Genomic DNA, 57364 nt, shown 5'->3' with positions numbered 1-57364 from the left:
CTATGATCGCTGGTATGTGGGCTGATACAAGTGAAACTGCTAACTATATCGGATCAACTTTTTCAGACTTCACTTCCTGGCAGTATAATCTGGTGTTTGGCCTTCTGATATTAGTATTTACGTACTTTTATACTGCAATTAGTGTTGATCCTAACAGAATAGCAGATGATCTGAAAAGAAGTGGCGGATTTATACCTGGTGTAAAACCGGGCCGTGCAACTTCTGAATACATCGATGCTATCTTAACTCGAATCACATTACCTGGTGCTATTTTTTTAGCCCTTGTAGCAATCTTCCCAGCAATAGCAATGTTGTTTGGAGTTACAAGAGAGTTTTCACAGTTCTTCGGTGGTACATCCCTTATCATTATGGTTGGTGTTGTACTTGATACTCTTCAGCAAATTGAAAGTTACCTGCTTATGCGCCATTACGATGGAATGATGAAGTCAGGAAAGTTGCGAGGTAGAACTGAGAATATAGCGATGGTATCTTAATAAATGATATTTTATAAAACTGAAGAAGAAATTGAGCTAATTCGCCAGGGTGCTTTGATATTAGGCAAAGCCCATGGCGAAATAGCTTCTCTTATAAAGGAGGGTGTTACAACTGCTGAACTTGATAAAAGAGCAACAGAATTTATTAAAGATCACGGAGCACAACCTTCATTTTTGAACTATAATGGCTTTCCTTATAGTTTATGTATTTCACCCAATGCTGTTGTCGTACACGGATTTCCGGGTAAGCATCAGTTAAAAGAAGGCGATATTATCTCCGTTGATTGTGGTGTGTACTTCAAAGGTTTTCATAGTGACTCGGCCTATACACATGCTGTAGGTAATGTATCAGAAGAGATTCAAAAACTGCTGAGAGTTACAAAAGAAAGCTTAGAAAAAGGAATTGAAAAGGCTGTTGTAGGTAATAGACTTGGTGATATAAGCCAGGCAGTTCAACAGCATGCTGAGACAAACGGTTTCAGTGTAGTAAGAGAGTTAGTCGGGCACGGTGTTGGGCGTAATTTGCACGAAGCACCAGAAGTTCCTAACTATGGGAAGAGGGGGCAAGGCATTAAACTACAGGAAGGATTAGTTCTTGCTATTGAGCCAATGATCAATCTAGGAACACGAAATGTTGTTCAGGAAGATGATGGTTGGACTATCAGAACAAGAGACAAAAAACCTTCTGCTCATTTTGAGCATACGGTAGTAGTAAGAAAAGGTAAAGCAGAAGTATTAACTACTTTTGATTATATAGACAAAGCTAAAAACTTATAAATGGCCAAGCAGTCATCTATAGAACAGGACGGGACAATTATAGAAGCATTATCAAATGCTATGTTTCGTGTAGAACTTGAAAACGGGCATCAATTAATTGCTCATATTTCTGGAAAGATGAGAATGAATTATATTAAAATTCTTCCTGGAGATAAAGTAAAATTGGAGATGTCCCCTTATGATTTAACAAAAGGTCGGATTGTTTATCGATATAAATAAATACAATGAAAGTTAAAGCATCAGTAAAAAAGAGAAGTGCTGAATGTAAAGTTATCCGCCGCAAGGGGAAGCTTTATGTGATCAACAAGAAAAATCCAAGATACAAACAAAGACAAGGATAATTAAATAAGTATGGCAAGAATAGCAGGAGTAGATATTCCGGATAACAAAAGAGGAGAGATCGCTTTAACCTATATCTTTGGTATAGGCCGCAATCTTTCAAAATCTATCTTAACCAAAGCCGGGGTGGATCTTGACAAAAAGGTGAAAGACTGGACTGAAGATGAGTCCAATGAGATCAGAAATATTATTGCTTCTGAGCATAAGACTGAAGGTGTTTTAAGATCTGAAGTTCAGTTGCATATTAAGCGTCTTCTTGATATCGGTTGCTACCGTGGTTTAAGACACCGTAAAGGTCTACCAGTTCGTGGACAGCGTACCAAAAATAACTCTCGTACGAGAAAAGGTAAGCGTAAGACAGTTGCAAACAAGAAGAAAGCTTCTAAATAATTAATTGATCATGGCTCAGAAAAGAAAAGACAAAGCTAAAAAGCGTGTAGTAGTTGTGGAAGCAACTGGCCAGGTACACATTAAAGCTTCTTTCAACAATATCATTATCTCAGTAACCAACAATGCAGGTCAGGTAATATCTTGGGCTTCTGCTGGTAAAATGGGTTTCAAAGGTTCTAAAAAGAACACTCCTTACGCTGCACAGATGGCAGCTTCGGATTGCGCTAAGGTTGCTTATGACCTTGGAATGCGTAAAGCTGAAGTTTTTGTTAAAGGCCCTGGCGCAGGTAGAGAGTCCGCTATCCGTACTGTGCAAAATTCAGGTATCGAGGTAACTACTATCAAGGATGTTACTCCACTACCACACAACGGATGTCGTCCTCCAAAACGCAGAAGAGTTTAATTTTAAAGTAGATTAAATAAAATGGCAAGATATACTGGTCCAAAAAGCAAAATCTCCAGAAAATTCAACGAAGAGATTTTCGGCCCAAGCAAAGCATTAAAAAAGAAAGCATATCCTCCAGGGATGCACGGCCGTGGCCGTCGTAAGAAGCAGTCTGAATACGCAGTTCAGCTTGCTGAAAAGCAGAAGGCAAAATACATCTATGGTGTATTAGAAAAGCAGTTTGCTAACCTATTTGATAAAGCTCACAGAAAAGGTGGTATCACAGGTGAAAACCTTTTGATCCTTCTTGAGTCGAGATTAGATAACACTGTATACCGTTTAGGAATTGCTCCAACTCGTAGAGCAGCTCGTCAGCTTGTTTTGCACAAGCACATAACTGTAAATGGTGGTATAGTTAATATACCTTCTTATAGCTTAAAAGTTGGTGATGTTATAGCTGTTAGAGAGAAATCAAAATCTCTTGAAGCAATTACAACAAGTTTATCTGTTCGTAATGCAAGACAGTTTAGCTGGTTAGAGTGGGACGCAACTGAAATGGCTGGTAAGTTTATTTCTGCACCTCAGCGTGACCTGATCCCGGAGAAGATCCAGGAGCAGTTAATCGTTGAACTTTACTCTAAGTAAGCAGCATAATCAATTTTTAACCTTTAACACTGCAAGTATGTCAATATTAGCATTTCAAATGCCAGAGAAAGTTGTAATGGAAAAAGCCGACGACTTTCATGGTTTATTTGAATTCAAGCCGCTTGAAAAAGGTTACGGTGTAACCATCGGTAATGCTCTGCGAAGAATATTGCTATCCTCTCTTGAAGGATATGCTATTACTAGCGTTCGCATACCTGGTGTACTGCACGAATTTTCATCAGTTGAAGGTGTGGTGCAGGATGTTTCTGACATCATCCTGAACCTGAAAATGGTTCGCTTTAAGAAGATCAGCGAAGTTATTGATGACAAAATCACTGTAACGATCAACGGTTCAGATACTTTCTATGCCGGTGATATCAGTAAATTTACTTCAAGCTTTGAAGTACTTAACCCTGAGTTAGTGATTTGCAACCTGGATAAAAATCTTTCATTAGAAGTTGAGCTTACTATTCAGAAGGGACGTGGTTACGTTCCTGCTGATGAGAACAAGCCAGCTGCTGACCAGGTTTTCGGTCTTATTTCTATCGACTCTATCTTTACGCCAATCAAAAACGTGAAGTTCAGTGTAGAAAACACTCGTGTTGAGCAAAAGACTGACTACGAAAAACTTCTGTTAGAAATTCAGACTGACGGATCAATACACCCAGAGGAAGCTCTAAAAGGCGCTGCAAATATTCTTATCCAGCACTTTATGTTGTTCTCTGATAACACCATGACTTTCGAAACTGCTAAGCCAGAAGAAGAAGAGGTTGTTGATGAAGAACTGCTGCATATGCGCAAAGTTTTGAAGACGCCACTTCAGGATATGGACTTATCGGTTAGAGCTTATAACTGCTTAAAAGCTGCGGACATCAGAACACTTGGTGACCTGGTACAGTTGGATATCTCTGATATGATGAAGTTCCGTAACTTTGGTAAGAAGTCGCTTACTGAATTAGAGAATCTGGTTCAGGAGAAAGGATTAACCTTCGGGATGGACCTTTCTAAATATAAATTAGAAGAAGAATAATAACTTACGGCATAATTCCCGATCCCATATAGGTTGATCGACGGTATGCCCGTGCACAATTCAAAATAATGAGACACGGTAAAAAAATTAATCACTTAGGAAGAACTGCTGCTCACCGTAAGGCGATGCTGTCGAACATGGCTGCTTCCCTTATCATGCATAAGCGTCTTTCTACTACAGTAGCTAAGGCCAAAGCGCTTCGTAAGTATGTTGAGCCACTTCTTACAAAATCTAAGAACGATACTACACACTCAAGAAGAACTGTATTTGCTTACCTTCAGGAGAAGGAAGCTGTAAAAGAACTTTTTGATAATGTAGCTGCAAAAGTTGCAAACAGACCGGGTGGTTACACTCGTATCCTTAAAACAGGTCTTCGTCTTGGTGACAACGCTGAAATGTGTGTTATCGAGCTTGTAGACTATAACGAGGATATGCTTGCTTCAACTGGTACAGCAGCAGGTGCGAAGAAAACTCGTCGTCGTGCTGGTGGTGCTAAGAAGAAAGCTGAAGGTGCTGCTGAAGCTCCTAAAGCTGCTGAAACTGATGCAACCGCAGAAGAAGCTAAAGATGCTGAATAAGCTGAATCTTTGAAATATTTTAAAGGGACATGACGTAAGTCGTGTCCCTTTTTTATTTTTGTAAAAATTCCGAAATGAAAAAACATACCGCAACAGAAGCTATCCTTCTATTAGAGGATGGTATAATCTATAAAGGAAAGAGCTTAGGCAAGATAGGTACATCCGGTGGAGAACTTTGCTTCAATACCGGTATGACTGGTTACCAGGAAATATTTACAGATCCATCTTACTTCGGCCAGGTGGTAGTTAATACAGTTTCGCATGTTGGTAACTATGGTGTGCAACACCAAGAAGTTGAATCTAATAGGGTACAAATAAGCGCACTGGTTTGTAAAGATTTTTCACATTTCTACTCCAGGAAAACGGCAGAAGGCTCTTTGCAGGAATATTTTGAAAAGGCTGGTATAGTTGGTATCTGTGAAATTGATACACGTGCGCTTGTTCGACATATCCGTGACAAAGGTGCGATGAATGCAATAGTATCTTCTGAGATAACAGATATAGATGAACTTCGTAAGAAACTGGCTGATGTACCTTCAATGGCTGGTCTGGAATTATCTTCTAAAGTAAGTACTCCTGAATCGTATGATCTTAAACCAGAAGATGTAAAGTATAGGGTAGCAGTGCTGGACCTTGGGGTTAAGCGTAACAGCTTACATAATTTTATGCAACGCGGCTGTGAAGTAAAGATATTCCCTTACAATACGCCATTTGAAGAGATGGAGAAGTGGAATCCCGATGGTTATTTTATATCGAATGGTCCAGGTGACCCTGCAGCAACTATAGATGCGGTAAATAGTGTAAAACAGATCCTGGCTAAGTCGAAGCCTATGTTTGGTATTTGTATGGGCCACCAGATACTGGCGCAGGCAAATGGTATTGCAACCTATAAAATGCATAATGGCCACCGTGGTCTTAATCACCCTGTTAAAAACCTAATAACTGGAAGAAGCGAGATTACCAGCCAGAATCATGGTTTCGTAGTGGATGCTGAACAAGTGAGAAATCATCCGGAAGTAGAAGTCACGCATATTAACCTGAATGATAACACCATAGAAGGCATGCGCATGAAAACGAAGCCGGCCTTCTCTGTACAGTACCATCCGGAGTCATCGCCGGGACCACATGATTCAGAGTACCTTTTTGATGACTTCGTGGCATTATTAGAGCAAAGTAAAAATCAAGTAAAACTATAGATTAAAAACAATGAGCTTAATAACTGATATTAAAGCCAGGCAGATCTTTGATTCGAGAGGCAATCCTACTGTAGAAGTTGATGTAATAACCGAAACTGGTGTTATGGGCCGTGCTGCTGTGCCTTCTGGTGCGTCTACGGGTATTCATGAAGCTGTAGAGCTTCGTGACGGAGACAAAAGTAAGTACATGGGCAAAGGCGTAATGCAGGCTGTTAACAATGTAAACGATACGATTGCTGAAGAGCTGATTGGTTTCCCGGTGTTCGACCAGAACCTGCTGGATAAGATCATGATCGAACTGGATGGCTCTGATAACAAAGGTAAGTTGGGTGCTAATGCTATACTTGGTGTTTCGCTGGCAATAGCCCGTGCTGCTGCGCAAGAGCTGAATATGCCACTTTACCGTTATGTAGGTGGTGTTAATGCCAATACCTTGCCTGTGCCGATGATGAACATTCTGAACGGTGGTAGCCATGCTGATAACGCTATCGACTTCCAGGAATTCATGATCATGCCGGTTGGTGCGCCTTCGTTCTCTGAAGCTCTGCGAATGGGGTCAGAAGTATTCCACCACCTGAAAAATGTATTGAAGAAGAAAGGCCTGTCTACGAACGTAGGTGATGAGGGGGGCTTTGCGCCTAACATCGCGTCTAACGTGGAAGCCATTGAAGTGGTATTGCAGGCTATTGAAGCAGCTGGTTACAAGCCGGGCGATGATATGATGATCGCGATGGATGCGGCCAGCTCTGAATTCTACGATGCTTCTACTGGTCTTTATACGTTCAAGAAATCTACCGGTGATAAACTATCGTCTTCGGACATGGTGAGCTACTGGAAAGAGTGGACGGAGAAATACCCGATCATCTCGATTGAAGATGGTATGGCAGAAGACGACTGGGCTGGCTGGAAAGAGCTTACTGAAACTATAGGTAAGAATGTTCAGCTGGTTGGTGATGACCTTTTTGTGACAAACGTGAAACGTCTGCAGCAAGGTATAGACCAGGGAGTAGCAAACTCTATCCTGATCAAAGTTAACCAGATCGGTACGCTTACGGAAACTATAAACGCTATTAACTTAGGCCTGCGCCATGGTTATAAGAGCGTGATGAGCCATCGTTCTGGCGAGACAGAAGACAACACGATTGCTGACTTAGCAGTTGCGCTTAACACTGGCCAGATAAAGACTGGTTCGGCTTCTCGATCTGACCGTATGGCTAAGTATAACCAATTGCTTCGCATTGAAGAGGAGCTTGGTGAAATTGCCTATTATCCGGGCCGTAAGTTCTAAAATCCAATATTTGAAAATATTTATGGCTAAGGCTGTGGGTTATATGACTCACAGCCTTATTTTTGTGTAAGTACCTTTTAGCCATAGTTCCCGATGATCAAGCGCATTCCTAAATTCTTCCGCAGTTTTTATTTTATCACAACAGCCCTGTTTGTGGTATGGATGCTCTTTTTCGACTCTAACGACTTTGTGACACAATATCAGATGAGTAAACAGCTTAGCGACCTGGAAGCTGTGAAAGAAGATTATGTGGAGAAAATGGGTGAAGTAGAGAAAGACCGTAAAGCCCTGATGGGAAATGCTGATCTGCTGGAAAAATACGCCCGCGAAAAATACCTGATGAAACGCCCGAATGAGGATGTGTTCATTATAGTTACCAAGGAAGAAGAGTAGTGCTATAGTTTATAGTTTGCCTCAAACTATAGGTCTCAATGATACTTATCACTTAATCCCTCCCCAAATTATTCGTAACTTTGCGCCATTGAGCTGCAACTATAAGTTTGCGGCCTCACCTAAGTATAGATACTATGGCAAAAGTTGCAATAAACCTTTCTACTGGCTCTATCCAGCAGGAAGAAGTTATAGTAGGTATAGATCTGGGCACAACCAACAGCCTGGTGGCCTACATCCATCCTGAAGATAAAAAACCAATAGCGATTAATGATCAGGGCCGCGGAACGATTGTACCATCGGTAGTGCATTTTACCCAGACCGGCGAAACTATAGTTGGTACTGAAGCCAAAGATTACCTGACCACTGATCCGGCTAACACCATTTACTCTGTAAAGCGTTTACTTGGCAAATCGTATAAAGATGTTGGCGAGCACAAGGATTACTTTGGCTACAAGATAATTGATGATGACAGTGAAGGCCTGGTTAAGATAAGGGTAGGTGATAAGTTCTATTCGCCTATCGAGCTGTCGGCGGAGATACTGAAGGAATTGCGCGAGCGTGCAGAACACTCGCTTAAAACTCCGGTTAACCGTGCCGTAATTACCGTTCCTGCTTACTTTAATGACTCGCAGCGACAGGCAACACGCGATGCCGGCAAACTGGCTGGACTGGAAGTGTTGCGTATCGTGAATGAGCCGACTGCTGCAGCGCTGGCTTATGGTATCGGCATCGATCAGAATGAAGAGAAAACGGTAGCAGTATATGACCTGGGTGGCGGTACTTTTGATATTTCTATCCTGAGCATCCACCAGGGTATTTTTGAAGTGCTGTCAACCAATGGTGATACGTACCTGGGTGGTGATGACTTTGACAGAGCCATTATAAACCACTGGATACAGGAAAACGAGCTTATAGCAGATACTATAAACCAGGACAAGAACCTGCAACAAGAATTACGCCTTCGTGCCGAAGAAGCTAAGAAGACACTAAGCTCTCAACCCGTTTACACCTCAACTTTAAACGGAACTATAGATTGCCACATAGAGCGTCATACTTTTGAAACATTGATTGCGCCTATAGTTGCCCGAACTATAGAAAGTTGTAGAATGGCTATGAGCGATGCGAAATTACAGCCGGAGCAAATTGATGCTGTGATCATGGTGGGTGGTTCAACGCGTGTGCCGATGGTGTATGATGCCGTGTCGGAATTCTTTGGGAAACAAGCTAACAATACGCTTAACCCGGATGAAGTAGTAGCTCTTGGTGCCGCCATTCAAGCCGATATTTTAGCTGGTAACCGTAAAGACATTCTGCTGCTGGATGTAACGCCGCTTACCTTGGGTATAGAAACTATGGGTGGCCTGATGGACTCTATCATCCCGCGTAACTCTAAAATACCAACCAAAGCAGGGCGCCAGTATACTACGTCGGTAGACGGACAGGTAAACATGAAGATATCGGTGTACCAGGGTGAACGCGACTTAGTAAAAGAGAACCGTAAACTCGCTGAGTTTGATCTGAAAGGTATACCTGCTATGCCGGCCGGCTTCCCGAAAGTGGATGTGAACTTTATATTGAATGCCGATGGAATCCTGAAAGTAGAAGCTATTGAGTTACGCTCTGGTGTGCGCCAGGAAGTGGAAGTAAAACCACAGTACGGCCTGACAGACGAGCAGGTTGAGCAGATGCTGATGGACTCGATTACGCATGCCCGCGAAGACGTAAATACCCGCATGGTGATTGAAGCCCGCACTACTGCCGAGCAGATGATCTACCAGGTAGAGCGCTTTGTTGAGAAGAACGGCCAGCATTTGACAACCGAAGAAGTTGAGTTGACCAAAACTAATGTGCAGAACCTGAAAAGTGTACTGCCAAGCGGAGATAAAGACTCAATTCTAAAAGCAGTAGATACGTTGGAAGAACAAACCAGCCCATTTGCAGAACGTGTGATGCAGATATCTATAAAGCAGGCAATGGCCGGTAAAAAGATAGAGTAACGCGAAACTATACAACTATAAAACAGAAGCGCCGGCAACTTATACTTGCCGGCGCTTCTGTTTTATAGTTTACTTCATGTGTTGCTGGAGCCAGTTTATAGTTTGATCTACATCCAGAATAGACCACGAGTGCGGGTTAACAGTGCCATCAGAGCGCCGACCTTTGCTAGTTGTAAGTATAAGCTGCGCCTGCTGGTTTCCCATACTTTGCAAATCAGCTATCATAGCGGTACAGTCAGCAGCGTTCAGGTCATACAGGTCGCGGTGGTTAGAGTTGAACTGGTTGGCTACGTCCGGCTCTGAATACAAAAGTACTGGCAGCTGCTTTAGTGGCTTGATGGCGGTATTAGCAGTATCAGAATAAGTATAGGGTGAGATAGTATAGAACTTCTCCGGATTTTGCACTGGTGTGGTATTAAAATCTTTCTGAAGGAGCGCTTGTAAGTACTGTAGCATCTGCTTTGGCCTACTAGATTTATCGCGTTGTACAGCTTTTAGTACACTGCGCTCAAATCGTTCCAGGTCCAGTAGGGGATCTACGGCAAAGAGAGCAGAAACTTTAGGAGCAGCATTTGGGGACAAGCTATACTCAGCAAACTTTACTGCTGTGGTGCCACCCATCGAGAAACCTCCAACGGCAAGCTTCTTATTCTTTAGTTTATACTTCTGCTGTACATCCAATACCAACTGCACTATCATATGCTGCTTTGTATCGGTTAAATACAAGCCGGCATTGCCTTCCAGATATGGTATGGCCACTAAATAACCAGCTTTGGCAGCAGTCATCGGGAAGGGTGTTTCTTTCAGCACATCAGCTGGCGTTTCGCCAAAGCCCGGGAAGAGAAGAACCATACCTACTGCCTTCCCTTTATCTGGTTGGAGGATCAGCGTGTAATTGCGTGCGGTATCGGCAGTGGCCGAACTATAAAAGTGCTCTGCTTTTTGTGCATAAGAAGCTGAACTATAAAACAGGCATATTACCAGCAGCCGTCGGAAGTATAGGTTCATCGTTTTATAGTTGGTATTATCGTTAAAACTTGATGCCGAACTTTTTGCCTAGTGCTTCCAGGTCTTCAGCCACAGGTTGCAGCAACGGAATCCCTTCTTTCAAGCGGATGTCAGTCATTTCGCGTTCCGGGTCTCCGGGGATCAATACGGCAGATTCGCCTTTCTTGGTTTTAGCAGCCCTGAACGTTTCTATCCAGCGGTCCATATTCTCTTTAAACTCATTAGCCGGGCGGAAAGCATCAATGCGCATCGCACCTAAAAAGTGGCCGATACCTTTACCAACCGGGTCGGCAGGTGGATTTAAAAATGCTACAAAAGGCGGAACCCACGGGCCATAGTTGGCACCAGATAGCACAGCCGAGAAAATATCAACTATAGCTGCCAGCGCATACCCTTTGTGGCTACCATGTACCAGGTCTGAACCGAGAGGGAGCAGGGCACCGCCATCTTTCAGTTCGTTGGCATTATCGGTGTCGTCTCCTTCGGCAGTCTGTATCCAGCCTATAGGTGCTTTTTTCTCTTTGCGTTGTAAAATTTCAAGCTTGCCGTTGGCTGCCGATGCAGTAGCAAAGTCGGCTACAAACGGTGGTTGTTTTTTGGTTGGCACCGCTACAGCAATCGGGTTAGTACCCAGCATTCGTTCTATAGAATGAGTAGGGGCAACAAGCGGGCTTGCGTTGGTCATCGCCATGCCTATCATATCCGAGCTCAATGCTTCCATGGCATGGTAACCGGCAATTCCGAAGTGGTTGGAGTTACGCACCGATACCCAGCCTGTGCCTACTTTTTCCGCTTTCTCAATGGCAATGTCCATGGCTTTTGGGGCGATCACCAATCCTAAACCACCATCACCATCTACAGTTGCCGTGCTCGGCGTTTCGTGCACAATACGCATAGTAGGGGTTGGATTGATACGACCGGCTTCCCAGAGGCGCACATATCCGCTCAGTCGGGCAACGCCATGAGAGTCTACGCCACGCAGGTCGGCTTCCAGTAACACTTCGGCAGCTAACTTGGCATCTTTAGGCGGGCAGCCGATAGCTAAGAATATTTCCTGGGTAAAATCAAATAAGTGTCGGTAAGTATACATGTATTCTAAATTGCGGTAGTAAGGGCGGCAAATTAATAAATTCTGCTACTAAACCCTTCATTAATACCTGCTTTATACTAGGCTAATAATGAGCTATAGTTCTGTAAATATGTTCTTTTTTCTATACTTTAGAGCCTGAATAAGTTTGTGGAACAGATTTTGTCTGTGCCAGCTTAGGCAAATTATATTTTTACTATGATACGAGCTATACTTTCCGCTTTTATGCTGCTGGCTGCTTTTGTAGCACAAGCCCAGACCCAACTTATATTTGACCAGACTACCCCGGAAGCTTACCTAATAAAGTATAGCGCCACTGGTAACAGCAGCCAGCAAAACATCAATTCTATCCTTAACCTGCTACGCGATGGCGATGTGCGGAAAGGTGGTGGCCGGCCGGCCCGTAACCCGGAATTTACAGTTAAAATGGAGCAACAGGCCCGTATTGCCGATACTGGTAATGCATTACAGTTAACCGTAAAGCTCAGCAAAATCGGGGTTGACAGCGATGTTACCTACAAAGGTTTTGGTGTGGAGGATGTATTGCTCCCGGAAAAACTGAATGCGAAGGTGAAGCTGCTGGACGGCAAGAAAAAAGAACTGAAGGCCTTTAACCTGACCAATATCTCTTTTAATAAAGAAGGTGTGGTAGTGCTGGATGTAACGATGCCTGATACCACTACTGCTAACCAGAACTATAGTTTGGTGGTAGAGCCAAAAGAGCTGATCTATACTACAGAAAGTGTAAACCGCTTTAAAAGACACCAGGAACTGGTACAAAGTTATTACACTGCCGAAGCAACTATAAGCCGCGCCTTGCAGGATGTAAACCGTATTCAGCCGGAAGATGTGGACCGCATTAGCCTGCACGACCGCAACCTGCACCAGATGGAGGATATGTACGAGCGCATTAAGGACGAGAACTATAAAGATAAGCTGAACCTGCGCCAGTACGACCCACAGCACCTGACTCAGAAAATGGCTGACCTTCACCGCCTGATGAAGGAGCGCCGCCGTGCTGTAGATTATGCCCTGAGCACGATGGACCTGCAGTTCTTTAACAAAGGAATGAGCCTGGTAGCTTCCGGACAGGGAAATGCAGCGCAGGGTTATTTTATAAAGTCTCTGGAAGTGAACCCGAAGTTTGCCCCATCGCACCTGCAGCTTGCCCGCCTTGATTTTGTGAATGGTTACCTGAACGAAGCTACTGCCCGCACTTTAGATGTGTTGACTGGTATGCGTATTGACCCGGAAACCCGCCAGATGGCGCAGGTATTGGCATATGATATTTATACTTCACACATAAACCGCGGCCATAGTTTAGTTAACAACAGAGACTATAACGCCGCTTTGCAGGCTTTTGGCACTGCTCGCGAAATGTGTGATAAAGTTGGCGGATTAGGTTGTAACCTGCCAGCCCTGCGCGAAGGTGAAGGTCGTGCCGCAACCGGTTTGTACCACAACATAGTAGCAGAAGGCAAGCGCGAATTTAGCCGCAACAACATTGCACAGGCAGATAGATTAGCCGAGGAAGCCCTGCGTTTCCAGAGCGATTACCGGGATGTGATGCCGCAGCCAACCGAAGCCATTGACCTGCAGAACCAGGTAAAATATACCTATTATATAGAGCACATCGATAAAGGCAAAAACTACCTGAACAGCAAGAACTATACAGCTGCCCTAAGCCAACTTGATGCAGCGCTAGACCTGCAGGACAAGTATACTTTTAAAGAAGTGAGCGAGCTGAGCACATTGCTACAGAAAGCTGCCAAGCCTGTATTGCTGGCTGAACTACAGACCGGCTACCAACAGGCCATGAACAACCAGCTAACTGATGCGCGTGCGCTTGCTTCTAAAGCAGTTGCCATGCAGGGGCGTTATGGTCTGGCTCAGGATAAAGAGGTGCTCGGCAAGTATAACCTGCTCCGCGACCGTATTGTAACCCAGGAATGCCAGAATGCACAAAATGCCTATGACGACCACCTGCAGCAGGCAAAAGAAATGGCCAGAACCAGGCAATTTCTAGCTGCCGACAAAGCCTATTTAGCTGCTCTTAAGATTGCCGGCGATAACACTATTTGCCAGTTAGCCGACTTTACTGCAAAAGACGGACGCGAAGCTATACTTCCGGCAGTGCGTTACCAGCAGATGCTCGAAGACATAAACCGCTTTGTTGCCAGCAGCCGCTATACCGAAGCCCTGCAAACTTATAACCAGGCCGAGAAGCATTACAAAGCCTATGAAGTAAACCGTTTTGGGTTAGACCATATTTCGCTGTACAACTATGCAAAGGAAACAACCAAGCTGCCGTTTACTGCTGAAGTAGTACAGTACTACGCCAGCCAGGGCGAAGAAGAAGTTGCCATTAACCTGCTAACTATACTCCTGCAAAAGGATTATAAGAACCGTAAGACCAAGAAAGTACAGGAGCAACTGGGCAAGCAACTGGCATCGCAGGATGTGCAGTTGGGTTTAAAAGATGATGCTGAAGCATTGGCTATGAAGCACACGAATAACAACCGCGATCTGAAAAAGCTGAGAAAGGCTTATGAGAAGGAAAGAAAACGCATAGCGAAAGCAAAAGCTTAAAAGTAAAAAGGCAGGAAGTTCTCCTGCCTTTTTTGTTAATGTCATTTCGAGTGTAGCGAGAAATCTTATTTGTCCTATAGCTGAAGTCTATTCCTTACTTGTACCAAGCCATCCTTTTATGGTTACCTCTAATCCTGGGAGCTCTACTCACCTATCGTTTTATAGGTAACTTGGCTCCCTCACGGCCGGGAGGCCCCGTCTTTGGGCATCGCGCGGTGTACATTTCTTTTGTTCGTACCTCACAATGCCTTACGGCACCAGAAATCTACAAGGCGCTCAACCCAAAGACTAAGATCAATTCGATAGTAAAAGCTAAACTATAGTTCAAACCGGTAAGCTTCGAAATTTATCGTGGTCATAGTTCCGTAGGGACAGGTCGCGACCTGTCTGCTCGTAGTCTGTAACTATAGAACTATAGAAAATGAAGTGGCAACAGCAGAAAAGTCCCCCTTTGAAGGTGGTGAAGGTGGATGTTAATTCTAACTATAAAACTATAAACAAACTATAGCAGTAGCACAAACTCCCCTCCTTGGAGGGGCAGGGGTGGGTTAAAAGGCAGCCATGCTACTACTGTAGCTACTACAACAAAAGCCTAAAACTGTAAATTCTAATTCAAATAATAACGGTTTACTTTTCCAGCATCTGCTGCAGCACGCCTTCCTTTAGTGCATACGACGACACACGGATCTCCTGCAGGTTGTAATTCTCCAGCACAAAGTCTACAGCTATAGTTGCCAGTACGATCATATCTACGCGCATTTCCAGCATACCGGGGATGGCTAAGCGTTCGTCGTGGGTTTTGCTTAAAAACTCTTTATAGATACTATAGAAATCATCCATGGCCAGTTCGGAAGCCGGTGGTATAGTTTGCTGGCGCGATGTGTCGCCGTGGCGGAGTGCGTTTATATCACAAAGCGTATCGAAGGTGCCGGATGAACCTACGAGTATAGTTGGTTTATACCTATTTATAGCTTCGGTTAGTGGTTGTAGCTTTTCTGCTAAGTATGCTTTTTCGGCGGCGATACTTTCGGATGGTATCGGGTCTGCAGTGAAGAACTGGTCCATCAGGCGCTGAGCTCCGATTTCGAAGCTGCGTTTCCAGAAGATCTGCTGGTTGTTGCAAAGTATAAACTCCACGCTGCCACCGCCAATATCCATGATCAGGGCTGTCTGTTCGTCCAGCACACCGGCGAAACGCACACCATAGTAGATCAGTTCGGCTTCACGGGCACCGTCTATCACTTCTACTTCAATGTCGGTTTGCTTGTAGATGTCCTTTACAAAATCGTCGCCGTTGGCTGCGTTGCGCACCATGCTGGTAGCCATGGCCCGAACCGTTTCAGCACCATGCTCATCAATCACCTTCCGGAAATCTTTTAGTGTTTTTAGGGCACGCTCGTAGGCTTCGGGTGCGATGTTGCCGTTGCTGATGCCGCCCTGACCCAAACGCACCGGTACTTTGGTTTTATACAGGTCGCGCAACTGCCCCTGCTCATTCACTTCCGTTACCAGCAAGTGAAACGTATTCGTACCCATATCGATCAGTGCAAGGCGGTTTTTCATTGTTAATTGATGATTGTTGTAAAGTATAAAAGTAGTGTAAAGTTTAGCTTTTCTTTCTTCTGAAGATCAGTTTCCGGAGCACAAGGTAGCCATTACTTATCTTATTTTTCCGGGTTACGAAGGGTAGCCCAATAGCTACCAGCAACGATATGGCTGCAGCTGTGCCTAAACCTCCGCCATACCCTGCAAAGAATTTACTGGCATTTAAGTAGATCACTGAAAATATAAAACCTGATGTGCCTATCAGGAAATAATTAGAAATTACCACTGATGAAACCATACCGATAAAGGAGGCTCCTGTAAAAACGATGGGAATGTTGGTTGTTAAGTACTCCGAAAGCAGGTCAGGATAAACATAGAAAAAGATACCTACTACTAAAGACAGCACAGCTGATGAGCGGACTGGCCCCTGCTTTAACTTTACATTAACAAAGTAAGTGCAGATGGCAGCAAAAGCCCCGGTTGCTAAAAGTATAATTACATCCATCTACCTAAGAAACAAGAACATAATCAGGTAAGTTAAGGCCACGCCGCCAAAAGCAATAGTACCTAATTTGCCACCATAGCCCTGAAATATGTTTTTAGAAAAAACCAGTAACACGCCAGCCACAAAGCCTGCAAAAAGTATAAACAGCATGTTGCCGGCAACGTTTGGGCTCGACATACCTACAAAGGAACCGCAATAAGCTGCTGCAGGTGCCTCTTTCAGGAGCGCTGAATTTCGGTTAAGCCAGGGCAACATTGATGCGAAAGTACCTACTGCCCCAGTTGCTATAACAGGGCCGAAACCTGCATTTACATTGATGTAGTAAGCGAGCCCTGCACCCAGTACTACAAAAACTATAGCTCCGTAGTCTTTGTATAAGAGTGTATTATCCTGTGTTGGCACTTTGGTATAGGCAATCACCATTAGCATGAGAGCCGCCACAACGAAGATCAGGATGGAAATAAAATTCAGCTTCTCCAGAAGTACAGCCAACAGAAACAACACATGAAGCAAAACCAGCAACAGGAAAGGAAGTTTCTTAACTATCTGTTTCATCATGTTCTGATACGGAAATACAACTAACTATAGTTTGCTGAAAGGGTTAAGGCCATCGCCTATAGTAGTGCGATGGGGTTAACCATTTTTAATAGTTAATTGATGATTGTGGTGGTAATTTACTTAAGGCTTTTTTCCTGTGGTGGATAAAAAGGTACACTGAAATTATCGGACCACTGAATACTGTCAGCAGAATAAGGAAGATTTCGATTCTTATGTTCTAATACTACTTTTTCTTCTTCAGTAACCATTCGAATGTTAAACCGCTGGATCTTTCTTGATAAAAATATCAAATCAACCAATTTGCGAGGTTCTTTTAACCTAATTGAGTCTTGCAAGCTAGCTAATACTATAGCTTGTCGATCACCTAAATTAGTAAGAGTATCAGCAAAGTAATTTTGTACTTCTTTATCAGTAAGCAGTATTAGGTCTTCAGGAGCAAGATCGATAAAATCTGGTTTAGTAAAGTCTACTCCTGTTCCACAAAACCAATTGTGCTTTTTCTTGTGCAGGAAGACCTGCTGAGATCTATTGTCAACTATAAAATTATAATCGCCATAAAAAAGAGTAGGTGGTGGTGGCGTGCTAGTCCCTTTCCATTGTGCTTGAAGAGTAGAATCTATCTGAGATACTGTATAAGGAGGAGCTTCCTTAGTATGTGTATAATCTGGCCTATTACAAGCACTACAAATAACTAAGAAGATCAGAAGGAATATAAATGAAGTTGATTTCATAAGGATCTTCTTAATTATAGTTTATAGCTAAGTTAGCAAACTTTCCTAAGTAACTATAAACTCTACCTCCCCACCGAAGTAAACCTGAAGAAAGTACCCAAGGGCAACTTCCGCTCGCCGCTATCGTGCAGGTATAGTTCGCCGAGCTCTTCATTCTTCACCATCTCCCCAAACGTACCGCGCATCAGGTTATCAAGCACCATTGCCGAGAAGCCCATTGAGTACAGGTTTATCAGCAGGAAATAATCGGTGCCATCCAGCATTTCGCGGCAAAGCTTTATCATCTCGTTCAGTTCGTCTTCCAGCTGCCATTTTTCGCCGTTCGGGCCGCGGCCGTAGCTTGGCGGGTCCAGGATGATGCCGTTATACTTGTTGCCACGTTTCACTTCACGTCGGGCATACTTCATAGCGTCTTCCACGATCCAGCGCACATTGTCCAGGTTGCTGGCTTCCATGTTGTCGCGGGCCCAGAAGTTAACCTGCTTTATAGAGTCCAGGTGGGTAACGTCGGCACCGGCAGCTTTGGCAGCCAGGGTGGCAGCACCGGTGTAGGCAAACATGTTCAGCACTTTTGGCTGCTGGGTTTTTAGCTTGCGGGTGGTGTCGTAAATAAACTTCCAGTTAGCGTCCTGCTCCGGAAACAAGCCCACGTGCTTAAACGACGACAAGCCCAAACGGAAACGCAACTTCAGACCGTTATAGTTATAGTTGATGAACCATTGCTCAGGCATTCCTTTCTTCAGTTTCCACTGGCCTTTTTCCTGGCTGCCTTTATCGCGGGTAAACACGGCATTGGCCATGCGCTGCCACTCCTGCTCGGGCAGGTGCTTGTCCCAGATGGCCTGCGGCTCGGGGCGTGCTACATAATACTGGCCAAAACGCTCCAGTTTCTCAAAATTGCCACTATCCACTAATTCGTAATCAGCCCAGTTTTCTGTTGTAAGAAAGGAATACATATCTTTGTCGTTTATTTTGGGCGGCGTGCCCTAAAGGTGGTAAAATTACGCATTATATGCCACACCTTAAAAAGTGCACGAAGCCGCTGTTTTAATTGTTTCAGATATATGGCAATCAGCTTTCATAAATACCAGGGCACCGGCAACGATTTCGTGATGATCGATAACCGCAAGCTAACTTTCCCGGGCGAGAACGAAGAATTGATAAAACACCTTTGCGATCGCCGTGTGGGCGTTGGTGCCGACGGACTTATACTTTTGCAGGACCATCCGGACTACGATTTCGAAATGGTGTACTATAACGCCGATGGGCGTGTAGGCTCTATGTGCGGAAATGGCGCGCGCTGCACGGTTCGCTTTGCCCGCCAGCTTGGTGTAATAGAAGACGTAGCCTGCTTTTTAGCTGCCGACGGCGAGCACCAGGCCAGTGTAGAACGCGACCTGATACAATTGAAAATGAACGACGTGCAGGGCGTGGAGCATATCGGCAAAGATTATTTCCTGAACACCGGCTCGCCACACTATATCTGTTTTGTAGATGATGTGGAGAAAGTAGATGTGTTTGCAGAAGGACGAGCCATACGATACAACGAACGATTTGCAGCTGTAGGCACCAACGTAAACTTTGTGCAGAAGACAGGCGATAACGAAATTTTTGTACGAACCTTTGAGCGCGGTGTGGAGGACGAAACGTTGTCGTGTGGAACAGGCGTAACAGCTGCAGCTCTGGTGGCAGGACTGGAAGGCATGCAGAGCCCTGTAAAAGTAAAAGTACTGGGCGGAGAATTGGAAGTAGCCTTTGAAAGATCCGGCAATGACGGCTTTAAATATATTTACCTCATCGGCCCGGCCAGGCAGGTGTTTACCGGTACGGTTACGGTTTAAACTATAGATTTTCTGCAATCGTAAATCATCCCCCTGCCCCCTTCAAAGGGGGACTTTATCTGATAACGTAAAGCAAACTATAGTTTTACGCATTGCAGAGTGTCCCCCTTTGAAGGGGGTAGGGGGATGACAACTCCAATAGATCAGACTATCGCAAAAGCCAATTCCCCTCTTGGGAGGGGCAGGGGTGGGTTAAACTACAATCGATCAAACTATAACCCCAACTATAAAACAAGACTTTCAGCAACTATAAATTGTTGGAAGTCTTTCTTTTTTATACCTTGAGTAAAGCAACAACTTTAGATCCCGTGTTCCTGAAAACAGACCAGACCTACCTGCGTGCCCTTGAGCCCAACGATCTTGATTTCCTATATACTTTAGAGAATGACACTACCGTATGGCATGTGGGCAACACACTTACGCCTTACTCAAAGTTTGTGCTGGAGCAGTACCTCGAGAATGCCGCCCTCGATATCTATACCGTAAAGCAACTCCGCCTGGTAATCTGTAACAATGAGGAAGAATCGATCGGCGCTATCGATCTTTATGATTTTGATCCGTTGCACCGTCGGGCTGGTATTGGTATCGTAATTACAGAAGAGCATCGCGGGAATGGCCATGCTGCTGATGCGCTTAAGTTGCTGCTAAACTACTGCCGCGACACACTCCGGCTCCACCAGGTGTACTGCTCGGTTACGGCTACCAATCTGCCGAGTATAAATCTCTTTACCAAAACCGGTTTTGAGCAGGTAGGCATCCGAAAAGAATGGTTCTTAACGCCTGATGGCTGGGAGAACGTAGTTGAGATGCAGCGCATTTTTCACAACAACCAGGGAATGTAACGTGTTATTTCGGAAAGCTATAATTGCAGATATACCCGGCATGTCGCGGGTGCGGATGGCGGTGAAGGAGAATGTTCTTTCTAATCCGGATCGGGTAACCGCTGAAGATTACTGGGAGATGCTGGAAGACAAGGGAGCAGGCTGGGTTTGTGAAATAGCCCAAACTATAGTTGGCTTTGCTATAGTTGACTTTTCGGATGCGAACATCTGGGCTTTATTTGTTGACCCTGACCATGACAAAAAAGGCATAGGCCGGAAACTGCACGATCTGATGCTGACCTATAGCTTTGAACTGGAAATAGGTAAACTATGGCTCTCTACTGGACCCGGGACAAGAGCAGAAACCTTTTACCGCAGAGCTGGCTGGGAGCAAACTGGTGTTACACAAAGTGGTGAAGTCAGATTTGAAATGGAGCGTGAAAATTTTAAAGCTATAGTTTCCCGGAGACAACAATCAATAAGTTAAACTTTCAGCAACCAGTTTTACCTGTTCTGGCAGAGTTATATAGCATCGTAAACTATAAATAGCAAAACCTCTATACTATATCGGTAAATATGGCAGATAACCTATGCAAGTATTAATATGGTATTGTTTTAGTACAGATGGTTAGATATGTCAGAAAAACAGCTTATTTTTGACGATATTGTAAGCAAAGAATTTCATTTAAGAACAACAGACACAGATGTTTGATTTTTTCGGTAAAACCGTTGCGAAACTATTCGGAACCAAATCCGACAAAGATATAAAAGAGGTATTACCTTATGTATCTAAGGTTAATGAAGAATACGCCAAGTTAACGAACCTTACGGATGACCAACTGCGCCACAAAACAGTTGAGATAAGAGGAATAATTAACGAGCGCCTTAAATCTATCGACGATAAAATTGCAGCCCTGCACAAGCGTGTGGCTGATGAGCCGGAACTGAATATTGTTCAGAAAGAAGCCATTTTCTCGGAAATAGACGAGTTGGAGAAGCAGCGCAACAAAGACTTGGAAGTAGTGCTGATGGAAGTGCTGCCAATTGGCTTTGCTGTTGTTAAAGAAACTGCCCGCCGCTGGAAAGAGAACGGCCAGCTGGTAGTAACTGCCAACGACATGGACCGTGCCCTGTCTGCCCGCAAACCAAACGTACAGATAGACGGTGATAAAGCGATCTGGGCGAACAAGTGGGAAGCTGCCGGCAACGAGATAACCTGGGAAATGCTGCATTACGATGTGCAGCTGATAGGTGGTATAGTGCTGCACCAGGGCAAAATTGCCGAGATGGCGACTGGTGAAGGTAAAACATTGGTAGCAACCCTGCCAGCTTACCTGAACGCACTTTCCGGCCGTGGCGTGCACGTAGTAACTGTTAACGATTACCTTGCCCGTCGTGACTCTGAGTGGATGGCACCATTGTTCGAGTTCCATGGCATTACTATCGACTGTATAGACAAGCACCAGCCTAACTCTGAAGCTCGCCGTAACGCTTACAAAGCAGACATTACCTACGGTACAAACAACGAATTCGGCTTCGATTACCTTCGTGATAACATGAGCCGCGAGCCACAGGACCTGGTACAGCGCAAGCACCATTACGCCATGGTCGATGAAGTTGACTCCGTATTGATTGATGATGCCCGTACGCCGCTTATCATTTCCGGCCCTGTGCCACGTGGTGATGAGCACGAATTCCATATCCTGAAGCCACGCATTTCGATGCTGGTAGAAGCGCAGCGTAAAGTAGTTACCAACTTCCTGACAGAGGCAAAGCGCCTTATTAAAGAAGGAAATGAGAAAGAAGGCGGACTTGCCCTTTTCAGAGCATATCGTGGTCTACCTAAGAGCAAGCCACTGATCAAGTTCCTGAGCGAGACGGGTAACCGTGCCATCATGCAGAAAGTGGAAAACCATTACCTGCAGGATAACTCACGCCAGATGCCGGAAGCGGACGCGCCATTGTTCTTTACGATTGATGAAAAGCACAACCAGATAGAGCTGACCGAACAAGGTGTAGACCTGATCACAGGCCAGGGCGAAGATCCGAACTTCTTCATCATGCCGGATATCGGTACCGAAATCGCCAACTTGGAAAATGACAAATCACTTTCTCACGAAGAGCTGCTGCATGCCAAAGAGCGCCTGATCGCAGACTTCCAGGAGAAATCGAAGCGTATCCATACTATAAACCAGTTACTGAAGGCTTATACGTTGTTCGAGAAGGACACCGAGTATATCGTTACCCCGGATAACAAGGTTAAAATTGTAGATGAGCAGACAGGTCGTGTAATGGAAGGTCGCCGTTATTCTGACGGTTTGCACCAGGCCATTGAAGCGAAAGAGAACGTGAAGGTAGAAGATGCCACACAGACCTACGCTACGGTTACGCTGCAGAACTACTTCCGTATGTACCACAAACTATCTGGTATGACGGGTACTGCCGAAACAGAAGCAGGCGAGTTCTGGGATATCTACAAACTGGACGTAGTAGTAATTCCTACCAACCGCCCGATATCAAGAAAAGATGAGCACGATAAAGTTTACAAGACTGTTCGTGAGAAATATAATGCTGTTGCTGATGAGATTGTAGCTTTAACAGAAGCTGGTCGTCCGGTGCTGGTTGGTACAACTTCGGTAGAAATTTCGGAGCTGCTGAGCCGTATGCTTACCCTGCGTAAGATTAAGCACCAGGTACTGAATGCTAAAATGCACCAGAAAGAAGCCGAAATTGTGGCAGAAGCTGGTAAACCTAGTACGGTAACTATAGCTACCAACATGGCTGGTCGTGGTACCGACATTAAACTGGCACCAGAGTCTAAAGCTGCAGGTGGTCTGGCCATTATCGGTACAGAACGCCACGAGTCTCGCCGTGTAGACCGCCAGTTGCGTGGTCGTGCCGGTCGCCAGGGTGACCCGGGTTCTTCGCAGTTCTTTGTATCGCTTGAAGATAACCTGATGCGCCTGTTCGGTTCGGATAGAATTGCACGCCTGATGGACCGTATGGGTCTTGAGGAAGGTGAGGTTATTCAGCATTCGATGATCACGAACTCTATTGAACGTGCCCAGAAGAAAGTAGAAGAGAACAACTTCGGTCAGCGTAAGCGCTTGCTGGAGTACGATGACGTGATGAACGCACAGCGTGAAGTGGTGTACAAGCGCCGCAGAAACGCCCTGTACGGCGAACGTCTGGAGCTTGATATCTGGAACATGATCTATGATATCAGTGAAGACGTGATCGTGAGCTATAAGAACATCAACGATTACGATAACTTCCAGCTGCATGTACTGCGTGTGTTCGGTATCGAGTCAGCTATCTCAGAGAGTGAATTCAAATCTGTACAGGCTAACCAGTTGGTAGAGCGTTTATACAACGAGGCGCTGAACCATTACCTGGCCCGCAACAAGCAGATCGGTGACCACGCCTACCCGATCATTTCAGACATCCATGCAAACCGTGGGCCGATGATTGAGAATGTAGCTGTACCGTTCACAGACGGAAAACGCCAGCTTGCTGCTGTAGCCAACCTGACCAAAACGTATGAGTCGCATGGTATGGAGCTGATCCGTGCTATGGAGAAACTGATTACGCTGGGAACTATAGACCAGGCCTGGACAGACCACCTGCGACAGATGGACGACCTGAAGCAAAGCGTGCAGAACGCGGTTTACGAGCAGAAAGACCCACTTTTGATCTACAAGTTTGAGTCGTTTGAGCTGTTTAAGCGCATGATCGGTAAGGTGAACGAAGAAACGATCGCTTTCCTTTTCCATGCCTTTATACCGGTGCAGGCACCAGAGCAGGTTCAGCAGCCGGTAAGGCCGCCAATGGCTCCAAAGCCACCTGTACTGAAAGAGCAGAAACAGGAAGTGCATTCATCTTTGGAGAACCAGTCTGGACATACATCTATGCCAGCCCCGGAACCAGAGAAGATCATGCCGGCTCACTCACAAAAAGTAGCCGGACGTAACGACCGCGTAAGCGTGCAATACCTTGATGGCCGTGTGGTGAAGGACGTTAAATACAAAACCGTAGAAGACGACCTGCTGCACAACCGCTGTGTAATTATTGAAGACTAAATTAGCTGCAGCCACTAACCTTAATTAGTGGCTGCTTTATGTTTATTTAAATCTGAGGAGGTAGATAAGAGAAGTCTTTAGGCCTTCGTTAAACGTCTAACACTATGGCAGCAAATCTTGCTTCTTATATAGACCACACCATACTTAAGCCTGATGCAACCGAAGCGCAGGTGTTGCAGATCTGCGACGAGGCCCGTAACTATAGTTTTGCGGCCGTTTGTGTACCACCATGTTATGTCGCCATCTCAAAAGAACGCTTAGCTGGCTCTGAGGTAAACCTGGCAACTGTCATTGGTTTTCCGTTGGGTTATAACCACCCGAAAGTAAAGTTCTTGGAAACGCATCAGGCCATTGCCGACGGCGCTAACGAGATTGATGTGGTGATCAATATTTCGGCTTTTAAATCAGGTAAGTTCAGCGAAGTAGAAAACGAACTTAGCGAACTGGCTAAATTCTGCCACCTGAAAGAAGCTAAACTGAAAGTGATCATCGAGACGGCGCTTCTTACCGAAGAGGAAATTGTAAAGGCTTGCGAGCTTTGCGTAAATGCAGGTGTAGATTACGTGAAGACCTCGACGGGCTTTGCATCAGCGGGTGCTACCGTAGCCCATATCGAGCTGATGCGTCGTGTGTTGCCATCTCATATTAAAATCAAGGCATCTGGTGGCATCAGAACATTCGAAGATGCACAGGCGTTAGTTAAAGCGGGCGCCGACAGGTTAGGTTGCTCAGCAAGTATTCAAATTGTTACCCATGAACAGAATCGTTAGTCTGATATTATCGCTTGCTATAGTTATCTCAACGGGCTGTGCGTCGTCATCGGCAAAGAGCTCTACTGATAAAACTGTAAAGTCTGGCGGTAAAGATAAAGTGGTGGAAGACCTGAGTCTTTACCGCCCTACGTACCCGGAAGCTGAAGCTGCTACAACCACTGCACGCGTAGAACCAACGCACCACGTTAACGACAAAGTTGCCGTGCTGATGGATACCGTTGCCAGCGTGAACAAGAATATAAAGTATGCGCAGGGATACAGAATTCTGGCCTACAATGGTTCTGAAAGGCAAACGGTTATGGATCTTCGTAAGTCTATTGCAAGGCGTGTACCTGAGGTAAAAGATTACCTGACCTATAACCAGCCGAATTTCAGGTTAAAGGTTGGCGACTTTTTCAGCAGATTAGAAGCACAGCAGGTGCTTAACCAGATCTCAGATTTGATCCCGAATGCCCAGATTGTGCAGGAGCAGATCAATATCAAGTAAGACTAACTATAAAAAACTATAAATGAAACGTTGCAGCCAAACAGGTTCGCAACGTTTTTTATTTTTGCTACCTTTAGTTTAAACTCTATAAACTATAATAGTGAAAGGCATTACAAAGTATAGAAAATTCAGGTTATCTGTGATAGCATCTGTTGTAAGTGTACTTGTAGTTGCTTATTGGGATAGAATTTGGAGCGAATACTGGTTGTTAGCTCTTCCTTTTGGTTTGCTTGTATTAGTCTTTTTTATAGTTGCTCTTACTCAATCACTCATATTCGCTTACAACCACAAACGTATTACCAAACTTGCTAGCTTGCCCTTAACTATTAATTTACTGACACTGTTTCTGATATTTGTTTTACCACTTAATTGGGTAAGACAATACATAGAGTTCAAATTCAGGCAATCAGAAATGGAAGAAGTAGTGCGCATGGCAAATCATAATGAGTTGGAAAATGTAAGACTTAATTCGGATTTAATGCAATTGCCCGATAACTATAGTCAACTTTCAGTTGGTGGTGGGCAAGTAATTGTAGAAGAAGTTAATGATCACAAAGCAGTTTTTTTCTATACTTTTAGAGGTACTCCAGATGGGCGGGAAGGATTTGTCTTTATACCAGATGGGGCAAAACTTGAAGATTGTGAAGGAAGACTATACAATAAGATACTGAATCAAAGAGACGTAAATAATAACTGGTATTTTATTCTGGCAGATTAAGCTAATCAATAGAAAGTAAATTCCCCTCTCGGGAGGGGTAGGGGTGAGTTTATCTTTTCCCCGACAGCAACAGAACAAATGAACACAGCAGATAAAATAAAAGAACTTGCAAAAGCATATGCACCCGATACGGTGCAGGTGCGCCGCCACATACATGCCAACCCGGAGCTTAGTTTTGAAGAGTATAACACAGCAGCCTATGTAAAGCAGACATTGGAAAGTTCTGGCATTACTTCTGAAACGATGGCTGAGACAGGTTTAGTAGCTGTAATTAAAGGCAGGAATCCGGAGAAGAAAACCATAGCTTTACGCGCCGACCTGGATGCTTTGCCTATAGTTGAAGCGAATGAAGTAGACTATAGATCGAAGACCGAAGGTGTGATGCATGCTTGCGGACATGATGTGCATACGGCGTCGTTGCTGGGTGCTGCGCGTATTTTGCAGGAGCTTCGTGATACGTTTGAAGGAACTATAAAACTGGTTTTCCAGCCTGGTGAGGAGAAGTTTCCGGGTGGTGCCTCTATCATGATCAAAGAAGGCGTGCTGCAGAATCCGGCTCCGGAAAGTATTATCGGGCAGCATGTGTTCCCGTTGTTGCCGGCTGGTAAAGTTGGTTTCCGGTCAGGGATGTACATGGCAAGCGCTGATGAGATCTATATAACTGTGAAAGGCAAAGGTGGCCACGCAGCCATGCCCGAAATGAACATCGACCCGGTACTGATCTCGGCACATCTTATAGTTGCGTTGCAGCAGATCGTAAGCCGCCATGCCAGCCCAAAGATCCCGACAGTGCTATCATTCGGTAAAATAGAGGCAAAAGGAGCTACCAACGTTATTCCGAATGAGGTAAAAATAGAAGGCACTTTCCGGACGATGAACGAAGTGTGGCGGAAAGATGCACACCAGAAAATAAAGAAACTAGCCGAAGGTCTCTGCGAAAGTATGGGCGGCAGCTGCGAGATCGATATCAAGAACGGTTATCCTTTTCTGCAAAACGATCCTGAACTGACTGGCAGAGCGCGTGCGGCCGCTGAACTATATTTGGGCGAAGAGAACGTTGTGGACCTTGACCTTTGGATGGGGGCCGAAGATTTTGCATACTACTCGCAGGAAGTACCGGCCTGCTTTTACCGCCTGGGCACACGCAACGAAGCCCGCGGCATTATATCGGGTGTACATACGCCAACCTTTGATATTGATGAAGCTGCTTTGGAAACAAGTATTGGTTTAATGGCCTTTGTGGCCTTACAGGAATTGAACGCTTAAACTATAGTTATGAGAAAGCTGCTGGTCTTAAGTTTATGTTTGTTGCTGATAGCCTGTTCTACAAAAGAGCGACAGGAAGAGGCAAAAGCCCAGGAGGTAAGCACCAACATTATTAAGCAGTCAGTAAAGCAACATGCTTTCTCAGACCCGGCAACCAAAGACACTTTTAAAGTTACACTGGAAGGCGATTCTGTACAGACAGCTAAAGTAACTTTCGAGATACATAACAGCAAAGGTGAGCAGATATACCTGGAGCAGTTTGATGCTATTGATCTGATAAACTATGATCTCCCGGAAAATGCTAATCCTGCGGATTGGGATAAGTTTATTCTGAACCGAATTGATACCTTCTTCGAAGAAGAGAATTTTGTAACTCCAGCCATACAATCAGGGATGGAATTTGATCCTTATTATGCAGACGAGACTGCCTGGGAGGATATAAAAAGTGACTCAAACAGTATAGGCTTTTATTACCTGTTAGGTAAAGAAGATGGCCGCTGGATAGCCTATTCCGAAGCGTTACAAAAAGTGGTTATGTACTTTAATTGCTGCTAAAACTCAGATGAAAAAACGACTCCTTCTATTTTTGTTTCTGTTGCCACTACTAACAAACGCGCAAAGCAAGTTTACACTGCCAACCACACTATGGCCGGAACTGCAACTAAGTGCTGAGTTAAGTGATGAAGGTATACTTTTCTTACAGAACCAATACCGCATTAACACCGACAGCCGCTACAACGACCTCAGCGACTCCGGTTTACTCAGTAACTTTGAGCGCATTGAAGTAAGCGTAGGATATGAGCACACCTTTTCAGAGCACTGGCGGGGCGGGGCTATAGTTCGTTATGCAGCCGAAAACTTCCCGAAGGCATTTTTTCTGTCGCCGTTTATAAGGCACAACGGTAACCTGAAAGGCCTGTACTTTAACAAGCAGTTACTTTTCGAGTATGTGATACAGGATGAAATGGAGGCTTTTGGCAACTTCAGACTGAGTGGTGAACTGGGTAAGCGACTGCCTCTGAAGAATAAATTCATAACGCCAGCCATAAGCTACGAGGCACTGCTTGTCTCTGAGTTTGGGAAGGACGAAGATGAAAATGAACAGGAACGTTTTGTAGACCGGACCCGACTGCGCCTCAGCCTGAACTATGAACTTACCGAAAAGCTGCGCATCAACCCTTACTTTATGCGCCAGACAGATCGCTACTACGTAATGGTACCACCCGAATACGATGAAGACGGACAACTGCTGCAGGATGGCTATACAACCAAGCGTAACCGCATCATCCCTATAGTTGGGCTTGAGATAAAGTATTCGATAAACCGTACTCCCGAAACTGCCAGTATTACCTACTAAAGCTCTTGCAACTGCTAAATAGTCAGATGGTTAGCTATAGTAGTGTTTTTATTTATGACAATATTTCAGGAAGATTAAGGATTTTTCTGTTGGCACATTTTTTACTGTCCTATAGTTGTAAATAGATTTCAGAAACTATAAACAAACTATAAAAAGGAGGTAACTATGGCACTTAACAGGTATACAGGCATGGAAGGTAACATGCCTCAGTCGTTCAGTTCTATGTTAGACAGGTTCTTTAATGAGTCTGTAAACTCAAAAGGATTAAGCAGCTTTACGCCGCACGTAGATGCCTGCGAAACTCAGAATGGTTATGAGATTGAAGTAGCATTGCCGGGCATCCGAAAAGAAGATGTAAGCATTGATTTTCAGGAAGGCAGATTATCTATTACAGGGGAGCGTAAGTTTGAGAAGCGTGAAGGCGATGGCCGCCGCTACCAGATGCTGGAAACACAGTATGGTACCTTTAACCGCACCTTTTACCTGCCAGACAACGTGAACCCGGACAAAATTAAAGCCCGAATGGAGAATGGTATTCTGATGGTTACTGTTCCGAAAGATGAACAGAAAACCATGAAGCGCCAGATCACTATCTCGTCTGAAGAAGAGCAGGACGATGCTAAAACTATAAAGTCTAAAAAGGCTAAAACGACAGAGAATGGCAGAGCTGTAGAAGCCTAAAAGTAACTATAAACAAAAAAGAGGCTGAAAAATTTTGGCCTCTTTTTTGTTTGTTTATAACTTAGGTAGCTTGTTTCGCCAAGCGTGGCATACTACCGTATACTAAGATAGCGTTATACGTTAGAATATAGCCTTTCCGATATATTAACCTTAAAACCTTATTCTGTACATGAAGACTAAACAGTTTATCGTTGGCCTCACGCTTTCAGCCTTATTGGGTGGCGGTGTTGCGGTAGGTAGCTATAAGCTGCTGGAAGACGACAACCAACAAAACACCAGTCAGGAAGACACCCGGTACCCGAATGTGCGTTATACCAGCGAAATGCGCAGCAGCACCAATGCCGTACCCGAAGGACTTAACTTTATTAAAGCTGCGCAGGTATCAACCCCGGCTGTAGTACACGTTATGACGGAGTACAGCGTCCGTTCATCTGAAAACTATAGCAGCCCAATGGATCCGTTTTTACGCGAGTTCTTTGGCGATGGCTTCGGTGAGCGTGTGCCCCGCGGACCACAAATGGGTTCCGGCTCAGGTGTAATCATTGCCTCTAATGGCTATATCGTTACCAATAACCACGTTATTGACAGAGCTGATAAAATTGAAGTGGTGATGGACGATAAGCGTAAGTTTGAAGCCACATTGGTTGGTACAGACCCGAACACAGACCTTGCCTTGCTTAAAATAAATGCTGATAAATTACCGGTTATCCGTTATGGTAACTCTGATGAGCTACGCGTTGGCGAGTGGGTACTCGCCGTTGGTAACCCTATGAACCTTACATCTACGGTTACAGCTGGTATAGTCAGTGCCAAAGGACGGAATATAAACATACTGCGTACAAACCAGCGCGACATAGCTCAGACGGGTGTGGATATGACTATCGAGTCGTTTATACAGACTGATGCTGCCGTAAACCCGGGTAACTCTGGGGGTGCTCTTGTAAACCTGAATGGTGACCTGGTAGGTATTAACACAGCTATTGCTTCACAAACAGGTTCTTTTGCCGGTTATTCGTTTGCAGTGCCATCGGCTATAGTTAGCAAAGTTGTTGATGACCTCCTGAAATATGGTGAAGTACAGCGTGCCTTGCTTGGTGCCAACATCCAGGAAATTGATGCAGCCCTGGCAAAAGAAAAAGGCCTGAAAACCCTGAACGGTGTTTATGTTGCGAAAGTAACCGAGAACAGCGGTGCCAAAGAAGCTGGCATACAGGAAGGCGACGTGATCACAGCCATTAATGGTGTGAATGTTACTAAGTCTTCGCAGTTACTGGAGCAGATTGCCCGTTACCGCCCAGGCGATAAAGTGAAAGTAGAATACCTGCGCAGTGGCAAAGAGAAATCGGCGAACGTAACCCTGAAGAACCTGAATTCGAGCACTGAGCTTACGAAACGAGCCATTGCTAAAGCAGTAACGTTTGATGGTGCTACGTTTGAGCCGGTAAACAAGCAGGAAATGAACAAACTCGGTATTGATGGCGGTGCCAAGATATCAGGTGTTCGTAACAGCAAATTCCGCGAAACAGGTATCAAAGACGGATTCATCATCACCAGAATTGATAAATACCCTGTAAATGAGCCAGCTGATGTAGAAAAGCACCTGAAAAGCTTTGAAGGCGGTGTAGTTTACATTGAAGGGGTTTACCCTGATGGCCTGAAAGCTTATTACCCGATCGGGAAAGGTTAAGAATAGATTAACAATACTAACAGAAAGCTTCTGCAGCCTTGCAGAAGCTTTTTTATTTTTTAGCTTTGTATAAAGACCCATTTCCTGAACCAGAACTATAGATGAAAGCTTTTCCCTGGCAAAAGGGGATAGAAGTATACAAAAATCACAAAGTAAAAACTCATGAAACAGACCATAGATGAAATGCCCCTTAAACATGATATAGCCGATGTGCTGCACCAGTTAGGCATAAAAGAAATTAACCCGGCTTATAGTACCGGCCTTGAGTGGGGCGGTAAAGAGGGCCGAACTTCACGCGAAATTCTTTCGCCGGCCGATGGCAGCCTGATTGCAACCGTAAACATGGCAACCGCCGAGGATTATGAGCAGGTTGTAACTACAGCACAGCAGGCCTTTAAAACCTGGCGAACTGTACCATCACCGAAGCGTGGCGAAATTGTGCGCCAGATAGGCGATAAGCTGCGTGAGCACAAAGAAGCGCTGGGCAAACTGGTTAGCTACGAGATGGGTAAAATTCTGCAGGAAGGCCTTGGCGAAGTGCAGGAGATGATCGATATCTGTGATTTTGCAGTTGGTCTGTCGCGCCAGTTACATGGTTATACCATGCACTCGGAGCGTCCGCAGCACCGTATGTACGAGCAATACCACCCGCTTGGTATAGTTGGCGTTATATCGGCGTTTAACTTCCCGGTTGCTGTTTGGAGCTGGAATGCGATGTTAGCCGGTGTGTGCGGCGATGTAACTATTTGGAAACCATCAGAAAAAACTCCATTAACAGCTATAGCCTGCCAGCATATTATAAGAGAGGTGTTAGCCGAAAACGATCTGCCGGAAGGTGTGTTTAACGTGATCATCGGTGATGCTGAAATTGGCAGCTTAATGGCAAACGATACAAGATTACCATTGATCTCGGCGACCGGCTCTACCAGAATGGGCAAGAAAGTAGGCGAAGCAGTTGGTGCGCGTTTAGGTAAATCGTTGCTGGAACTGGGTGGTAACAATGCCATTATACTAACTGAGAATGCCGACCTGGAAATGGCAATGAATGCGATCGTGTTCGGTGCGGTTGGTACCTGCGGTCAGCGTTGTACGTCTACCCGCCGCCTTATCATCCACGAAAATGTTTACGAACAGGTAAAAGAGCGCCTGCTTAAAGTATATCCTAAATTACCTATCGGTCATCCGCTTGATAGTACTACGCTGGTTGGACCACTTATCGATAAGGATGCTGTAAAGGCTTTTCAGGGTGCCTTGAAACATGTGCAGAAGGAAGGTGGTAACCTGTTGACTGGTGGTGAAATATTGTCAGGTGCCGGTTATGAAACTGGTACCTATGTAACGCCAGCTATAGTTGAAGCCGAGAACCATTACGAAATGGTACAGGAAGAAACATTTGCTCCAATTCTGTACCTGATAAAATACAGCGGCGACGTGGAAAATGCGATCGAGCTGCAGAACGGCGTGAAGCAGGGACTGTCCTCTTCTATCTTCTCAACTAACTTATTGGAAACTGAAGCATTCCTGAGCCATTGGGGTTCTGACTGCGGTATTGCCAACGTAAACATTGGTACATCTGGTGCTGAAATTGGTGGTGCTTTTGGTGGTGAGAAAGATACAGGTGGTGGCCGCGAGTCTGGTTCTGATGCCTGGAGAATTTACATGCGCCGCCAGACCAACACAATAAACTATAGCCGCGAACTGCCATTGGCACAAGGTATCAAATTCGATATCATGGACTAACTATAGTTTAAGAACCGACTAACGAAAAAGTACTTCATAATATTTAAAGCCAGCCCTGCTACAGGGCTGGCTTTTTTTGTGAACACAGGGCTGCAAACTGGTAAACTATAGTCAGGGCCGGGGCAATGGAAAAAATATCAGTAAAAATTTTGCAACTTGATGCAACCTCACCTTAATGCTTTTGTCTTTAGTGTGGAAGTAGGGAGAAAGCAATGAAGGAGAGAAGGCGGCAAAGCCATTGATGACGTAACAAAAAACAGAATAGCTAAACTGGAGTAACTTGGAGACATCTACTTATCAGGACGTAAACCAGCATGTAGTGGAGCGGTGCAAGGGGGGCGACAACCGGGCACAGTACGAACTATATAAGCTATACTCCAAGGCCATGTTTAACGTGAGCATGCGCATCATTAACGACTATGCCGAAGCCGAAGATGTACTTCAGGAAGCCTTCATCAGCGCTTTTAAAAACCTACACGCCTATAAGTCTGAAGCTTCGTTCGGGAGCTGGCTCAAAAAAATAGTGGTTAATGCCTCTATCAATGCAATCCGGAAGCGCCGTGCAGAGTTGGTGCCCATGGATGAACGCGTAGCCGGCGAAGTAGCAGACGACATAAGCGAAGATGATGACACAGAATGGCAGGTAGAGAACGTGCGCCGCGCCATACAACGGTTGCCAGACGGGTACCGGGTTGTGCTGAGCTTATACCTGCTGGAAGGTTACGACCACGCCGAGATAGGAGAAATACTGGGCGTTTCGGAATCTACTTCTAAATCGCAGTATAGCAGAGCCCGGAAAAAGTTACTGGAAATTATGAGTACGCCACATTTTGCGGCCTGATTAAACAAACAACAACGAAAATGAAAGATAGACTGAAAGATTTTGTAAGCGAGCATCGGGATGATTTCGATGTGTACGAGCCGCGGCCGGAGCTTTGGCAGGAGATCTGTCAGGAGATTTCGGCTAAGCCCAAAGAGACAACCAAAGTTATTAAATTCAGCTTTGGCGATAGTTTCAGCTTTAGTGGCAATATGGCTTTTATGCGTGTAGCTGCTGCTGTAATACTGCTAATAGGTTGCGGACTTACCCTTTGGATGACCAAGCAGAGCACCACTGAAGGCAACTATACGGTAGCTGCTGCTAACCAACCGGCAATTAACAGCATAGCACCTGAACTGGTTGAAGTGGAAGCCTACTATACCAGCCAGCTGAAGAATAAAAGAGAAGAGCTGAGCGAATATGATATGAAAGTGCTCGGCCTGGATGAGAAGCGCGAGATAGACCGCGAAATAGCCCGCCTCGACAGCAGCTACGTCCAGCTTAAACAGCAATTACTTACAAGCCCTAACTCTGATAAAGTGATGAACGCCATGATCCAGAACCTGCAGCTACGGATCGAGGTACTGAATCGCCAACTGGAAGTACTCCAGAAAATTGAGAAACTCCAAAAACAAACAACAACCGAAGAACCTTTAAGCAATGAAACCAATGTATAGATCTTTACGCTACCTGGCCGTTATGTTTGTAATGGCTCCTGCTATGGTACTCGGTCGCCAAGCGCCGCAGGTACCATCCCAACCTACACCCCCGGCTGCACCCTGCCCTAATACGGCTGTAGCTATCGTTATCCCGAATGTCAGAACTATAGTTGTACCGCACATCCGGACGAATGTACAGCCCAATGTAAACATACAGCCTGCTGCCGGTGCTATTTACGATGCCGAGAAGCGCAAAACCTTTGAGAAGACCTATCAGGTAAAAAGCTCCGATGTGCTGAACATCAGTAATAAGTTTGGCCGCGTGCATGTAAACACCTGGAACAAGAATGAGATAAAAGTGAAGGTGGATATGATAGCCAGGGCTGGGTCTGAAAGTAAGGTAAACGAGATGCTGAGCCGCATGAACATAGAAGATGCGAGAGAAGGAAACACGATCTCGCTGAGAACAGTCTACGATCAGTCGCGGATGTCGGGCCCAAGCTCATCAGAAATAAACTATACTATTTACATGCCTGAGGCAAATGCAATAACCGTGAAAAACGTGTATGGCGACGTGTACCTGGCTGCCCTGAAAGGCAAAGTAGATGTGGATGTAAAGTACGGTAACCTGAAAAGCGACCGTATGGCCAACGCCGACAACAACCTGAAACTGACTTACGGCTCCGGTAGCTGTGGGTATATAAACGGCGGCAACCTGCAGGCAGCTTATTTTAATATGAATGTGGGCGAAGCAAAAGATCTGAAAGGTTTCAGCAAATACAGCGAGCTAACGATAGGCAAACTGGGCGAAGCGCTGAACATGGATATGAAATACGGTTCGTTCCGGATAAATAACATCAGCAGCAATGTGCGAAACATCAGGTTGGCAAGTACTTACCTTCCGATCTCTCTTAACTTTGCCGATAATTCCTCTTTCAACTTTGATGTAAATGTGCAGTACGGCGACTTTAAAGTGAACAAAGATCTGGTTAACCTTACCTCAGTAGAAAAAGACTATACCTCTGCAGACTATAAAGGCCGGTTTGGTGCAGCCTCTCCTAAAGCAGCTGTATCTATAACCTCCAAGTACGGCGACGTACGGTTTACCCAATAATATTTCCTGTTTGTGTAATGTTGTTTTGTTATAGTTAAGAGCCGGCCAAGTGCCGGCTCTTTGCGTATGGGTAGGTTTTATTAGGCCACATTGCTTATATTTGACTATGGCAAACGAGAACGAAATACTTAATTCATCTAAAGCCCCGGAACCTGTTGGGCTATATCCGCATGCACGCAAAGTAGGCAACCTTTTATTCCTGTCTGGAGTTGGCCCCCGGGAGCGCGGTACTAAAAAGATACCCGGCGTTGAGCTGGATGAAGCTGGTAACATAACTTCTTACGACATTGAGACGCAATGCAGGTCCGTATTCCAGAATGTGAAGTATATTCTGGAAGATGCCGGCTCGGGCTGGGATAAACTGGTAGATGTAACCGTGTACCTGACAAACATGAAAGCTGATTTTGCTACTTACAACCGTATTTACGCAGAGTACTTTAAAGATAACCAGCCTTGCCGCACTACGGTTGAGATCAACAGCCTGCCAACCCCGATCGCTATCGAACTTAAGTGCATCGCTACTATTTAATACATGCAGCATAATCCATCTGAAATTTATAGTTCGCGGGCAGCAACTTTTAAGCAACAGGAAACTATAGCTGCAACAAAAGCCTCGCGCGTGTCGTGGTTGCGCGTGTTTTTGTTTGTGGCAGCCGTTGCGGCAGCGTATCATTTCTTTAATACCGGTAATAACGAGTTGGGCGCACTGGCTATAGTTATCGGGTATATCCTGTTTGTAGTTGTTATGCGCTGGCATACGCGCCTCGAGTATCAGCGCCAACATCTGAAGTTACTGCATGAGCTAAACCTGGAAGAGCTCGATAGACTGAAAGGCAATATCAGTAAACTCGAAAACGGAAATCAGTTTATAGACGATCATCACCCGTATACTTCTGACCTTGATATATTTGGTTCTAATTCGCTTTTTCAGCTAATAAACCGCTCGGTTACAACTATAGGCAAGTCAATGCTGGCAAGCTGGCTGCAGCACAGAGCTATAAAAACGGAGATATTACACCGTCAGGAAGCTGTTGCTGAGCTTGCTGGTACAAACACTATAGATTGGCTGCAAAACCTGCTGACAACACCACGACATTATAAACACACCCAGGAAAGTAAAGATGATTTCTTTGCCTGGCTGCAGCAAAACCACTTCTACAGCAAGCATACTTACCTGAAGCCCCTGATCTTTATAGTACCTATAGCTACCCTTGCTGCTATAGTTGCGTGGTTTTATGGTTACTCAGGTTACCCGGCTGTGGGTTTGCTGGTGGTGCAATCGTTGTTGGCTTATAAGTACAGGATTGAGCGCGATGCGTTTTATGACAACAGCATTGCTATTTACGAAGCTATGCAGAGCTATACGCAGCAGTTGCAGCACATAGAGCAACACCAGTTTCATGCTCCTATGCTTGTAGAGTTACAGCAGAAGCTACATGGTGGGAATGTAAAGGCATCGGTGGCGCTGGGCAAACTGGCTACTATCATCGATTTCTTTTCGTACCGGCTGAGCACGCTCATGGCCTTTTTCCTGAACACGATCCTGATGTGGGATTTCTTGTGGATATACCGGCTGGAGAATTGGCGCGACCGATACCTGGAGCAGGTAAAAGGCTCGTTGGATGTACTGGCCAGCTTTGAAACTATAGCCAGCATTGCCGCACACCAGTATGCGAACCCAACGCATGCCATACCCGAGATAAGCGATATACCGTTTGAATTTACAGCTGAGCAACTGGCACACCCGCTCATATTTGTTTCGGAACGTATTGCCAATGATTTTTCGATGCAGGGAGTGGGGCACACTATTATAGTTACAGGCTCAAACATGTCTGGCAAAACTACTTTCCTTCGGACGGTAGGAATAAATATGGTGCTGGCTTTTGCCGGCGCGCCTGTTAGCGCCCGTAAGTTGCGCGTAGCCCCGGCCCAGGTTTATACGGCTATGCGCACCGTAGATAATCTTGCCGAAAGTACATCGTCTTTTTATGCCGAACTGAAACGCCTGCGTATACTGCTGAATATGACAGAACAGGGCGAGCCGGTGTTCTATTTGCTGGATGAGATTCTGAAAGGTACCAACTCCCGCGACAGGCATTTAGGTGCCATGGCGTTGATCAGGCAATTGCATAACCGCTATAGTTCTGGCATGATCTCAACGCACGACCTGGAACTGGGCGCTATGGAAGAAGAACTGGCCGGCAGCGTTGAGAACTATAGTTTCAATAGCACCATAGAAGGCGATAAGATCCTGTTCGACTATAAACTGCAACGCGGCATTTGCGGTAGCTTTAATGCCAGCAAGCTTATGCAGCTAATGGGCATCGCTATTGAGGAGTAACTATAGTTTAGAAGACTATTAGACAAAGGACAAAAGAGTACATTTTAATTCCCCTCCTCGGAGGGGCAGGGGTGGGTTTATACTTCACCTGATAACTATTAACAAACTAACTATTCAACAAACTATAAACTATGAGAGTTGTAGCAGACATACCAAACCCGCACGTAAAGATCACCTTACATTCCTATAATGGTAAGTATATCCTGAAACTGGAGAAAGCCAATCTGGAGCAGATCTATAAAATAGAAGAAACCGAAGTGAACGGAGACGAAGGCGCCCTTGCCCTACTGGACGATGAATTTATTGAGGCTGTAGTTAACCGCTTTGTTGATATGCGTGATGCGTTTGTAAGTACAGTGAGGCGGAATAGCTAAGGTTTCTCACGTTATTACTTTTATCTGCTAGTTATGTGTAAAAGGAATTTAAAAACTTAAAAATTTATAGCCTTATAATGGAAAATGAAAAGAATGAATTAATTACCAAGAAGGAAGGCTATGAAGCAATGTTGTATTTATTAAAAGCCTATTGGGAAAATTCTGGTTCTAACGACCTAACTGATATTTTAAGTGGTGGGGAATATTGGAAAGGCACCAATGAACCCGCTGATTCTGCCTTTTGGGAATACTGGATAGAAGGTATAGAAAAAGTAAGAAAAGAGGGTCCAATGTATAAAGTTCTTACTAAAGAATAAATAGTTTAAAAATAAAAACTTCTGTACATAACCACAGCTAAAGCACATTAAAACGTGCCTTAGCCACGTCCGTTGTGAAAATACTTGATTTTAAAATGTGTAAGATGGTGGCTTTATAAAATTAAAACTATAAACCATATGAGACATGTCTTAAAGATAGTTGCTGGCTTTGTTTTACTATCAACCATTGTATCTTGCTCAAAAGAAGATATTGGGGTTCAAACGGTGCTAAAAGGACATGTTTCGGATAACATTAGAGGTATTAATATTGAAGGCTACAAAATCGTATTAATAAAAAGCTGGGTAGGCTGTAAGAACTTTATCTGTGGGTTGAATCATGAGGAAGTAGCCACAGCATATACTGATAAAAATGGGGAATATTCAATTACTTTTAACTATAAGTTAAAGGGAAAGGAAGATGAAAGGTATACTCTTTTAGAGCAATATTACGGTACCCCCTATTACCCTGAATATTCAAAGCAGATAGAAATATCTCCAGGCAAAACCAATACAGTAGACATCAATGCCTGGAAGCCTGTAGAATTAAGGTTAACTGTGGCAGTTTTAAATAATGTTAATCCACCATTAATGATCAGAAATGAAATTGATGATAGTAACACTGCATTTCTAAATACTGAAAATATCTACGAAGAAAACATTACCAAAACTTATAGTTTAAGAACTAAGCCCAATACTGACATAAGAATTGTTTTCTGGTATTATACTGGTGATAACCCTTTTCTAACGTTACATCAAAAGACTTTCTCCTATCGCACTACTTTAGATGATATAAATACATTAAGCTATACGATTGATTGTTCTACTTTTTAAGGAATTGATATACCGCAAGCCTTTTACCCTAAGCTTAAGCTACGACTGACTCCTTGCTCACATTAATGCACCATTCCGTTAAGTACAAGGCATAAAAAAACCCGCTTCATCAGCGGGCTTTTTTACTTTATGAGCATTGGGGCTAATTAACCACCGATAGCTACACGCTTAAAGGCAGTAACTGTTAAGCCTTTGCTTGTCTTCTCAAGCAGCTGAGCTATAGTTAAAGAAGAATCTTTAACGAACTCCTGGTTTAACAGCGTGCTTTCTTTGTAGAACTTGTTCAGTTTACCTTGAGCAATTTTCTCAAGCATTGCTTCTGGCTTACCTTCCTGACGTGCCTGATCTTTACCGATCTCGATTTCACGCTCTACAGTAGCTGCATCAACACCGTCTTTATCCAACGCGATTGGCTTCATAGCCGCAATCTGCATCGCGATGTCTTTACCAACTTCAGTTACATCAGTACCGTTTGTGTTGTTTAGGCCAACAAGTACACCTAATTTACCATTAGAGTGATTGTAAGCTACAACTTTCTCAGCTGTTACAGTCTCGTAAGATACTACGTCGATCTTCTCACCAATTTTACCCATCAGGTCAGTGATGTGGTCTTGAAGAGAACGTCCATCAGCCTGTGGCGTAGCAAGTAATTCTTCTTTAGAAGAAGCGTTTGTAGATACAGCTGCATCTAAAACTGCCTGCGCCAGGTTTCTGAAATCTTCTACTTTAGATACCGGCTCAGTTTCGCATGCAATAGCAACAACTTTACCAGTTGAGCCATCAGCAGTAACCTGAGTTAATACAATACCTTCAGAAGTTTCGTTGTCAGCACGCTTGCTTGCAATCTTCTGTCCCTGCTTGCGCAGAATATCTTTAGCTGCTTCAAAGTCGCCGTTAGCTTCAGTAAGCGCTTTTTTGCAGTCCATCATACCAGCACCAGTTTCCTGGCGAAGTCTGTTAACGTCTTGTGCTGTAATAGCCATGATTTTTATAATTATGAATTACGAATTAATAATTAAGAATTTCTGTAGCAGGGGAGGCGTTTGGTTTAACATTAGTCATACATCCCCGAACCCCTAAAACAAACTGAACATTGAAGCAGCATGCCCAATGTTCAGTTTGATATGTTGCAATATGAACAAGTTCTTATTGCTCGTCAGCTTCTTGTTTAGCCTTGATGCCTTCGTCTTCAGAACGCTTGCGCTCAGTTTCCTCTTTGTCAACCTTACGCTCAGACAGACCTTCTTCAATTGCTTTACCCATGATAGAAACGATCAGGGAAATTGATTTTGAAGCATCGTCGTTCGCCGGGATTGGGAAGTCAACTGTCTCAGGGTTTGAGTTAGTATCGCAGATAGCAAAAACAGGCAGGTTAAGCTTGTGTGCTTCTTTAACTGCGATGTGCTCGCGCTTCACGTCAACGATGAAAAGAGCTGCTGGTAGACGAGATAGATCTGCGATACCACCAAGTACACGCTCCAGTTTCTCACGCTCACGAGATAGCATAAGCTTCTCACGCTTCGCGATAGCTGCATAAGCCGTGTTGTCTTTCATCATCTTATCGATGGTAGACATTTTCTTAAGAGACTTACGCACCGTAGCGAAGTTAGTAAGCATACCGCCTAACCAACGATCGGTAACGTAAGGCATTTTAAGACGCTTAGCCTCTTCAGCCACGATGTCCTGAGCTTGCTTTTTAGTAGCTACGAACATGATCTTACGGCCAGACTTAGCGATGTTCTTGATAGCAGCCGTAGCTTCATCAAGCGCAACTAGTGTCTTGTTAAGGTCAATAATGTGGATACCGTTCTTCTCCATGAAGATATATGGAGCCATTTTCGGATCCCACTTTCTGGTAAGGTGGCCAAAGTGTACACCAGCTTCCAGTAATTCTTTATAATTAGTACTTGCCATGTTGTTGATACACCTTTAATATTAACGTTTGCTGAACTGGAATGAACGACGCGCTTTACGCTTACCGAACTTCTTACGCTCTACCATACGAGGGTCACGCGTTACGAAACCTTCTTTACGAAGAGCTGATTTAGTCTCGGCGTTCTCAACTACCAGGGCTTTAGAGATAGCAAGTCTTAGTGCCTCAGCCTGGCCGCTTACACCACCACCTTTTAAATTAGCAGTAACATCGTACTTGCCAATCAGATCCAAGGTTTGAAACGGCTGATTTACTATTGTCTGCAATACTTCGTTAGGGAAGTACGCCTTGATATCTTTACCGTTAATAGTGATATTCCCTTGCCCGGCCGTCATATAGATACGTGCCACCGAGGTTTTTCTTCTACCGGATGTATTGATAACTTCCATTAATTAATTATAGATTGAAGGTTAATTCTTTAGGCTGCTGAGCTGCAAATGGATGCTCGCTGCCTGCAAAAACATGAAGATTACGGAAAAGCTCGCGACCTAGTGGGCCTTTAGGCAACATGCCACGAACTGCGCGCTCTACGAGCAGCGTTGATGATTTAGCCTTAAGCTCACGTGGAGAAGTTCTTCTCTGACCACCTGGGTAACCAGTGTGTGACAGGTAGTACTTCTGATCCCACTTGCGACCTGTGAAACGTACATTATCAGAATTGATAACGATCACGTTGTCACCGCAGTCAGCGTTTGGCGTGTACGAAGGCTTGTTTTTGCCTTTAAGGATCTTGGCGATTTCAGACGCCACGCGACCCAAGCTTCCTTGCCCTGCATCAACAATCACCCAGCCTTTGTTGGCTGTCTTCTTGCTGACATTTAGGGTCTTATAACTTAAATGATCCATTTTTGGTGGTAGTAAGCGATTTATTTAATGAATAATTTTATTTCGGGTATCCGAAAATGGACACAAAGATAGAAGGTATTTATTTTATATGCAACAGCACTGTGTAAATTACCGGAAATCAGTGTAGTAGCGTTTTGCTTCTGATGGTTTGCTGAGAGTGTAGTGCTTGCTGTCAGGGGTTTATAGTTTGTATAAACTATAAAACAAAAGCAGAACTATAGTTTACAGCTCTGCTTTTATAACCGAAGTTTGGGTGACTTACTTTTGTGGTGGTATGGTTGTACCTATAAAGAACTTGCCTGTTTCTTTAAAGCCTCTGACTACGATCATATTATTGAGCTCCGCCAGATTATCTAAGTTATACACTGAACTTTTGCCGGTATTTAGTTTTTGGGAAGCTATTGTAATGTTAATAACATCTCCAACATTTGGCACTTTGTATTCTTCTAATTTGAGGTCGAAGCCATTGGTTGCAAATGCCTGTTGTGCTACTTCAAATTCACGTTTAGTAACATCGTTAGGCCATAGCACATAAGTAACTGTCTTTTCATCCTCCACAAGCTTTGCACCTGATGCTGGTACTAATGGTTCGTTATGCTTAATAGGAGGAGGTGGAGGTGGAATCTGTCCCTTTTCCTGAACCGGAACCGGTGGAGGTGGAGGTGGAAGCTGAGGCAGCTGGCCATATTTTTCTTCAACCGCTGGAATTCTCCTCTTTTGATTGAAATCATACTCTTCGCTTTTTCCGGATTTAAGATAAATGATAACTGATTTTAAATTCCATTCGTCGGCAACATCAAACTTCCAGGCTACTTGTTTTACCGTAGGGTTCCGCTTCAGAAAAGCCTGATAATCTGCAGGTAATTTATCTTTATAATATTGATCATCTTCTAAGGAAAAGATATGCTGCTGGCGCTGAGGTGCCGGTGCGGGTAAATCGTTTGAAGCAGGTGGTGGCGGTGCCGGTAGTTCTGGTGTAGGTGGTGCCGGCTGACTTGGTAGTGCTCCATATTTACGCTTAGCTGCAGCTACTTGCTTACTATCGTTTAAATCATACCTCTCCGTTTCCCCAGATTTTAAATGAACAGTAACAATATCCATATTGCTTAACTGCCAGGTTAATCCATTTACTGATGGATTACGCTTTAGAAAAGCCTTGTAATCTTCAGGTAATTCAGAAAAGCCTTGCTGACCTTCTGTTGGTATAGGTGCAGCTACTTTGTCGTATAGTTCATTATCGGGCAGGTACAAACCGTACTTGCTTACTGCTGTGGCTATGTCCTGCTCATTGTCCAGTTGGTAGCTTTCTGCTTCACCGCCATTTACAGGAGTTATGGTTAAGGTGTTGGGAGCAGTCCAGCAGGCAGACTGAAAAGTAGGACCTTTTTTAATATAGATATCAGGGCCAAGTTTAGTATAGCCTGAAACATCTATAGTTTCAGCCTGCGATTGCGCAATATTTCCGAAGATAAGTAGCAACACTGCAGCAACCGGCACTACAGCCAGAAACTTAAACAGGTGCTTTTTGGTACTCGGTATTTTGTTCATCATGGCAATTCTTCTTTTTAATGATGGAAAATTGAATTGATTGGCAATCTGAGGTTGCGTGGCGCCTACAACTTTCAGTAAAAGGTATTGGTATTCTTTTTTGTCAACTCCGGTGTTTACCACATTCTGGTCGGCAATAAACTCCAGGTTTTCTTTCACAGCTTTCTTCATGAGCCATGCGCCCGGGTTAAACCAGTAAAACACGGTGCTCAGTTCGGCCAGCAATACATCAATGGTATGCCAGCCGGTAATATGTATCAGTTCGTGGTGTAGTATCTGTTCCAGTTCGTCGCGTTTGTGCTGCTCGGGGTTCAGGTAAATGGTTTGCCAGAAAGAGAAGGCATGATTTATAGTTCTGGCCTTCCTGAAACCGATGCTTTTATAGTTGGCCGGCTCCGATGCTGCATGAATTTTATAAAGCGAAATCAACTGAACTATAAATCTTACCAGCATAACTAAAACCCCGGCCCAGAAAAGGTACACCGGCAATTGCCAGTAATCGAAAGATTGGGTTTGAGCTATAGATTGTCCTGTAAGTGCCCAGGCTGGTATAGTTACGATATAGGCGTTGGCAATAGGCTGGTGTTGTGCAAACAGCTCCGACAGGTTGATAAAAGGGTACACCGTAGAGAACACAATACCAAACACCAGGAACAGGCGGTTGAGGTGGTAGAACGTGAGCCGACGGAGCGCTACATGGTAAGCCAGGTAAAACAGTACCAGCGCTACATTTACTTTTAGCAGGTATATCAGTAGTTCCGGCATGGCTATTCGGCTTTTTTGTTCTCGATCATGTTAATAATCTCTTGCAGCTCTTCGGCGCTTATTTTCTTGTCCTGGGCAAAAAAAGCCACCAGCTCTTTATAGGAGTTCTTAAAGTAATCGCCCACAAAGCTCTTCATGAAACGCTTTTTATAGTCTTCGGCTTTTATGCGGGGTGCATAGCGGTAGGTGTTACCAAGCTTTTCGCTTTCCAGGAAGCCTTTTTTCTCCAGGTTCTTTACCGTAGAAGCCAGCGTTGTATAAGGTGGCTTTGGCTCAGGCATTTGTTCCAAGAAGTCTTTGATGAAGCCGCCTCCGGTTTCCCAGATCGTTAACATGGCTTCTTCTTCTTGTTGGGTTAGCTTTTCCATAATTCTACGATGTTTTCGTATAGTTACGAAATGTTCGTAATAAAAGCTACGAAAGTTTCGTAAATAATTTTAGTAAGTGGATATATAGCCCAAACAGCAGGATTTGGAAGTATAAAAAGTTTAGGTTGAACTATAGAATTGGTTAGCTATAGAAAACTCTGTATCTTATATTCAGAAACTGAATTATAACCTATGAAGCAGCTTATACTTTTATTGCTAAGTGGTATGGTGCTTACCAGTTGCTTTGAAGAAACTATAGAGAAGGAAGCACCTGAACAAAACAGCCATATTATTGAATTTGTAACCCTTGGTTTTGCAGAGAATCCTACAGATAAGAATAAGGGTTTTGGAGCTTTTTACTACTGTTACTTAAATCTAACTACCGACTCTGTTTTTATACAGCAGAAAATCAACCCAATTGAACAACCCGAAACATTTGCCTGGGCTGGTACTATACCTGGCTTATCTAACAATTCTGAATTACAGAATTATTTAGGAGCTGCGAAGCAGTATAAGAGTGGAGAAAAAATTAGTGAGCCTATAGAGGAAGGAGCTAACTTCTGTGGCCCTACTTATGCTATAAGGAATTATAAAGCCGGTGTTGACAACATTCATTATTTTACTACAAATGATTTAGATGTAAGATATGTGCAGGTTAAAGATTTCATTTTGTCATTACGAAATAAAGATCAGCTAAAACCTGTAAATACAATTGATGAAGATGTTATAGTAGTACCAATTGTAAGTGTTGCAGGCTCCGATTTAAGACCACCGCCGCCACCTGATCTTCCGCCACCACCACCACCTGTCAGAGCAAAAATAAGGTAAGTCATAGTGCGCACTAAATTTGAACACAAGCTCATGAAGCAGCTTAAACTTTGTTTAATTATTATGGCAGCACTGCTTTTGGGCTGCTCTGAAGAAAATATAGAAAAGGAAACACCTGTAAGCAGTAGTGGGGTAATTGAATTGGTCGCTTTTGGTTTGTCAGAAAATCCTATAGAAGAAAATAAAGGCTTTGGTGTAGCTTACTACTGTTACCTGAATCTTGAAACGGACTCGGTGTTTGTGCAGAAAAGGCTAAATGAAGATGAACAGTATGAGACCTTTGCATGGGCTGGAACTATAAAAGGCATCTCGCAAAATCAAAAGCTGTTAAATTTTATCGAAGTAAGTCAGAAAACAAAGAATGGGAACATCGTGACCACTCTGCCTAATGGCAAGTTCTTTTATGACGGCTATCATTATTATTCAAGTTACAAGAAAGGTAATTCAGACAAATTTCACTTTTATACAGCTTCTAAATTGGAGTCTGAATTCGAGGAAGGTGTAGAGTACATGATGGCTTTATATCAGCATGAGAAGCTGAAGTCGATTAACAGTTTTGTAAATACTGACAGCATAGTAGTTCAACTTGTTAACAGACCTGCTTTTAATAAAGGTCGTTTGTCACCGCCTCCACCTATAAGAGTAAAAGTTAACTATACACCACCTTTAGAAAAGCGATAAACCTATAATTCTATAGCAACTAAACCTATGCTCAAGAAACTACTTAGCTCCTTTGCACTGGCGCTGCACACTGTCCGCACCAGGCTGTTTCATACGTTGCTGTCTATATTGGGTATTGTAATAGGCGTTGGGGCCTTGGTAACGGTACTCTCGCTGATTGACGGCATGGAGAAATTTGCAAAAGAACAGATAACCACGACTACCTCGCTAAAGGCGGTGATGATAGAAACCAACACCTATAAGCGCGTGAATGATGTGATGTTGAAAAAGCAGGAATACGGCTACCTGAACTATGACCGTTTTAAAAAGTTTTCGGACGCGATGGCTATACCTGCTACAGGTTATATCGAGTTCAGGAAAAACAGCGAAGTGTTGCTGGCAGATAGCAGTAGGGTAGGGGCTGGGGTAGTTGGCGTAAATACCATACACCCTGCAATGGTTAAACTAAAAGCCGGACGGTTGTTTACTACTAAAGAGCTGGCTGCCAAAACGCCCGTTGCTTTTGTTAATCATGCCTTTGCAAAACAAATATCTGGCAAAGATTCTGCCCAAAATGTGCTGGGTCAAACTATACCATACCATAACAAAGCTTTAAAAGTAATAGGTGTGTTAAAGCCTGTGCCTCGTGAAAGGCCTGAGGTATACCTGCCTGTAAGTTTGCTCGCTGAAGATGAGCTGAAAGCTGATCCGCCGCGCGTTGTTTTTGAAGTAGATGAGGTTGAGCAGGTGCAGGCGTTTAAAAAAGATGCCGAACTATGGTTAAGAACCAATGTAGCCAGGGATAGCACCGATTTTAAAGTAATCACCAACGAAGGCAGGGTAGAGCAGGCTGCTAAAGGCTTTCTATTGTTCCGGGTGATCATGGGGCTTATAGTTGGCATCTCGGTTATAGTTGGCGGCATTGGTGTGATGAATGTGCTTTTGATATCAGTAACCGAACGCACCGTGGAAATTGGCGTGCGCAAAGCCATGGGAGCTAAAAAGCGGGATATACTTATGCAGTTCCTGGCCGAGTCGGTAACAGTGTCGTTGTTTGGTAGCTTCCTGGGGTTAGTGCTGGGTGTGCTTGCCACGCTCGGTATCGTGCTTATAATTAAAGCATTGACTGATGTGCCTTTCCAGGCGGCTTATACCTTAGATACTTTCCTGGTGATAACTATAGTTGCCATTGTTATCGGCATTGTATTCGGTACTTACCCAGCCATGCGCGCCGCAAAACTTAACCCTGTAGAGGCTATCCGGAGAGAGTAAAACAAGCCACTACAAACTATAGTATCTAACTATAAACTATACCAACCTATCCAGAACTATGAAAGCCATACTTGTAAAACAACCCGGCGGACCCGAACAACTTATAGTTGGCGAATACGAGCAGCCGTTGCCAAACCCAGATGAGTTGCTGGTAAAAGTGCATGCCACCGCCCTTAACCGCGCCGACACGCTGCAGCGCCAAGGCAAATACCCTCCACCAAAAGGAGCCAGCCCATTGCTTGGGTTAGAGATTGCCGGTGTAGTTGAAGAAGCAGGTATTAACTGTACCAGGTATAAAAAAGGCGACAAAGTTTTCGGGTTGCTGCCCGGCGGTGGTTATGCCGAGTACGCAACTATAGATGAGGCCATGGCGATGCCAATACCCGATAACCTGAGTTTTGAAGAAGCCGCTGCTATACCCGAAGTGTTTTTAACAGCCTGGCAGGCGCTGGTGTGGCTTGGTAAGTTGCGCCACGGCGAACGCGTACTGATACATGCCGGTGCCAGTGGCGTGGGTACGGCAGCCATACAACTTGCCCGTGCGCTTAAAGCGGATGTGCTGGTAACGGCTTCGGAAGGGAAACTGCACGCCTGCAAAGAACTGGGCGCCAATAAACTGATAAACTACCAGGACCCGGAAGTGCCTTTTGAAGATGAAGTGCTGGCCTATACCAATAATGAAGGTGTAGATGTTATAGTTGATTTTATAGCCGGCCCATACTTTAATCAGAACCTGGACTGCCTGCGCCTGGATGGTAGGTTGGTGATACTGGCCAGTTTGGGTGGTGGAAAAGTTGATAATGTAGACCTGCGCAAGATCCTGACAAAACGCCTGCAGGTAATTGGTTCTACATTACGTTCCCGCTCTAAAGCCTACCAGATAGAGCTAACAAAAGACCTCTCCCAGTTTGCCTTGCCATTGTTTAAAGAAGAAAAACTGAAGCCTGTAATAGACTCTGTTTATAGTTGGGAAGATGTTGCCGAAGCGCACCGCTACATGGAACAGAATAAGAACATCGGGAAGATCGTGCTGCGGGTTGGGTAGGATTGACAAAAGACTGCTTGACAAAGGACAAAAGACAACTACTATAAGTTATGCTGAAGCTAAACTTTTGGTTGATTATAGCGCCAGTTTGTAACTGGCATTCTGTGCGACCAGAAAAAAAGTAAAGCGTTTATGTGCTGTTTTGGACATCCATGTCCGAAACATGCCCTGCTGCGGACTTCCTTGTCCGAAACTATAACTGAGGTCGCTACAAATCCTGCTAATTCCTAAATCCTGCAAATCCTGATTCAGACATAAAACAAAAAAGGACAAAAGAGCTATAGTTACCTCTTTTGTCCTTTGTCATAAAATCCCTTGTCAAAAACCTACTGCGCTCTGAGTTGCTTAACCAGCACAGCAAAATCTTTCGGGTAAGGCGCTTCGATTTTTACAGGCTCGTCGTTCAACAGCTTAAAGCCGATAGTATGGGAGTGCAGCGCAAAACGCTTGATCAGTGGTTGTTCTTCCGTATCGTTTTTCAGGTTAAACTTCTGTTTCAGGCTGCTTAAGTACAGGTTTTCGCCACCATAAAGTGTGTCGCCAACTATAGGCGCTTTTAACGAGGCCAGGTGCACGCGTATCTGGTGCAGGCGGCCGGTTACGGGCATACATTCCACTAAGGTATGGCGGCTATAGTTTTCTAAGGTAGTAAAATAGGTCTCAGCGGGTTTGCCCTGTGGGGTAAGCTTGGCTACGCCTTTAGCATTAGGCAAAATGGCTTTGCTTACCAGCTGATCTTCAAAATTAAAAGTACCCCAAACTACAGCATGATATACTTTGTAAACCTGGCGGTGCTCAAATTGCATAGATAAATGGCGGTAAGCTTCCGGGTTCTTGGCAAATACAAGGCAACCCGATGTGTCTTTATCTAAACGATGGCAGGCCTGCAGATCAGGGTTATACTGGCGTGCAATTTTCAGCAGGTTGGTGGTGTTGGGTGTGCGGTCTTCCAGGGTCGCCAGGAAGGGTGGTTTATTAACTACAATGTAGTCTTCGTTCTCAAATATGATAAGGTCTTTAAAAACCGGGTATTTCATGTGTACTTAAGCTTTATCGGGCACAACTATACTGTAAGCCATGCATCCTGCAAAGATACTTAATTTAATTGTTGGATGGTTGAATTGCTGAATTGTTGATGGTGGGGTGTTTTAGTCAGGAGCTATAAGATTAATTTAGACCTTGAACGTCCACGCTCGTGTTTACTATGGTGTTGAGTCTCCTGACTCAACTGGCCCGACAGGGACATGCATTAGCAAAGGCTGAAGCTATAGTCCGATAGTTACCGTGGTCTAACCACCCTCAGTCCCTCAGAGCTACACTCATTACCTTCGAAATCTCTGCTCGGTAGTCTATGGCGGGGAGCTTTTCGGCTGTGACTATAGTTGGCTTTATTGTTCTATAGTTACACAATAAGAACGGACACACCGCGACTTGCTTTTATATTTTTGATTATACAATCAGCAATCGACAACTATTTAGCCTTAAGGAGTTTGAACCGTAAGTTAGAGCCTTTGCCAACTACGCTCGTGATAGCTATAAAAGAGCGATGTGCTTCTATGATGTGCTTGGAGATAGCCAGGCCAAGTCCGGAGCCACCTTCTGAGCGGGCGCGGCTTTTATCTATCCGGTAAAATCGCTCAAAAATACGGTTGATGTGCTCTTCGGCTATGCCTTTTCCGTCGTCTTTAACGGTTATAGTATACTTCTTTCGGCCCTCTGTAAACGATACCCAAATGTTACCGCCTTCGCGACCGTACTTTATGGCATTGTCTATCAGATTAATAAATACTTGCCTGATGCGGTTAGGGTCTGCGTACAGGTTTATTTGTTCTCCGGGGTGTGTCTCCAGGTGCAGGGTGATATTGCGCTCAGCAGCCTTACGTTCCAGTTGCTCAAAAACTTCCTGCACTACTGGCACAATGTCGAAATTACGCTTCTGCATTTTTATCACACCATTCTCCATCTGCGAAATACTGATGAGGTCCTGAACCAGTGTATCAAGTCCATCTAAACTATTTGCAGCCTTCAGCAGAAATTTATCACGCACGTTTACATCATCCACAGCGCCATCCAGCAACGTATGTATAAAGCCCTGCGCTGCAAAAATGGGAGTTTTCAGTTCATGCGAAACATCTGCCAGAAACTCGCTGCGCATTTTCTGCAGTCGTTTCAGTTCATCAATTTCCAGCTGCTTCTTAGCTGCTATCTCGTAGATCTCATTCTTTATTTTCAACAAGGGATCAGCGGTGAAGAACGATCGGCCTTCTGCTTTTTTGCTATCCTGGCGCCTGATCCGCTCCAGCGTAGAGTATACGTTTTTGATCTCGCGGAGCACCAGTGCCTCATAAGAGAAGTACACCAGCAGAAAGCAGCTTATAAAAACAACCACCAGCGCAACTATAAGCCCTTTGGACGAAAAGTAGGTAGCTAATGCCAAAAAGGCGGTAAGCACCAAAGCCACCGCCAAAGAAATAAGTAATGTAAGGGTACGCGAATTCAGGTTCATGCAGATCAGTCGGTATTGAACTTGTAACCTACACCTTTTATAGTTCTGATGTGGTCTTCGCCTACTTTTTCGCGCACTTTCCGGATGTGCACATCTACGGTTCGGGCAATTACATACACATCGCTGCCCCAGATGCTGTTAAGCAACTCTTCGCGTGTGAATACTTTGTTGGGCGTAGTTGCCAGGAAAGCCAGCAGTTCAAATTCTTTTTTAGGCAATGTTATTTTCTGGTCGCCTTTATATACCGCAAAGCTGGTACGATCAATCTTAAGGCCTGCTATATTAATTACCTGTTCCTGTTCGTCTTGCTGGGCATCTCGGCGGGCAAGCGCGGCCAGGCGACTTAAAAGGGCACGCGGCTTAATAGGCTTGGTTATAAAATCGTCGGCACCGGCATCAAATGCAGCTACTTCCGAGAACTCTTCGGCGCGGGCTGTCAGGAAAATGATGTGCGTCTGTTTAAAGTCGTTCATGTCGCGCAGCTGGCGGCAGGCGGCTATCCCATCCATAACAGGCATCATTACGTCCATCAGTATCACATCCGGTTTAAAGGCCTGCGCTACTTCTATGGCTCTCTTGCCATTAGCGGCCTGTGCCACTTCGTAGCCTTCGCGGGTAAGGTTGTAGTGCAGCAGTTCTACTATGTCGGGCTCATCGTCCACGATCAGTATCTTGTATTTAGATGCAGTTTGCACGATTCTGGCGCTTTAGGTTAACTGATTAAACTATAACTGTTGACCGGAGCACAAACTATAGTTCATGATCCTTAGCTATGTAAAGGTAAGTATGTTTCAGGCAAACTGCTCAGTTCTAGTTAAATGATAACGTTTTCTTAACATTGCTGCCAACTATAGTATAACAAAAAAGCCAGCGGTTTGGCTGGCTTTCCTGGTTTATTTTTTAGCAACTAACTTATGTTTCAGATTTCTGAATTCGTAGAGATCAACCTTTAGCGACCCTACAAACATTTCGGCTTCTATAAGCACCGGCACTTTGTTGTCATCATCAGACAGGTACACGGATATGGCGTTCTCGCCTTTAAACATTTCGTTTTCCGGCATTTTAGGAACCAGCTTAATGGCTTTTATCTTGCCGGCTTTGGTGCTAACTGTCTCGCGGCCTTTGTAAGTTACTTCCATGTCAAAGTTCTCTTCTTCAAAAAAGCCTTTTATCGTCAGCTTCTCGCCTTTGCGCATGTTATCATAGTTCATTGTTCTTAAGTAGTAGAAACCACTTACAATGTCCTGTACATTGTCTGATACTTTATGCGTGCTGGTCTTCTCCGGGTCTTTCTTTCTTTTTACTTTAACCGCAGCAACATTACTTGCGTGGTTAAAATCTACAGTCTCTTTTTTGCGGTAGCTACCTTCTTCTATATTACGGTAAAAGCGGTGCGGTACTATAGCTGCCGTATCTATATAAGACTGCCAGGTATCGCGAACTCTGATAAACAGATCGAAAGAGCTGCTGGTGCGGCCATACACTGTAGCGCGGTAGCTTGGGCGGCCATTTATAGTATACAGTTGTTTAGATACATCTATAGTTGCTTCGGCTGCCGTAATAGGGCCATAGTGTACTTTATACTTCAAAATCTCACCAGTCGAAAAACTTTCGTTGCGTACAGTACGCATGCTGTCTTTGGTTACAAAGGCAGAGAGTACTATCACTAGCAGAAGGATGATGGGAATAAACTTCTTCATATTCTTCATTATAAGGGTCTGCATTAATAGTGGGTTTTATTCAACTATCATACCAACTCGCCCCGGTTTGCCCGGTTTTAAGTTTATTAAAGCAGTTTGCTCAGGTTGCTTATAGTTTAGTATTAATGCGTGGCAACAACCTGAGCTATAGGTTTTATACTACGTTATTCATTGCAAGTTAACACTTTATATCACTTTTTTGAAGTGAGTATAATAAAAAAGGTGCCATACGTATAGCACCTTTTTTATTATTTTAGTTCAGCGAATAATGTTCATTCGCCTCTGTCTGCAGACTTATCTTCCAATACCTCAGCGACCTTTTCTGGTTCGCCTTTTACAATAGCTCTGATCTTTTGCTCGATCTCGTCCATCAGTTCAGGGTTGTCAAGCAGGATCTGCTTCACGCCATCGCGGCCCTGGCCTAACTTGTTGCCATCATAAGAGAACCATGAACCAGATTTCTGTACGATGTTCAGCTCAACACCAAGGTCAAGGATCTCACCAACTTTAGAGATACCCTCGCCATACATGATATCGAATTCAACTACTTTAAACGGAGGCGCTACTTTGTTTTTCACAACCTTCACACGGGTACGGTTACCGGTAATGTTATCGGCATTCTCTTTTATCTGGCCAATACGACGGATGTCCAGACGTACGGATGCGTAGAATTTAAGGGCGTTACCACCGGTTGTGGTTTCAGGGTTACCGAACATAACACCAATCTTCTCACGAAGCTGGTTGATGAAGATACAGCAGCATCCGGTTTTGTTGATCGTGCCTGTCAGCTTACGAAGTGCCTGAGACATTAAACGTGCCTGAAGACCCATTTTGCTGTCACCCATGTCGCCTTCCAGTTCACCTTTCGGTACCAGGGCAGCAACTGAGTCAATTACGATAATATCGATAGCGCCTGAACGGATCAGATGATCAGCGATCTCAAGTGCCTGCTCACCGTTATCCGGCTGCGATATCAATAAGTTTTCGGTATCAATTCCGAGTTTCTCGGCATATGCTTTATCAAAAGCGTGCTCTGCGTCAATAAATGCAGCCAGGCCACCTGCTTTTTGTGCTTCGGCAATAGCATGCATGGTAAGCGTGGTTTTACCGGAAGATTCAGGACCGTAGATCTCGATTACACGGCCACGTGGCAAACCGCCAATACCCAAAGCTATGTCCAACCCAAGAGACCCTGTAGAGATAGCAGGAATGTCTTCTACTTTGTTGTCGCTAAGCTTCATTACAGTGCCTTTACCGTAAGTCTTGTCGAGCTTGTCGATGGTCAACTGCAGGGCTTTAAGTTTTTCGTTGCTTACACTCATGTGTTCTTTCTTATTTAGCTTAATTTGATTGTGAAATTACAACATTCAGATCCAATTTGCAAAAAAGTTAACCTATATTTTGCTAATTATTTTAGCTGGCTGATGCTGTCTGTTCTTAACACAACCTGCGTGGCTTTTGTCCCATTATTTGTGCTTTTTTCTATCTGATTTTAAAAGTTTTTCTGGGGTAACTATAGTGTAGGGCAGCAGGTTGTTATAAAGGGTGCTTTGGTGCTGTTGCAATTAAAAGTAGAGCAGCTATAGTTAGTTTGCTAATATTATTGGGATTCTGATCGGGTGATTAAAGGCCCAAAGATCTTAGCCGCTGAAAGGCATCTATAACAAGCGCAAAGTTCGCCAAACTATAATTCTGGATCTATAGTTTAGCTAAACCAGTTCTGTTGAGTTTTTAGATTCCTGCTGGTTGCGTTGCGCTTCAAAGTCTTCACGAGTCATCCCAAAATAGGTCAGGTCATGCAGTTCTTCCGAGTCCACGCCCCTGAAATCGCTACGCAGTGTGCCTTCTTCCACAAACCCGTTTTCCTGGGCCAATTCGCCGTAAAATTTATTGCTGGCAGTGCACCGGATGTACACTTTATTTAGTTGAAGCGCATGAAAGGCAAAGTCGAGTATAGTTTGTAAGGCTTCCTGCACAAGTTCTTTGGTTTCGGGCCAGCCCGTAAAGTAAAGGCCTATCTCTGCTTTAGGAATCTTGTGGTCTACATTTTTAAGAGCAATATCGCCAACATAGGTGTTGTCGGCTTTCATCCACACGCCAAAGTCAAAAGTTTTACGATTGTCCCAGTCGGTGCGGAGCTGTTGCATCTGTATGCGGGCATCTTCCAGGGCCTTTACACGCGCTATGCGGCCGCTGAATGCCGGGTACATTATATTGGTACTTTCCTGCAGTACACGCATAAAATCGTTCTCGTCCCCTTCCTGGTAGGGTCTCAGGATCAGGTGTTCTGTCTCTAGTCTTTCTTTCAGAGACTCGGGTAAAATATTGAATAGTAGGCTCATGTAACTTGCACTGAATGTCGTGTTCAAACTGATACTTGTACCTTCTTACGCTTTAAAGTTGAAATGGTATAGTATTAACAGTACTATAAATCCTAAACAAGCCTGACATCAAATCGTTACTAACATACACGTTCTATTTATAATCTAAAATTTAACAAACTATGGGAGACAGACTTAAAGGTAAAGTGGCTATTGTAACCGGCGGCGGCTCAGGTATCGGCGAAGCAATTTGTAAGAAGTTTGCCCGAGAGGGCGCAAGTGTTATAGTTGCCGGCTTTCCCGAAGATCCGGTAGAAGCTGTAACAAAAGAAATTCAGAAGGAGGGAGGAGCAGCCTTATCATTCACAGCCGACATTTCTACCGAAACCAATGCAAAGCGCTGCGTCGAAACCGCAGTAAGCCAGTTTGGTAAACTTGATATCCTGGTAAATAACGCCGGGGTTTTTCCGGAAGTGAACATGCTGCAGGATTTTTCAGAAGAAGCTTTTGAATACATGCTGAAGAATAACGTTAAGACAGCCTTTGTAATGAGCAAAGCAGCATTGCCGGAACTTCATAAAACCAAGGGCAATATCGTTTCGGCAGGTTCGGAGGCTGGTGTACTGGGTATTGCCAATAATACACCTTACGGCGGTACAAAAGGATTTATACATGCGTTCATGCGCGGACTAGCCGTAGAGCAGGCGCAATTCGGGGTGCGTTGCAATATAGTTGGCCCCGGACCTATAGATACAGCCTGGACCCACGAAAGCACCGGACCAATGGATAGCAAAATGGTGAAGATGATAAAAGAAGCTACACCGATGGGCCGCAGAGGTACCCCGGAAGAAGTAGCTAATGTTTACCTGTTCCTGGCATCAGACGAGGCCAGCTATGTAACTGGCGCGACCTATATGGTAGATGGCGGTATAACTATAGCCAAAGGCGGCGTTGGTAGCCAGGCCGATTCAGAAATGAAGAAAGAACCTAAAGGAGAGCTGGAACTGGAGCACTCCAAAGATGGCCATACTTCGATCCGAAAGTAAACTATAGCTCAGCACAAAACTATAAAGGCCGGCAACTGTATAGTTGCCGGCCTTTATAGTTTATAGTATTGTTCAGTTACTGGTTTAGGAAAGGGTAGTTGTGGTATTTCGGGCTTCCAAGGTTTTGCTGTACCATCATTACTTCCAGGGTGTGCGCTGTTTCCTTAAAATACTCCAGTCTTCTATAAAGCATCTCTTTTTGCAGAATAACGCCGGTAGCCGTTTTCATGTACGCTTTCTTGTCTTCCAATACACGGTGCATTACATCGTTCACGGCTTCCTCGTTCTGCATATACCACTGCTGAAAATCATATAGCCTGGCAGCACCTGTAGTTGGCGAAGTAAAGTTAAGGCCATAGATACGAAGGATGTCGCTTAGCAGGTCTATTTCCAGCGGAATAGAAACATTGTATGGCATCGTGCGCACTTCCAGTTTGCTGTTAAGTGCCGCAGCTATAGTTGCCAGGTTATCTTTAAAGCGAAAGTATAAAGCAGCCGCCTCCATAGTGTAAAGTGTTAGTGAGTATTAATCCGCTGCAAAATTACACGAATTTGTTGAATGGCTAAATGGCTGGAAGGTTAAATTGCTGAATTGTTAGAAATGACAATTAACAACTATAGTAAACCGAGAATAATGTTCTCTTCGGTAATGCCTTCGGCTTCGGCTTTAAAGTTGCGCACAATACGGTGGCGGAGAATTGGTAATGCTACAGCCTGTACGTCTTCAATATCCGGGCTGTACTTGCCGTTGAGAATGGCATTGCACTTGGCTCCAACTATAAGATGCTGTGATGCACGCGGTCCTGCTCCCCACTCCAGGTAATTATCTGCGGCCTTGGAAGCCATAGGCGAGCCTGGTCGTGTTTTGTGAACTAACTGCACCGCATACTCTATTACATTGTCAACTACCGGCACACGGCGCACCAACTGCTGAAACGCCAATATGTCATCGGCATGCAAAAATTTGTCGAGTTGCTGGGTAAAGGCGCCGGTGGTATTTTTCACGATCTGCAGTTCCGACTCGTAGCTAGGGTAGCCCAACGTAATGTTGAACATGAATCGGTCGAGCTGTGCTTCGGGTAGGG

The 57364-nt window shown here is 44.4% G+C and carries 61 protein-coding genes (1 of these 61 cut by a window edge); 40 read left to right on the top strand and 21 right to left on the bottom strand.

Annotated features, from left to right (window positions below; genetic code table 11):
• The 13 genes from secY to hscA all read left to right on the top strand — a co-directional run.
• Positions 1 to 494 carry the final stretch of a preprotein translocase subunit SecY gene (gene secY, locus ABS362_RS13535; protein WP_350413042.1) on the top strand. 823 nt of this gene lie to the left of the window's left edge, so the window shows 494 of its 1317 coding nt (coding positions 824–1317); its start codon lies beyond the left edge, outside the window; its stop codon occupies positions 492 to 494.
• A gap of 3 nt (positions 495 to 497) precedes the next feature.
• On the top strand, positions 498 to 1271 hold the full coding sequence (map, locus tag ABS362_RS13530; RefSeq protein WP_350413041.1) for a type I methionyl aminopeptidase: 774 nt from the start codon (positions 498 to 500) through the stop codon (positions 1269 to 1271).
• Positions 1272 to 1490: a translation initiation factor IF-1 gene (infA, locus tag ABS362_RS13525; protein WP_162346229.1), complete on the top strand. Its 219-nt coding sequence runs from the start codon at positions 1272 to 1274 to the stop codon at positions 1488 to 1490.
• A gap of 5 nt (positions 1491 to 1495) precedes the next feature.
• Positions 1496 to 1612, top strand: a complete 117-nt coding sequence (rpmJ, locus tag ABS362_RS13520; protein ID WP_007654264.1) for a 50S ribosomal protein L36 — start codon at positions 1496 to 1498, stop codon at positions 1610 to 1612.
• A gap of 10 nt (positions 1613 to 1622) precedes the next feature.
• Positions 1623 to 2000 carry a 30S ribosomal protein S13 gene (rpsM, locus tag ABS362_RS13515; protein ID WP_162346230.1) on the top strand — a complete coding sequence of 126 codons (378 nt, stop codon included), beginning with the start codon at positions 1623 to 1625 and terminating at the stop codon, positions 1998 to 2000.
• 10 nt (positions 2001 to 2010) lie between these two features.
• Complete coding sequence (gene rpsK, locus ABS362_RS13510; RefSeq protein WP_137759957.1) at positions 2011 to 2403, top strand: 30S ribosomal protein S11; 393 nt, start codon at positions 2011 to 2013, stop codon at positions 2401 to 2403.
• 21 nt (positions 2404 to 2424) lie between these two features.
• Positions 2425 to 3030, top strand: a complete 606-nt coding sequence (rpsD, locus tag ABS362_RS13505; RefSeq protein ID WP_162346231.1) for a 30S ribosomal protein S4 — start codon at positions 2425 to 2427, stop codon at positions 3028 to 3030.
• Positions 3031 to 3067: 37 nt separating this feature from the next.
• On the top strand, positions 3068 to 4060 hold the full coding sequence (locus ABS362_RS13500) for a DNA-directed RNA polymerase subunit alpha (protein WP_350413038.1): 993 nt from the start codon (positions 3068 to 3070) through the stop codon (positions 4058 to 4060).
• Positions 4061 to 4128: 68 nt separating this feature from the next.
• The gene (gene rplQ / locus ABS362_RS13495) at positions 4129 to 4638 is read left to right on the top strand and encodes a 50S ribosomal protein L17 (RefSeq protein WP_350413037.1); all 510 of its coding nucleotides are present in this window, start codon (positions 4129 to 4131) and stop codon (positions 4636 to 4638) included.
• Positions 4639 to 4712: 74 nt separating this feature from the next.
• Positions 4713 to 5834, top strand: coding sequence for a glutamine-hydrolyzing carbamoyl-phosphate synthase small subunit (carA, locus tag ABS362_RS13490; RefSeq protein ID WP_350413036.1), 1122 nt, complete (start codon positions 4713 to 4715; stop codon positions 5832 to 5834).
• Positions 5835 to 5844: 10 nt separating this feature from the next.
• On the top strand, positions 5845 to 7122 hold the full coding sequence (gene eno / locus ABS362_RS13485; RefSeq protein ID WP_350413035.1) for a phosphopyruvate hydratase: 1278 nt from the start codon (positions 5845 to 5847) through the stop codon (positions 7120 to 7122).
• A 93-nt stretch (positions 7123 to 7215) separates the two neighbouring features.
• The gene (locus ABS362_RS13480) at positions 7216 to 7515 is read left to right on the top strand and encodes an FtsB family cell division protein (RefSeq protein WP_350413034.1); all 300 of its coding nucleotides are present in this window, start codon (positions 7216 to 7218) and stop codon (positions 7513 to 7515) included.
• Positions 7516 to 7649: 134 nt separating this feature from the next.
• Entirely contained in the window at positions 7650 to 9512 is a 1863-nt protein-coding gene (gene hscA / locus ABS362_RS13475) for a Fe-S protein assembly chaperone HscA (RefSeq protein ID WP_350413032.1), read from the top strand.
• Positions 9513 to 9581: 69 nt separating this feature from the next.
• Here hscA and ABS362_RS13470 read toward each other — a convergent pair whose 3' ends face one another.
• On the bottom strand, positions 9582 to 10520 hold the full coding sequence (locus ABS362_RS13470; RefSeq protein ID WP_350413031.1) for an alpha/beta hydrolase: 939 nt from the start codon (positions 10518 to 10520) through the stop codon (positions 9582 to 9584).
• A gap of 22 nt (positions 10521 to 10542) precedes the next feature.
• Positions 10543 to 11610, bottom strand: coding sequence for an Ldh family oxidoreductase (locus ABS362_RS13465; RefSeq protein WP_350413030.1), 1068 nt, complete (start codon positions 11608 to 11610; stop codon positions 10543 to 10545).
• Positions 11611 to 11805: 195 nt separating this feature from the next.
• Between ABS362_RS13465 and ABS362_RS13460 the strand changes: the two genes are divergently transcribed.
• Positions 11806 to 14196, top strand: coding sequence for a hypothetical protein (locus ABS362_RS13460; protein WP_350413029.1), 2391 nt, complete (start codon positions 11806 to 11808; stop codon positions 14194 to 14196).
• A 627-nt stretch (positions 14197 to 14823) separates the two neighbouring features.
• Here the strand turns inward: ABS362_RS13460 and ABS362_RS13455 are convergent.
• The 5 genes from ABS362_RS13455 to ABS362_RS13435 form a co-directional block, all read right to left on the bottom strand.
• Positions 14824 to 15759, bottom strand: a complete 936-nt coding sequence (locus ABS362_RS13455; protein ID WP_350413028.1) for a Ppx/GppA phosphatase family protein — start codon at positions 15757 to 15759, stop codon at positions 14824 to 14826.
• Positions 15760 to 15802: 43 nt separating this feature from the next.
• Positions 15803 to 16246: a hypothetical protein gene (locus ABS362_RS13450; RefSeq protein ID WP_350413027.1), complete on the bottom strand. Its 444-nt coding sequence runs from the start codon at positions 16244 to 16246 to the stop codon at positions 15803 to 15805.
• Positions 16247 to 16804, bottom strand: a complete 558-nt coding sequence (locus tag ABS362_RS13445; protein ID WP_350413026.1) for a hypothetical protein — start codon at positions 16802 to 16804, stop codon at positions 16247 to 16249.
• 116 nt (positions 16805 to 16920) lie between these two features.
• Positions 16921 to 17535, bottom strand: a complete 615-nt coding sequence (locus tag ABS362_RS13440) for a hypothetical protein (protein WP_350413025.1) — start codon at positions 17533 to 17535, stop codon at positions 16921 to 16923.
• 62 nt (positions 17536 to 17597) lie between these two features.
• A complete protein-coding gene (locus ABS362_RS13435) occupies positions 17598 to 18491 on the bottom strand; it encodes a class I SAM-dependent methyltransferase (RefSeq protein WP_350413024.1) in 894 nt (297 codons plus the stop codon).
• A gap of 108 nt (positions 18492 to 18599) precedes the next feature.
• Here ABS362_RS13435 and dapF point away from each other — a divergent pair, with 108 nt between their 5' ends.
• From dapF to ABS362_RS13330, 21 genes are all read left to right on the top strand, one after another.
• On the top strand, positions 18600 to 19376 hold the full coding sequence (gene dapF, locus ABS362_RS13430; protein WP_350413023.1) for a diaminopimelate epimerase: 777 nt from the start codon (positions 18600 to 18602) through the stop codon (positions 19374 to 19376).
• A gap of 281 nt (positions 19377 to 19657) precedes the next feature.
• Positions 19658 to 20218, top strand: a complete 561-nt coding sequence (locus ABS362_RS13425) for a GNAT family N-acetyltransferase (RefSeq protein WP_350413022.1) — start codon at positions 19658 to 19660, stop codon at positions 20216 to 20218.
• Position 20219: 1 nt separating this feature from the next.
• Positions 20220 to 20684, top strand: coding sequence for a GNAT family N-acetyltransferase (locus ABS362_RS13420; protein ID WP_350413021.1), 465 nt, complete (start codon positions 20220 to 20222; stop codon positions 20682 to 20684).
• Positions 20685 to 20901: 217 nt separating this feature from the next.
• Positions 20902 to 24276 (top strand): preprotein translocase subunit SecA, encoded by a 3375-nt coding sequence (gene secA, locus ABS362_RS13415; RefSeq protein WP_350413020.1) that lies wholly within the window; start codon positions 20902 to 20904, stop codon positions 24274 to 24276.
• Between the two features lie 104 nt (positions 24277 to 24380).
• Positions 24381 to 25046, top strand: a complete 666-nt coding sequence (gene deoC / locus ABS362_RS13410; protein ID WP_350413019.1) for a deoxyribose-phosphate aldolase — start codon at positions 24381 to 24383, stop codon at positions 25044 to 25046.
• Positions 25030 to 25536: a sporulation protein gene (locus ABS362_RS13405; RefSeq protein ID WP_350413018.1), complete on the top strand. Its 507-nt coding sequence runs from the start codon at positions 25030 to 25032 to the stop codon at positions 25534 to 25536. Before deoC ends, ABS362_RS13405 begins: the two co-directional genes overlap by 17 nt.
• 100 nt (positions 25537 to 25636) lie before the next feature.
• A complete protein-coding gene (locus ABS362_RS13400) occupies positions 25637 to 26254 on the top strand; it encodes a hypothetical protein (protein ID WP_350413017.1) in 618 nt (205 codons plus the stop codon).
• A 78-nt stretch (positions 26255 to 26332) separates the two neighbouring features.
• Positions 26333 to 27520, top strand: a complete 1188-nt coding sequence (locus tag ABS362_RS13395) for a M20 metallopeptidase family protein (RefSeq protein WP_350413016.1) — start codon at positions 26333 to 26335, stop codon at positions 27518 to 27520.
• Between the two features lie 9 nt (positions 27521 to 27529).
• Positions 27530 to 28075, top strand: a complete 546-nt coding sequence (locus ABS362_RS13390) for a hypothetical protein (RefSeq protein WP_350413015.1) — start codon at positions 27530 to 27532, stop codon at positions 28073 to 28075.
• Positions 28076 to 28082: 7 nt separating this feature from the next.
• Positions 28083 to 28877: a porin family protein gene (locus ABS362_RS13385; RefSeq protein ID WP_350413014.1), complete on the top strand. Its 795-nt coding sequence runs from the start codon at positions 28083 to 28085 to the stop codon at positions 28875 to 28877.
• 165 nt (positions 28878 to 29042) lie between these two features.
• Complete coding sequence (locus ABS362_RS13380; RefSeq protein WP_350413013.1) at positions 29043 to 29558, top strand: Hsp20/alpha crystallin family protein; 516 nt, start codon at positions 29043 to 29045, stop codon at positions 29556 to 29558.
• Between the two features lie 169 nt (positions 29559 to 29727).
• Positions 29728 to 31245 (top strand): Do family serine endopeptidase, encoded by a 1518-nt coding sequence (locus tag ABS362_RS13375; protein WP_350413012.1) that lies wholly within the window; start codon positions 29728 to 29730, stop codon positions 31243 to 31245.
• Positions 31246 to 31407: 162 nt separating this feature from the next.
• On the top strand, positions 31408 to 32985 hold the full coding sequence (amaB, locus tag ABS362_RS13370; protein ID WP_350413011.1) for an L-piperidine-6-carboxylate dehydrogenase: 1578 nt from the start codon (positions 31408 to 31410) through the stop codon (positions 32983 to 32985).
• Positions 32986 to 33265: 280 nt separating this feature from the next.
• Entirely contained in the window at positions 33266 to 33826 is a 561-nt protein-coding gene (locus ABS362_RS13365) for an RNA polymerase sigma factor (RefSeq protein WP_350413010.1), read from the top strand.
• Positions 33827 to 33846: 20 nt separating this feature from the next.
• Entirely contained in the window at positions 33847 to 34482 is a 636-nt protein-coding gene (locus ABS362_RS13360) for a hypothetical protein (RefSeq protein ID WP_350413009.1), read from the top strand.
• On the top strand, positions 34475 to 35578 hold the full coding sequence (locus tag ABS362_RS13355) for a DUF4097 family beta strand repeat-containing protein (protein WP_350413008.1): 1104 nt from the start codon (positions 34475 to 34477) through the stop codon (positions 35576 to 35578). The genes ABS362_RS13360 and ABS362_RS13355 overlap by 8 nt, the downstream gene beginning before the upstream one ends.
• Before the next feature lie 106 nt (positions 35579 to 35684).
• Positions 35685 to 36107, top strand: coding sequence for a RidA family protein (locus ABS362_RS13350; protein ID WP_350413007.1), 423 nt, complete (start codon positions 35685 to 35687; stop codon positions 36105 to 36107).
• 3 nt (positions 36108 to 36110) lie between these two features.
• Complete coding sequence (locus ABS362_RS13345; protein WP_350413006.1) at positions 36111 to 37919, top strand: MutS-related protein; 1809 nt, start codon at positions 36111 to 36113, stop codon at positions 37917 to 37919.
• A gap of 131 nt (positions 37920 to 38050) precedes the next feature.
• Positions 38051 to 38293, top strand: coding sequence for a hypothetical protein (locus ABS362_RS13340; protein WP_350413005.1), 243 nt, complete (start codon positions 38051 to 38053; stop codon positions 38291 to 38293).
• A gap of 77 nt (positions 38294 to 38370) precedes the next feature.
• The gene (locus tag ABS362_RS13335) at positions 38371 to 38610 is read left to right on the top strand and encodes a hypothetical protein (RefSeq protein WP_350413004.1); all 240 of its coding nucleotides are present in this window, start codon (positions 38371 to 38373) and stop codon (positions 38608 to 38610) included.
• Between the two features lie 138 nt (positions 38611 to 38748).
• Complete coding sequence (locus ABS362_RS13330; RefSeq protein WP_350413003.1) at positions 38749 to 39441, top strand: hypothetical protein; 693 nt, start codon at positions 38749 to 38751, stop codon at positions 39439 to 39441.
• Positions 39442 to 39587: 146 nt separating this feature from the next.
• On the opposite strand, the gene tsf is transcribed toward ABS362_RS13330, so the two are convergent.
• The 6 genes from tsf to ABS362_RS13300 form a co-directional block, all read right to left on the bottom strand.
• Positions 39588 to 40424, bottom strand: coding sequence for a translation elongation factor Ts (tsf, locus tag ABS362_RS13325; RefSeq protein ID WP_350413002.1), 837 nt, complete (start codon positions 40422 to 40424; stop codon positions 39588 to 39590).
• 163 nt (positions 40425 to 40587) lie between these two features.
• Positions 40588 to 41355, bottom strand: a complete 768-nt coding sequence (rpsB, locus tag ABS362_RS13320; RefSeq protein WP_350413000.1) for a 30S ribosomal protein S2 — start codon at positions 41353 to 41355, stop codon at positions 40588 to 40590.
• A gap of 21 nt (positions 41356 to 41376) precedes the next feature.
• A complete protein-coding gene (gene rpsI / locus ABS362_RS13315; RefSeq protein WP_350412998.1) occupies positions 41377 to 41763 on the bottom strand; it encodes a 30S ribosomal protein S9 in 387 nt (128 codons plus the stop codon).
• A 7-nt stretch (positions 41764 to 41770) separates the two neighbouring features.
• A complete protein-coding gene (rplM, locus tag ABS362_RS13310) occupies positions 41771 to 42220 on the bottom strand; it encodes a 50S ribosomal protein L13 (protein ID WP_350412997.1) in 450 nt (149 codons plus the stop codon).
• Between the two features lie 258 nt (positions 42221 to 42478).
• Positions 42479 to 44533: a M56 family metallopeptidase gene (locus ABS362_RS13305; RefSeq protein ID WP_350412996.1), complete on the bottom strand. Its 2055-nt coding sequence runs from the start codon at positions 44531 to 44533 to the stop codon at positions 42479 to 42481.
• Between the two features lie 2 nt (positions 44534 to 44535).
• Positions 44536 to 44901 (bottom strand): BlaI/MecI/CopY family transcriptional regulator, encoded by a 366-nt coding sequence (locus ABS362_RS13300; protein ID WP_350412995.1) that lies wholly within the window; start codon positions 44899 to 44901, stop codon positions 44536 to 44538.
• A 192-nt stretch (positions 44902 to 45093) separates the two neighbouring features.
• Between ABS362_RS13300 and ABS362_RS13295 the strand changes: the two genes are divergently transcribed.
• The 4 genes from ABS362_RS13295 to ABS362_RS13280 all read left to right on the top strand — a co-directional run bounded on the left by ABS362_RS13295 (position 45094) and on the right by ABS362_RS13280 (position 48706).
• Positions 45094 to 45729 carry a hypothetical protein gene (locus ABS362_RS13295; RefSeq protein ID WP_350412994.1) on the top strand — a complete coding sequence of 212 codons (636 nt, stop codon included), beginning with the start codon at positions 45094 to 45096 and terminating at the stop codon, positions 45727 to 45729.
• 63 nt (positions 45730 to 45792) lie between these two features.
• Entirely contained in the window at positions 45793 to 46410 is a 618-nt protein-coding gene (locus tag ABS362_RS13290; RefSeq protein WP_350412993.1) for a hypothetical protein, read from the top strand.
• 27 nt (positions 46411 to 46437) lie between these two features.
• A complete protein-coding gene (locus ABS362_RS13285) occupies positions 46438 to 47661 on the top strand; it encodes an ABC transporter permease (protein WP_350412992.1) in 1224 nt (407 codons plus the stop codon).
• A gap of 58 nt (positions 47662 to 47719) precedes the next feature.
• The gene (locus tag ABS362_RS13280) at positions 47720 to 48706 is read left to right on the top strand and encodes an NAD(P)H-quinone oxidoreductase (RefSeq protein ID WP_350412991.1); all 987 of its coding nucleotides are present in this window, start codon (positions 47720 to 47722) and stop codon (positions 48704 to 48706) included.
• A gap of 326 nt (positions 48707 to 49032) precedes the next feature.
• On the opposite strand, the gene ABS362_RS13275 is transcribed toward ABS362_RS13280, so the two are convergent.
• From ABS362_RS13275 to ABS362_RS13250, 6 genes are all read right to left on the bottom strand, one after another.
• Positions 49033 to 49743 (bottom strand): RluA family pseudouridine synthase, encoded by a 711-nt coding sequence (locus ABS362_RS13275; protein WP_350412990.1) that lies wholly within the window; start codon positions 49741 to 49743, stop codon positions 49033 to 49035.
• 434 nt (positions 49744 to 50177) lie between these two features.
• Positions 50178 to 51212, bottom strand: a complete 1035-nt coding sequence (locus ABS362_RS13270) for a sensor histidine kinase (RefSeq protein ID WP_350412989.1) — start codon at positions 51210 to 51212, stop codon at positions 50178 to 50180.
• A gap of 5 nt (positions 51213 to 51217) precedes the next feature.
• On the bottom strand, positions 51218 to 51907 hold the full coding sequence (locus tag ABS362_RS13265) for a response regulator (RefSeq protein ID WP_350412988.1): 690 nt from the start codon (positions 51905 to 51907) through the stop codon (positions 51218 to 51220).
• A 198-nt stretch (positions 51908 to 52105) separates the two neighbouring features.
• Complete coding sequence (locus ABS362_RS13260) at positions 52106 to 52936, bottom strand: DUF3108 domain-containing protein (protein WP_350412987.1); 831 nt, start codon at positions 52934 to 52936, stop codon at positions 52106 to 52108.
• A gap of 248 nt (positions 52937 to 53184) precedes the next feature.
• The gene (gene recA / locus ABS362_RS13255) at positions 53185 to 54234 is read right to left on the bottom strand and encodes a recombinase RecA (protein ID WP_350412985.1); all 1050 of its coding nucleotides are present in this window, start codon (positions 54232 to 54234) and stop codon (positions 53185 to 53187) included.
• Positions 54235 to 54621: 387 nt separating this feature from the next.
• Complete coding sequence (locus ABS362_RS13250) at positions 54622 to 55254, bottom strand: GNAT family N-acetyltransferase (protein WP_350412984.1); 633 nt, start codon at positions 55252 to 55254, stop codon at positions 54622 to 54624.
• Between the two features lie 161 nt (positions 55255 to 55415).
• On the opposite strand from ABS362_RS13250, the gene ABS362_RS13245 reads away from it, so the two are divergent.
• Complete coding sequence (locus ABS362_RS13245; RefSeq protein ID WP_350412983.1) at positions 55416 to 56279, top strand: SDR family NAD(P)-dependent oxidoreductase; 864 nt, start codon at positions 55416 to 55418, stop codon at positions 56277 to 56279.
• Positions 56280 to 56355: 76 nt separating this feature from the next.
• Here ABS362_RS13245 and ABS362_RS13240 read toward each other — a convergent pair whose 3' ends face one another.
• Both ABS362_RS13240 and ABS362_RS13235 read right to left on the bottom strand, forming a co-directional pair.
• The gene (locus ABS362_RS13240) at positions 56356 to 56784 is read right to left on the bottom strand and encodes a hypothetical protein (RefSeq protein ID WP_350412982.1); all 429 of its coding nucleotides are present in this window, start codon (positions 56782 to 56784) and stop codon (positions 56356 to 56358) included.
• Positions 56785 to 56894: 110 nt separating this feature from the next.
• Positions 56895 to 57364 (bottom strand): AAA family ATPase (locus tag ABS362_RS13235; protein WP_350412981.1); only part of this gene is annotated, 470 nt, incomplete at its 5' end.

This window comes from Pontibacter populi, assembly GCF_040278685.1.
Taxonomy (GTDB): Bacteria; Bacteroidota; Bacteroidia; order Cytophagales; family Hymenobacteraceae; genus Pontibacter; species Pontibacter populi.
This window is presented reverse-complemented; position numbering and strand designations above follow the sequence as displayed.

What these genes read in the sequence shown, in the direction of transcription:
- map (WP_350413041.1), top strand. Translation starts at nt 498, where the DNA reads ATGATATTTTATAAAACTGAAGAAGAAATTGAGCTAATTCGCCAGGGT.
- infA (WP_162346229.1), top strand. Translation starts at nt 1,272, where the DNA reads ATGGCCAAGCAGTCATCTATAGAACAGGACGGGACAATTATAGAAGCA.
- rpmJ (WP_007654264.1), top strand. Translation starts at nt 1,496, where the DNA reads ATGAAAGTTAAAGCATCAGTAAAAAAGAGAAGTGCTGAATGTAAAGTT.
- rpsM (WP_162346230.1), top strand. Translation starts at nt 1,623, where the DNA reads ATGGCAAGAATAGCAGGAGTAGATATTCCGGATAACAAAAGAGGAGAG.
- rpsK (WP_137759957.1), top strand. Translation starts at nt 2,011, where the DNA reads ATGGCTCAGAAAAGAAAAGACAAAGCTAAAAAGCGTGTAGTAGTTGTG.
- rpsD (WP_162346231.1), top strand. Translation starts at nt 2,425, where the DNA reads ATGGCAAGATATACTGGTCCAAAAAGCAAAATCTCCAGAAAATTCAAC.
- ABS362_RS13500 (WP_350413038.1), top strand. Translation starts at nt 3,068, where the DNA reads ATGTCAATATTAGCATTTCAAATGCCAGAGAAAGTTGTAATGGAAAAA.
- rplQ (WP_350413037.1), top strand. Translation starts at nt 4,129, where the DNA reads ATGAGACACGGTAAAAAAATTAATCACTTAGGAAGAACTGCTGCTCAC.
- carA (WP_350413036.1), top strand. Translation starts at nt 4,713, where the DNA reads ATGAAAAAACATACCGCAACAGAAGCTATCCTTCTATTAGAGGATGGT.
- eno (WP_350413035.1), top strand. Translation starts at nt 5,845, where the DNA reads ATGAGCTTAATAACTGATATTAAAGCCAGGCAGATCTTTGATTCGAGA.
- ABS362_RS13480 (WP_350413034.1), top strand. Translation starts at nt 7,216, where the DNA reads ATGATCAAGCGCATTCCTAAATTCTTCCGCAGTTTTTATTTTATCACA.
- hscA (WP_350413032.1), top strand. Translation starts at nt 7,650, where the DNA reads ATGGCAAAAGTTGCAATAAACCTTTCTACTGGCTCTATCCAGCAGGAA.
- ABS362_RS13470 (WP_350413031.1), bottom strand. Translation starts at nt 10,520, where the DNA reads ATGAACCTATACTTCCGACGGCTGCTGGTAATATGCCTGTTTTATAGT.
- ABS362_RS13465 (WP_350413030.1), bottom strand. Translation starts at nt 11,610, where the DNA reads ATGTATACTTACCGACACTTATTTGATTTTACCCAGGAAATATTCTTA.
- ABS362_RS13460 (WP_350413029.1), top strand. Translation starts at nt 11,806, where the DNA reads ATGATACGAGCTATACTTTCCGCTTTTATGCTGCTGGCTGCTTTTGTA.
- ABS362_RS13455 (WP_350413028.1), bottom strand. Translation starts at nt 15,759, where the DNA reads ATGAAAAACCGCCTTGCACTGATCGATATGGGTACGAATACGTTTCAC.
- ABS362_RS13450 (WP_350413027.1), bottom strand. Translation starts at nt 16,246, where the DNA reads ATGGATGTAATTATACTTTTAGCAACCGGGGCTTTTGCTGCCATCTGC.
- ABS362_RS13445 (WP_350413026.1), bottom strand. Translation starts at nt 16,804, where the DNA reads ATGATGAAACAGATAGTTAAGAAACTTCCTTTCCTGTTGCTGGTTTTG.
- ABS362_RS13440 (WP_350413025.1), bottom strand. Translation starts at nt 17,535, where the DNA reads ATGAAATCAACTTCATTTATATTCCTTCTGATCTTCTTAGTTATTTGT.
- ABS362_RS13435 (WP_350413024.1), bottom strand. Translation starts at nt 18,491, where the DNA reads ATGTATTCCTTTCTTACAACAGAAAACTGGGCTGATTACGAATTAGTG.
- dapF (WP_350413023.1), top strand. Translation starts at nt 18,600, where the DNA reads ATGGCAATCAGCTTTCATAAATACCAGGGCACCGGCAACGATTTCGTG.
- secA (WP_350413020.1), top strand. Translation starts at nt 20,902, where the DNA reads ATGTTTGATTTTTTCGGTAAAACCGTTGCGAAACTATTCGGAACCAAA.
- deoC (WP_350413019.1), top strand. Translation starts at nt 24,381, where the DNA reads ATGGCAGCAAATCTTGCTTCTTATATAGACCACACCATACTTAAGCCT.
- ABS362_RS13405 (WP_350413018.1), top strand. Translation starts at nt 25,030, where the DNA reads ATGAACAGAATCGTTAGTCTGATATTATCGCTTGCTATAGTTATCTCA.
- ABS362_RS13395 (WP_350413016.1), top strand. Translation starts at nt 26,333, where the DNA reads ATGAACACAGCAGATAAAATAAAAGAACTTGCAAAAGCATATGCACCC.
- ABS362_RS13390 (WP_350413015.1), top strand. Translation starts at nt 27,530, where the DNA reads ATGAGAAAGCTGCTGGTCTTAAGTTTATGTTTGTTGCTGATAGCCTGT.
- ABS362_RS13385 (WP_350413014.1), top strand. Translation starts at nt 28,083, where the DNA reads ATGAAAAAACGACTCCTTCTATTTTTGTTTCTGTTGCCACTACTAACA.
- ABS362_RS13380 (WP_350413013.1), top strand. Translation starts at nt 29,043, where the DNA reads ATGGCACTTAACAGGTATACAGGCATGGAAGGTAACATGCCTCAGTCG.
- ABS362_RS13375 (WP_350413012.1), top strand. Translation starts at nt 29,728, where the DNA reads ATGAAGACTAAACAGTTTATCGTTGGCCTCACGCTTTCAGCCTTATTG.
- amaB (WP_350413011.1), top strand. Translation starts at nt 31,408, where the DNA reads ATGAAACAGACCATAGATGAAATGCCCCTTAAACATGATATAGCCGAT.
- ABS362_RS13360 (WP_350413009.1), top strand. Translation starts at nt 33,847, where the DNA reads ATGAAAGATAGACTGAAAGATTTTGTAAGCGAGCATCGGGATGATTTC.
- ABS362_RS13355 (WP_350413008.1), top strand. Translation starts at nt 34,475, where the DNA reads ATGTATAGATCTTTACGCTACCTGGCCGTTATGTTTGTAATGGCTCCT.
- ABS362_RS13350 (WP_350413007.1), top strand. Translation starts at nt 35,685, where the DNA reads ATGGCAAACGAGAACGAAATACTTAATTCATCTAAAGCCCCGGAACCT.
- ABS362_RS13345 (WP_350413006.1), top strand. Translation starts at nt 36,111, where the DNA reads ATGCAGCATAATCCATCTGAAATTTATAGTTCGCGGGCAGCAACTTTT.
- ABS362_RS13340 (WP_350413005.1), top strand. Translation starts at nt 38,051, where the DNA reads ATGAGAGTTGTAGCAGACATACCAAACCCGCACGTAAAGATCACCTTA.
- ABS362_RS13335 (WP_350413004.1), top strand. Translation starts at nt 38,371, where the DNA reads ATGGAAAATGAAAAGAATGAATTAATTACCAAGAAGGAAGGCTATGAA.
- ABS362_RS13330 (WP_350413003.1), top strand. Translation starts at nt 38,749, where the DNA reads ATGAGACATGTCTTAAAGATAGTTGCTGGCTTTGTTTTACTATCAACC.
- tsf (WP_350413002.1), bottom strand. Translation starts at nt 40,424, where the DNA reads ATGGCTATTACAGCACAAGACGTTAACAGACTTCGCCAGGAAACTGGT.
- rpsB (WP_350413000.1), bottom strand. Translation starts at nt 41,355, where the DNA reads ATGGCAAGTACTAATTATAAAGAATTACTGGAAGCTGGTGTACACTTT.
- rpsI (WP_350412998.1), bottom strand. Translation starts at nt 41,763, where the DNA reads ATGGAAGTTATCAATACATCCGGTAGAAGAAAAACCTCGGTGGCACGT.
- rplM (WP_350412997.1), bottom strand. Translation starts at nt 42,220, where the DNA reads ATGGATCATTTAAGTTATAAGACCCTAAATGTCAGCAAGAAGACAGCC.
- ABS362_RS13305 (WP_350412996.1), bottom strand. Translation starts at nt 44,533, where the DNA reads ATGCCGGAACTACTGATATACCTGCTAAAAGTAAATGTAGCGCTGGTA.
- ABS362_RS13300 (WP_350412995.1), bottom strand. Translation starts at nt 44,901, where the DNA reads ATGGAAAAGCTAACCCAACAAGAAGAAGAAGCCATGTTAACGATCTGG.
- ABS362_RS13295 (WP_350412994.1), top strand. Translation starts at nt 45,094, where the DNA reads ATGAAGCAGCTTATACTTTTATTGCTAAGTGGTATGGTGCTTACCAGT.
- ABS362_RS13290 (WP_350412993.1), top strand. Translation starts at nt 45,793, where the DNA reads ATGGCAGCACTGCTTTTGGGCTGCTCTGAAGAAAATATAGAAAAGGAA.
- ABS362_RS13285 (WP_350412992.1), top strand. Translation starts at nt 46,438, where the DNA reads ATGCTCAAGAAACTACTTAGCTCCTTTGCACTGGCGCTGCACACTGTC.
- ABS362_RS13280 (WP_350412991.1), top strand. Translation starts at nt 47,720, where the DNA reads ATGAAAGCCATACTTGTAAAACAACCCGGCGGACCCGAACAACTTATA.
- ABS362_RS13275 (WP_350412990.1), bottom strand. Translation starts at nt 49,743, where the DNA reads ATGAAATACCCGGTTTTTAAAGACCTTATCATATTTGAGAACGAAGAC.
- ABS362_RS13270 (WP_350412989.1), bottom strand. Translation starts at nt 51,212, where the DNA reads ATGAACCTGAATTCGCGTACCCTTACATTACTTATTTCTTTGGCGGTG.
- ABS362_RS13260 (WP_350412987.1), bottom strand. Translation starts at nt 52,936, where the DNA reads ATGCAGACCCTTATAATGAAGAATATGAAGAAGTTTATTCCCATCATC.
- recA (WP_350412985.1), bottom strand. Translation starts at nt 54,234, where the DNA reads ATGAGTGTAAGCAACGAAAAACTTAAAGCCCTGCAGTTGACCATCGAC.
- ABS362_RS13250 (WP_350412984.1), bottom strand. Translation starts at nt 55,254, where the DNA reads ATGAGCCTACTATTCAATATTTTACCCGAGTCTCTGAAAGAAAGACTA.
- ABS362_RS13245 (WP_350412983.1), top strand. Translation starts at nt 55,416, where the DNA reads ATGGGAGACAGACTTAAAGGTAAAGTGGCTATTGTAACCGGCGGCGGC.
- ABS362_RS13240 (WP_350412982.1), bottom strand. Translation starts at nt 56,784, where the DNA reads ATGGAGGCGGCTGCTTTATACTTTCGCTTTAAAGATAACCTGGCAACT.